The organism is Cupriavidus sp. SW-Y-13, from assembly GCF_009793345.1.
Lineage (GTDB): Bacteria > Pseudomonadota > Gammaproteobacteria > Burkholderiales > Burkholderiaceae > Cupriavidus.
The window spans coordinates 345,007-402,313 of the sequence record NZ_WHLX01000002.1; the positions used below are offsets into that span (position 1 = coordinate 345,007).

The 57,307-nt window shown below is 63.6% G+C and carries 51 protein-coding genes and 1 pseudogene (2 of these 52 running past the window's edge); 23 read left to right on the plus strand and 29 right to left on the minus strand.

The annotated features are described in order from the left end of the window. The 8 genes from GA566_RS17410 to GA566_RS17445 all read right to left on the minus strand — a co-directional run. Positions 1-421 carry the 5' portion of a molecular chaperone gene (locus GA566_RS17410; RefSeq protein ID WP_160473502.1) on the minus strand. 347 nt of this gene lie to the left of the window's left edge, so the window shows 421 of its 768 coding nt (coding positions 1-421); it begins with the start codon at positions 419-421; its stop codon lies off the left edge, out of view. Positions 422-498: 77 nt separating this feature from the next. Continuing rightward, complete coding sequence (locus GA566_RS17415; protein ID WP_137924829.1) at positions 499-1,050, minus strand: fimbrial protein; 552 nt, start codon at positions 1,048-1,050, stop codon at positions 499-501. A gap of 616 nt (positions 1,051-1,666) precedes the next feature. After that, positions 1,667-2,638 carry a cytochrome d ubiquinol oxidase subunit II gene (locus tag GA566_RS17420; protein WP_137924830.1) on the minus strand — a complete coding sequence of 324 codons (972 nt, stop codon included), beginning with the start codon at positions 2,636-2,638 and terminating at the stop codon, positions 1,667-1,669. Between the two features lie 17 nt (positions 2,639-2,655). Then, a complete protein-coding gene (locus GA566_RS17425; protein ID WP_160473503.1) occupies positions 2,656-4,065 on the minus strand; it encodes a cytochrome ubiquinol oxidase subunit I in 1,410 nt (469 codons plus the stop codon). Between the two features lie 6 nt (positions 4,066-4,071). Then, positions 4,072-4,560 carry a DUF3331 domain-containing protein gene (locus GA566_RS17430; protein WP_137924832.1) on the minus strand — a complete coding sequence of 163 codons (489 nt, stop codon included), beginning with the start codon at positions 4,558-4,560 and terminating at the stop codon, positions 4,072-4,074. Then, on the minus strand, positions 4,553-5,557 hold the full coding sequence (locus GA566_RS17435) for an AraC family transcriptional regulator (RefSeq protein WP_237380449.1): 1,005 nt from the start codon (positions 5,555-5,557) through the stop codon (positions 4,553-4,555). Before GA566_RS17435 ends, GA566_RS17430 begins: the two co-directional genes overlap by 8 nt. Before the next feature lie 33 nt (positions 5,558-5,590). Next, positions 5,591-5,737: a hypothetical protein gene (locus GA566_RS17440; RefSeq protein WP_160473504.1), complete on the minus strand. Its 147-nt coding sequence runs from the start codon at positions 5,735-5,737 to the stop codon at positions 5,591-5,593. Next, positions 5,734-5,874: a hypothetical protein gene (locus tag GA566_RS17445; protein ID WP_160473505.1), complete on the minus strand. Its 141-nt coding sequence runs from the start codon at positions 5,872-5,874 to the stop codon at positions 5,734-5,736. Before GA566_RS17445 ends, GA566_RS17440 begins: the two co-directional genes overlap by 4 nt. Before the next feature lie 474 nt (positions 5,875-6,348). Between GA566_RS17445 and GA566_RS17450 the strand changes: the two genes are divergently transcribed. Further along, positions 6,349-7,833 carry an efflux transporter outer membrane subunit gene (locus GA566_RS17450; protein WP_160473506.1) on the plus strand — a complete coding sequence of 495 codons (1,485 nt, stop codon included), beginning with the start codon at positions 6,349-6,351 and terminating at the stop codon, positions 7,831-7,833. Then, positions 7,830-9,038, plus strand: a complete 1,209-nt coding sequence (locus tag GA566_RS17455) for an HlyD family efflux transporter periplasmic adaptor subunit (protein ID WP_160473507.1) — start codon at positions 7,830-7,832, stop codon at positions 9,036-9,038. Before GA566_RS17450 ends, GA566_RS17455 begins: the two co-directional genes overlap by 4 nt. Positions 9,039-9,069: 31 nt before the next feature. On the opposite strand, the gene GA566_RS17460 is transcribed toward GA566_RS17455, so the two are convergent. After that, the gene (locus tag GA566_RS17460; protein ID WP_160473508.1) at positions 9,070-10,581 is read right to left on the minus strand and encodes an MFS transporter; all 1,512 of its coding nucleotides are present in this window, start codon (positions 10,579-10,581) and stop codon (positions 9,070-9,072) included. After that, positions 10,563-10,793: a hypothetical protein gene (locus GA566_RS17465; RefSeq protein ID WP_137928405.1), complete on the minus strand. Its 231-nt coding sequence runs from the start codon at positions 10,791-10,793 to the stop codon at positions 10,563-10,565. The genes GA566_RS17460 and GA566_RS17465 overlap by 19 nt, the downstream gene beginning before the upstream one ends. A 276-nt stretch (positions 10,794-11,069) precedes the next feature. Between GA566_RS17465 and GA566_RS17470 the strand changes: the two genes are divergently transcribed. From GA566_RS17470 to GA566_RS17480, 3 genes are read left to right on the plus strand one after another with little or no spacing between them, the layout of a single operon-like run. Continuing rightward, entirely contained in the window at positions 11,070-11,471 is a 402-nt protein-coding gene (locus tag GA566_RS17470; RefSeq protein ID WP_137928404.1) for a response regulator transcription factor, read from the plus strand. Between the two features lie 45 nt (positions 11,472-11,516). Continuing rightward, positions 11,517-13,364: a PAS domain S-box protein gene (locus GA566_RS17475; protein WP_237380451.1), complete on the plus strand. Its 1,848-nt coding sequence runs from the start codon at positions 11,517-11,519 to the stop codon at positions 13,362-13,364. Beyond that, positions 13,361-14,017, plus strand: coding sequence for a response regulator transcription factor (locus GA566_RS17480; RefSeq protein ID WP_137928403.1), 657 nt, complete (start codon positions 13,361-13,363; stop codon positions 14,015-14,017). The genes GA566_RS17475 and GA566_RS17480 overlap by 4 nt, the downstream gene beginning before the upstream one ends. 136 nt (positions 14,018-14,153) lie before the next feature. On the opposite strand, the gene GA566_RS17485 is transcribed toward GA566_RS17480, so the two are convergent. The 3 genes from GA566_RS17485 to hppD all read right to left on the minus strand — a co-directional run bounded on the left by GA566_RS17485 (position 14,154) and on the right by hppD (position 18,060). Further along, positions 14,154-15,350 carry an amino acid aminotransferase gene (locus tag GA566_RS17485; RefSeq protein WP_160473509.1) on the minus strand — a complete coding sequence of 399 codons (1,197 nt, stop codon included), beginning with the start codon at positions 15,348-15,350 and terminating at the stop codon, positions 14,154-14,156. A 60-nt stretch (positions 15,351-15,410) separates the two neighbouring features. Beyond that, a complete protein-coding gene (locus tag GA566_RS17490) occupies positions 15,411-16,799 on the minus strand; it encodes an amino acid permease (protein WP_160473510.1) in 1,389 nt (462 codons plus the stop codon). Between the two features lie 187 nt (positions 16,800-16,986). Next, positions 16,987-18,060 carry a 4-hydroxyphenylpyruvate dioxygenase gene (hppD, locus tag GA566_RS17495; RefSeq protein ID WP_137928400.1) on the minus strand — a complete coding sequence of 358 codons (1,074 nt, stop codon included), beginning with the start codon at positions 18,058-18,060 and terminating at the stop codon, positions 16,987-16,989. A gap of 204 nt (positions 18,061-18,264) precedes the next feature. Here hppD and GA566_RS17500 point away from each other — a divergent pair, with 204 nt between their 5' ends. Continuing rightward, a complete protein-coding gene (locus GA566_RS17500; protein WP_137928399.1) occupies positions 18,265-18,738 on the plus strand; it encodes an Lrp/AsnC family transcriptional regulator in 474 nt (157 codons plus the stop codon). Here the strand turns inward: GA566_RS17500 and GA566_RS17505 are convergent. Together GA566_RS17505 and GA566_RS17510 are read right to left on the minus strand one after the other, a co-directional pair. Next, entirely contained in the window at positions 18,735-19,058 is a 324-nt protein-coding gene (locus GA566_RS17505) for a thioredoxin family protein (RefSeq protein ID WP_137928398.1), read from the minus strand. The genes GA566_RS17500 and GA566_RS17505 overlap by 4 nt on opposite strands. Positions 19,059-19,394: 336 nt before the next feature. Next, positions 19,395-21,785: an ATP-dependent DNA helicase gene (locus GA566_RS17510; protein ID WP_202126824.1), complete on the minus strand. Its 2,391-nt coding sequence runs from the start codon at positions 21,783-21,785 to the stop codon at positions 19,395-19,397. Between the two features lie 115 nt (positions 21,786-21,900). Here GA566_RS17510 and xth point away from each other — a divergent pair. After that, positions 21,901-22,707, plus strand: a pseudogene (gene xth, locus GA566_RS17515) (exodeoxyribonuclease III); the annotation flags it as partial. A gap of 194 nt (positions 22,708-22,901) precedes the next feature. On the opposite strand, the gene GA566_RS17520 reads toward xth, so the two are convergent. The 3 genes from GA566_RS17520 to GA566_RS17530 all read right to left on the minus strand — a co-directional run bounded on the left by GA566_RS17520 (position 22,902) and on the right by GA566_RS17530 (position 25,044). Then, the gene (locus GA566_RS17520; protein ID WP_160473512.1) at positions 22,902-23,543 is read right to left on the minus strand and encodes a TetR/AcrR family transcriptional regulator; all 642 of its coding nucleotides are present in this window, start codon (positions 23,541-23,543) and stop codon (positions 22,902-22,904) included. A 233-nt stretch (positions 23,544-23,776) separates the two neighbouring features. Beyond that, positions 23,777-24,241, minus strand: a complete 465-nt coding sequence (locus GA566_RS17525) for a copper resistance protein CopQ (RefSeq protein WP_160473513.1) — start codon at positions 24,239-24,241, stop codon at positions 23,777-23,779. Positions 24,242-24,621: 380 nt separating this feature from the next. Beyond that, positions 24,622-25,044 carry a VOC family protein gene (locus tag GA566_RS17530; protein WP_137928456.1) on the minus strand — a complete coding sequence of 141 codons (423 nt, stop codon included), beginning with the start codon at positions 25,042-25,044 and terminating at the stop codon, positions 24,622-24,624. Positions 25,045-25,196: 152 nt separating this feature from the next. Between GA566_RS17530 and GA566_RS17535 the strand changes: the two genes are divergently transcribed. Then, positions 25,197-26,063, plus strand: a complete 867-nt coding sequence (locus GA566_RS17535; RefSeq protein ID WP_137928461.1) for a LysR family transcriptional regulator — start codon at positions 25,197-25,199, stop codon at positions 26,061-26,063. A gap of 7 nt (positions 26,064-26,070) precedes the next feature. Here the strand turns inward: GA566_RS17535 and GA566_RS17540 are convergent, their stop codons facing one another. Together GA566_RS17540 and GA566_RS17545 are read right to left on the minus strand one after the other, a co-directional pair. Continuing rightward, complete coding sequence (locus GA566_RS17540) at positions 26,071-27,369, minus strand: MFS transporter (protein ID WP_160473514.1); 1,299 nt, start codon at positions 27,367-27,369, stop codon at positions 26,071-26,073. Between the two features lie 32 nt (positions 27,370-27,401). After that, the gene (locus tag GA566_RS17545) at positions 27,402-28,004 is read right to left on the minus strand and encodes a TetR/AcrR family transcriptional regulator (RefSeq protein WP_137928454.1); all 603 of its coding nucleotides are present in this window, start codon (positions 28,002-28,004) and stop codon (positions 27,402-27,404) included. 156 nt (positions 28,005-28,160) lie between these two features. On the opposite strand from GA566_RS17545, the gene GA566_RS17550 reads away from it, so the two are divergent. Together GA566_RS17550 and GA566_RS17555 are read left to right on the plus strand one after the other, a co-directional pair. Then, a complete protein-coding gene (locus GA566_RS17550; protein WP_137928453.1) occupies positions 28,161-28,925 on the plus strand; it encodes an SDR family NAD(P)-dependent oxidoreductase in 765 nt (254 codons plus the stop codon). Positions 28,926-29,135: 210 nt separating this feature from the next. After that, positions 29,136-31,079, plus strand: coding sequence for a methyl-accepting chemotaxis protein (locus GA566_RS17555; protein WP_370459320.1), 1,944 nt, complete (start codon positions 29,136-29,138; stop codon positions 31,077-31,079). An 87-nt stretch (positions 31,080-31,166) separates the two neighbouring features. On the opposite strand, the gene GA566_RS17560 is transcribed toward GA566_RS17555, so the two are convergent. The 4 genes from GA566_RS17560 to GA566_RS17575 form a co-directional block, all read right to left on the minus strand. Then, on the minus strand, positions 31,167-32,243 hold the full coding sequence (locus tag GA566_RS17560; RefSeq protein ID WP_160473515.1) for a BON domain-containing protein: 1,077 nt from the start codon (positions 32,241-32,243) through the stop codon (positions 31,167-31,169). Between the two features lie 226 nt (positions 32,244-32,469). Continuing rightward, on the minus strand, positions 32,470-32,850 hold the full coding sequence (locus tag GA566_RS17565) for a hypothetical protein (protein ID WP_160473516.1): 381 nt from the start codon (positions 32,848-32,850) through the stop codon (positions 32,470-32,472). 226 nt (positions 32,851-33,076) lie between these two features. Then, the gene (locus tag GA566_RS17570) at positions 33,077-34,024 is read right to left on the minus strand and encodes a patatin-like phospholipase family protein (protein WP_160473517.1); all 948 of its coding nucleotides are present in this window, start codon (positions 34,022-34,024) and stop codon (positions 33,077-33,079) included. 257 nt (positions 34,025-34,281) lie between these two features. After that, entirely contained in the window at positions 34,282-35,808 is a 1,527-nt protein-coding gene (locus GA566_RS17575; RefSeq protein ID WP_137928533.1) for an acetyl-CoA hydrolase/transferase family protein, read from the minus strand. A gap of 384 nt (positions 35,809-36,192) precedes the next feature. On the opposite strand from GA566_RS17575, the gene GA566_RS17580 reads away from it, so the two are divergent. From GA566_RS17580 to GA566_RS17595, 4 genes are all read left to right on the plus strand, one after another. Continuing rightward, a complete protein-coding gene (locus GA566_RS17580) occupies positions 36,193-37,935 on the plus strand; it encodes an FAD-dependent oxidoreductase (RefSeq protein WP_160473518.1) in 1,743 nt (580 codons plus the stop codon). Between the two features lie 430 nt (positions 37,936-38,365). Then, complete coding sequence (locus tag GA566_RS17585; RefSeq protein WP_137927326.1) at positions 38,366-38,659, plus strand: hypothetical protein; 294 nt, start codon at positions 38,366-38,368, stop codon at positions 38,657-38,659. Between the two features lie 313 nt (positions 38,660-38,972). Further along, positions 38,973-40,049 carry an alpha/beta fold hydrolase gene (locus GA566_RS17590; RefSeq protein WP_160474642.1) on the plus strand — a complete coding sequence of 359 codons (1,077 nt, stop codon included), beginning with the start codon at positions 38,973-38,975 and terminating at the stop codon, positions 40,047-40,049. A gap of 136 nt (positions 40,050-40,185) precedes the next feature. After that, positions 40,186-40,665, plus strand: a complete 480-nt coding sequence (locus GA566_RS17595; RefSeq protein WP_160473519.1) for a nuclear transport factor 2 family protein — start codon at positions 40,186-40,188, stop codon at positions 40,663-40,665. Positions 40,666-40,739: 74 nt separating this feature from the next. On the opposite strand, the gene GA566_RS17600 is transcribed toward GA566_RS17595, so the two are convergent. Then, positions 40,740-42,476, minus strand: a complete 1,737-nt coding sequence (locus GA566_RS17600; protein WP_160473520.1) for a dipeptidase — start codon at positions 42,474-42,476, stop codon at positions 40,740-40,742. A 227-nt stretch (positions 42,477-42,703) separates the two neighbouring features. Here GA566_RS17600 and GA566_RS17605 point away from each other — a divergent pair, with 227 nt between their 5' ends. The 4 genes from GA566_RS17605 to GA566_RS17620 all read left to right on the plus strand — a co-directional run bounded on the left by GA566_RS17605 (position 42,704) and on the right by GA566_RS17620 (position 47,105). Then, positions 42,704-43,435, plus strand: coding sequence for a glutathione peroxidase (locus GA566_RS17605; RefSeq protein WP_160473521.1), 732 nt, complete (start codon positions 42,704-42,706; stop codon positions 43,433-43,435). Between the two features lie 201 nt (positions 43,436-43,636). Next, entirely contained in the window at positions 43,637-45,043 is a 1,407-nt protein-coding gene (locus GA566_RS17610; RefSeq protein ID WP_160473522.1) for a dihydrolipoyl dehydrogenase, read from the plus strand. 205 nt (positions 45,044-45,248) lie between these two features. Continuing rightward, positions 45,249-45,824 carry a TetR/AcrR family transcriptional regulator gene (locus tag GA566_RS17615; RefSeq protein ID WP_160473523.1) on the plus strand — a complete coding sequence of 192 codons (576 nt, stop codon included), beginning with the start codon at positions 45,249-45,251 and terminating at the stop codon, positions 45,822-45,824. 120 nt (positions 45,825-45,944) lie between these two features. Continuing rightward, positions 45,945-47,105 (plus strand): OpgC domain-containing protein, encoded by a 1,161-nt coding sequence (locus GA566_RS17620; RefSeq protein ID WP_137927320.1) that lies wholly within the window; start codon positions 45,945-45,947, stop codon positions 47,103-47,105. Between the two features lie 6 nt (positions 47,106-47,111). On the opposite strand, the gene GA566_RS17625 is transcribed toward GA566_RS17620, so the two are convergent. After that, the gene (locus GA566_RS17625) at positions 47,112-47,996 is read right to left on the minus strand and encodes a LysR family transcriptional regulator (RefSeq protein ID WP_160473524.1); all 885 of its coding nucleotides are present in this window, start codon (positions 47,994-47,996) and stop codon (positions 47,112-47,114) included. A 121-nt stretch (positions 47,997-48,117) separates the two neighbouring features. Here GA566_RS17625 and GA566_RS17630 point away from each other — a divergent pair, with 121 nt between their 5' ends. Then, positions 48,118-49,236, plus strand: a complete 1,119-nt coding sequence (locus tag GA566_RS17630) for a muconate/chloromuconate family cycloisomerase (protein WP_160473525.1) — start codon at positions 48,118-48,120, stop codon at positions 49,234-49,236. Positions 49,237-49,274: 38 nt separating this feature from the next. After that, complete coding sequence (locus GA566_RS17635) at positions 49,275-50,243, plus strand: tripartite tricarboxylate transporter substrate binding protein (RefSeq protein WP_160473526.1); 969 nt, start codon at positions 49,275-49,277, stop codon at positions 50,241-50,243. 113 nt (positions 50,244-50,356) lie between these two features. Here the strand turns inward: GA566_RS17635 and GA566_RS17640 are convergent, their stop codons facing one another. The 3 genes from GA566_RS17640 to GA566_RS32915 all read right to left on the minus strand — a co-directional run bounded on the left by GA566_RS17640 (position 50,357) and on the right by GA566_RS32915 (position 53,087). After that, the gene (locus GA566_RS17640; RefSeq protein ID WP_160473112.1) at positions 50,357-51,487 is read right to left on the minus strand and encodes an IS481 family transposase; all 1,131 of its coding nucleotides are present in this window, start codon (positions 51,485-51,487) and stop codon (positions 50,357-50,359) included. Between the two features lie 219 nt (positions 51,488-51,706). Continuing rightward, complete coding sequence (locus GA566_RS17645; RefSeq protein ID WP_137927316.1) at positions 51,707-52,789, minus strand: calcium:proton antiporter; 1,083 nt, start codon at positions 52,787-52,789, stop codon at positions 51,707-51,709. A gap of 127 nt (positions 52,790-52,916) precedes the next feature. Beyond that, a complete protein-coding gene (locus GA566_RS32915; protein WP_171020486.1) occupies positions 52,917-53,087 on the minus strand; it encodes a hypothetical protein in 171 nt (56 codons plus the stop codon). A gap of 478 nt (positions 53,088-53,565) precedes the next feature. On the opposite strand from GA566_RS32915, the gene GA566_RS17650 reads away from it, so the two are divergent. The 3 genes in view from GA566_RS17650 to GA566_RS17660 are tightly spaced (at most 55 nt apart) and all read left to right on the plus strand, a layout consistent with a single transcriptional unit that may run on beyond the window. Further along, entirely contained in the window at positions 53,566-55,728 is a 2,163-nt protein-coding gene (locus tag GA566_RS17650) for a type I secretion system permease/ATPase (RefSeq protein WP_160473527.1), read from the plus strand. Between the two features lie 11 nt (positions 55,729-55,739). Next, complete coding sequence (locus GA566_RS17655; RefSeq protein WP_237380453.1) at positions 55,740-57,161, plus strand: HlyD family type I secretion periplasmic adaptor subunit; 1,422 nt, start codon at positions 55,740-55,742, stop codon at positions 57,159-57,161. Between the two features lie 55 nt (positions 57,162-57,216). Then, on the plus strand, positions 57,217-57,307 hold the 5' end (the start) of the coding sequence (locus GA566_RS17660) for a hypothetical protein (protein ID WP_160473529.1). The gene runs 506 nt beyond the window's last position; only the first 91 of its 597 coding nucleotides appear in the window; the start codon lies at positions 57,217-57,219; its stop codon lies off the right edge, out of view.

Genomic DNA, 57,307 nt, shown 5'->3' on the forward strand with positions numbered 1-57,307 from the left:
TACGGGTGCGGAACGCGAAATTCAGAGAGTTGCGTGGCGCATCGTCAGAGGCGACCACGGACGGAACCTCAAGGACATTGACCCAGTAAAGCGTTTCGCGGCCAGTCGGCGGGGGGTCTCCTGCAAGAATGATCCGCATGGTTTGTCCGTCGCCGGGATTGACGCGGAACAGCGGCGGAGTGAGCAGGAACGGAACGGCTGCGTCGTCGGGAGGCGCGTCGGGGTTGCCCGCATCGATCCAGGCCTGCACGAGCGACGGCGAGGTGCCGTCGTTCGTCGCCCGCAACGACACCTCGCGCTGGGGCTCCTGGTAGATGACGCGCGTGCCGTTGAGTACCACCGACGCGAAGGCCGGCGAGATGCCGGCCCACAGCAACAATGCCACCGCCGTGGCACGACAAGCGGTTTGAAAATTCGGCATGGACGCTCCGCAGGCAGTGGTTGAACATACGGAGAGCCCGCCAGGGGCTCTCCCTTACGCAACCGGCGGGCAGCCGGTCAGGGGTACACGACGGAATAGACAACAGAGGTCGATACGTTGCCGGACGTCACGGTGCCTGTTGCCACATACTCGGCGCTGTAGTTCAACGTGGCAGCACCCGAGGCCAGTGCAACCTGTTGCGAGTTCTGCGAGCCGGCAGCCGCGCCGAGCGTAATCGCCGACATATCCGCGTTGCGCAGCGCGATCTGGACGTTACCGGCCGGCGTGCTGGAGGCACCGTTGATCAGCCGTCCCGTGGCCGCGTCGATGGTGGCGCCCGGTTCGAAATAGACCGCGGCATTGCCCGTGGCGGTGGAACAGCCCGACAGGCGGATGCTGAAGGGCGTGCGGCCGGCAGCGGTGCCTGTCCCGCTCAGTGCGGAAGTCGATACAGCCGGCAACGTCACGGTGAAGCTGCTGGAAGTGCCACCGTTACCGCCGATCGTGCAGGTCTGCGACGATACGCGGCCAGTGAAGGTGATGGTGCCGTCCGAGGCAAAAGCGGCACCCGGCAGCACAGCGGCGGCGACAAGAAGGCCAGCTATCAGGGTTTGGCGAATGGTTTTCATTTTGACTTCTCTCTATATCTAGTGAATGAAGCCGCCGTAATGACGGGGGCGCTCAGGCTGATTGGAATATTGCGTGGGTGGTAATCGCCGCGCGACCTTGAATCAACCTGTAACGCCTGAAGTCTATGAATGGATGGACGCCCGTTTAATAGCTGATTTACTAGTTTTTGAAATCGGGAAATGTGCGCTGCGCAGGACTGTGACAATGGCCGTGTTTGTCCCGCCCTCCCGGCGCACGACGGGAAGGGGTGAAATAGTCGTTTCTTGAAAAGCAGTGTGGTGCAAACGGCAGTGTCTCGCATCGCCCGAACGGGTGTAATGACGGGGATATTATGTTTGCGGTGCCGTGCAGATATTGAGGATGTCTGTTTCTTGTCTTGGAAAGACAGACTGTTATTATTTTGCTCTTATTCTGATTTGATTAAATCTGAGTTCTGTCCCTGCTCGTAAATAAAAAGGATGAAGGCAGGGCGAAATAGAACTGGGAGGCAAGCGGAGGGGCGAGGGGAGGGCTGGCGGTTCAGGACACGATAGCCGCGATTTGAACTGCCATGCCCTCACCCCCAACCCCTCTCCCATTCCATGGGAGAGGGGAGAAACAGGGAGTAAGCAGAATTCAAGCCGCCACCTTCCCCCGGAACACGTGGTACTGGTACAGGTTGTACCCCAGCATCACCGGCAACATCAGGCCGATACCGATCAGCATGAACACCAGCGTGCGGTCGTCGGAGGCAGCGGCCATCAAGGACAGCTTGCCGGGCACGACATCGGGGAACAGGCTGATGGCCAGCCCGCCGAACGACACCAGGAACAGCAGCACGGTGGCGCGGAACGGCGCACGGCGGCTGCCGGTCCAGGTTGTTGCCGCGATCCACGCCACGGCGCCTGCCGCGATCACACCCAGCGCCAGCAGGACGGCGAGCACGCCATGCTCGTGCCAGCGCTCGGTGCCGATCAGGCTCAGGCGCAGCGTGGCAAAGGACAGGACCAGCGCGCTGACCACGGTGACCGGCAGCATCAGCAGCGTCCAGTTGCGCGCGGCGTTCTCCACCGGATACGGTGTCTTCTTGATCAGGTAGGTCGCGCCCAGCAGCGCATAGCCTGCCGCCACGCCGATCGCGGCGAAGAGCGTGAAGACGGCGTTCCACGCCCCTGGGTTCAGGCCGGTGATGACGCGGCCCAGGATCACCCCTTGCGACACGGCTGCAACGAGGCTGCCGAGTCCGAAGACGCGATCCCACAGCACGTTGCGCTCTGCGGCGTGACGGAACTCGATGGCCGCGCCGCGCATGATCAGCCCGGCGATCAACGCCATCAGCGGTACATACAGGTGGGGCAGCAACAGCGCGTAGGCTGCGGGAAACGCGCCGAACAGGCCGCCGCCGAGCACCACGAGCCAGGTTTCGTTGGCATCCCAGACGTGGGCGATCGATCCGATCATCGCGTCGCGCGCACTGCGTTCCGGCGCGAACAGGCTCAGGATGCCGATGCCCAGGTCGAAGCCATCGGTGACAACGTAGCACGCCAGCATCAGGCCGAGAATGCCGAACCACAGCGTGACAAGCAGGGTATGGGGAGAGGTTTCCATGGTCTTTGCCTCGGATATCAGTAGGTGCCGCCACCGGCAACGGGTGCCGTGCGTGCGGCAAGGCCCTGCATCGGCGCGGCCAGTGTCAGGTCAGGCCCTTTTCGCAGCCAGCGCGAGGCCAGCCAGGCGAACGTAGCGAGCAGAACGAGGTAGAAGGCGGCGAACATCGCGATGCTGCTGGTCACGTCGAGCGTGGAGATGGCCGTGGAAACACCGGCCTCGGTGCGCAGCAGGCCATAGACCAGCCACGGCTGGCGTCCCACCTCGCGCACGATCCATCCGCACTCCACCGCGAGGTAGGGCAGCGGAATCGCCAGCACCCAGGCGAGCATCAGCCAGCGGTGTTGGGCCAGGGCATCGGGGTTGCGCCGCGTGCGATACACCACATGCGCGGTGCGCAGGGCCAGCAGTACCAGCAGGAAGCCGATGCCGGCCATCACACGGAACGAGTAGTAGAGCAGCGGGAGCATCGGCGGCTGGTCGGCACGCGGAATGTCTGCGAGGCCCGTGACGGTGCCATCTACCTTGTGCGTGGCCAGCAGGCTCAGCATGCCCGGCACTTCGACGGACCAGCTATTGCGCTGCGCTGCCTGGTCGGGCCATGCGAGCAGTGACCACGACGCGGCAGTGCCCGGTGCATTGGTATGCCAGTGGCCCTCGATGGCAGCACCCTTGGCGGGCTGCGTGCGGAACACGTCCACGCCGCTGCCGTCGCCCAGCCAGACCTGGATGGGCGCCACGATGACGAGCAGCAGCATCGCCAGCCGGAACGACTTGGCAAAGAACTCGGGATTGCGGCGCTTGAACAGATACCACGCGGAGATGCCGGCCACGACCACGAACCCGGTTTCCAGCGCAGCCAGCCACATATGGGTGATGCCCCAGACCGCATCGGGATTGAAGATTGCACGCAGGTAGTCGGTCACGACGATCTTGCCGTCGACCACCGCCACGCCGGCTGGCGTCTGCATCCACGAATTCGCCACCATGATCCAGAACGCGGAGAGCGACGAACCGAGCGCGACCATGCCGGTGGCGAACAGGTGGACCCCCTTCGACACGCGGTCCCAGCCGAACATCATGATGCCGATGAAGCCGGCTTCGAGCATGAACGCCATGGCGCCTTCGAAGCCGAGGATGTTGCCGAAGAACTGGCCCGTGAACTGCGAGAAGCTGCTCCAGTTGGTGCCGAACTCGAATTCCATCGGGATGCCGCTGACCACGCCCACGGCGAAGTTCAACAGCAGCAGCTTGCCCCAGAAACGCGCGTGGCGGTACCACCCGAGGTCGCCGGTGCGCACCCAGAGCGCTTCCACGATGAAGAGCCAGGCCGCCAGACTGATGGTCAGGATGGGCCAGAGGATGTGGAAGATCGCCGTGAATGCGAACTGGGCGCGCGAGAGGTCAAGAACGTTGTCGATGGCCATGGCGGATCACCGGGAACGGTAGCGGATGGCGGGCTCGGCTTCGGGCTCGCGCGCCGGCTCTGTCACGCCGCAGGTGTTTTCCATGGCCGAGGCCAGGATCATCGCGTCGGCATTGAGGGCCGGGGTGCGCGAGCGCTGCGGCTGATAGACGGCGGCCATCTTGCCGATGGGCTGCCCGGTCAGTGCGCAGGTGCCCGCCTGGCGGGCGATGCCGATGGTCCAGATCTGCTCGCCATAGCGGCAGTGCGTGGCATCGCGCCAGCTCACCACGGCCATGGCACTGCTGGGCCGCTCGATGACGGTGACGATCGGTGCGTGGGCACGATGCGCATGGTCGTCGGCGGTGTAGGTCGTGGGCGCAGGGGCTTGCGGATTCAGCAGGGCGATGGTGCTCAGCCACGCGTCGCACGAGTGATCGAAGGGCGCATCGGGTGCATCGAACGTATCGCGGCTATCGGTAGCAGCCGGTTGCAAAACTTCAGTGGCATCAAACATGGGAGCTCCCTGGAGTAGAGGTGACCTTGACACGCCAGCAGTAAGGCGTGTCACCGACGAAGCGCTTGAAAACGGTGGTGAAATGGGCCTGCGAGCGGAAACCGCTGCGCATGGCCACTTCCAGCACGCTGCCTTGACCGCGGCGCAGCAGATCCTGCGCGTGCTCGATGCGGCGGCGTACGAGGTATTCGTGCGGACGCATGCCGGTGGCGCGACGGAATTGCGCGGCAAAGTACATGCGGGTGAGGCCGGTGCTGCTGGCGATATCGGCCAGGCCAATCGGTGCGGCCAGGTTGTCGTCGATGAACGCGATGGCCCGGCGCAGGCGCCACTGCGGCAACGCGGTCTGCGTGCGATGGTTGGTGGCGGCGCGCTGGAAGTGATTCGCCACCACGCGGGCCACGATGGCCAGCGCCACGCTATCGGCAAACATCCGGCCAAGGCCCGGGTCCTGCGTGTGTGCCACGGCCAGTGCCTGGCCCAGTCGTTCGAGCGCCGGATCGGTATGCACGAACGGATCGTCGAGCAGCAGCTCGCCGGGGTGCGCATGGCCGAACTGGTCTTCGTAGCAGGCGGCCAGCACGGCTTGCGGCACGAACAGGTGCAGCAGGTCGCAGGCCGAACCGTATTCCGCACGGGACGCCACGCCGGGCGCCGTCACCTGCACGGAACCGGCAGTGATGCGGCCATCGAACACCGGCATGCCGCCGCAGAGCAACCGCACCGAACCGGAGCGCAGCGCCAGCGAGATGCAGTGGTGCGCGCCGTCGCCATCGTGGGACACGGAGACAGGATCGCTGCCATCGCAGGTCCAGCGCGAGATCACGATGCTATCCGGGCGGCGGGCCTGCAGCGTCTCGGCATCGGGCGGCTGGCGCCATTGCTCTTCACGATAGACAAGGGCCGGCGCACGGGCTGCCTCGACGCGCGGCGAGGGCGGCATCGGGGGGCGGGTGGCTTCGGGCAGTTCGAGGACGTTGGTCGAGAGGTCTTTCATGGCGTGGCGTTCCGTATATCCGTAAGAGGGGGGTCAGGCGGCGTAGCGAAGGAACGCCACGGCAATGAGGATCAGGTTCATGACGGCCAGCACGATCCAGCCGTACATCAGCATCAGGCTTTCCCGTTCGTCGAGGGCACTGTCATGGTGCACATCGGTCTCGGCGGTGCGTGGGCTCATTGGTTGTGCTCCTGGGTGGCATGGTGGACAGGAGCAATGGCCTGCGCCCACATCCGGTACACACCCGCACCGGCCAGTCCAATCGCCACGACGGCGGCGATGGACAGTATCGAGATGGGAAAGAGACGGGATTTCATGCTGGCTGGCTCCTCGGCGAGTCGGTGTCTGGCTGGGATGAATCGTAGGAGCCGCCCATGGGTGGTCTCAATTGGCGAGTGGATGAGGTAGGGTTAAACGTTGGTATAGGTTTGCCAAATCGCACTCACCTTTTCGTAGGTGACGGATGGGCGGATGGATAAGGCGGGGAGGGATGAGGATGGTTCTTTCAGGAAAGACCTAGGGCTTTCCGGGTGGGTTTCTTGTGCCGGGGAGTGGGTTTGCTCGTACCTCCCGGTTTTCTCCCCTTTGGTTTGCTCCCCTCTCCCGCTTGCGGGAGAGGGGAGCAAACCGGGCGGGAGAGGGAGAAAAGAGCAAGCAGAGGGGCGCAAACAAACGAAACAAGCGCCCCGGCAGGCTGCCGTGCAATCCCGACACAATGTCTGCAAACACGATCACGTGAACAGGCGGCAGGCGCCACTATCCGTCCATCGAAACCTTCGGATGGGGCAGCCATGCGTGGCGTTCTGGAAGTGCGGTGCGCCTCGCTTGCCGCCGTTGCATTGACCTTGGGGGCGCTTGCCGGCTGTGCCGGATTCGGCGATGCGCGACCCACTCGGCACCTCGCGGCCGTATCCGGCACGGCGCATAGCCTGCCGGCCATGCACGGCCAGTGGCCGGCGCAGGACTGGGCAGACCAGTTCGGCGATCCCCAACTGGGTGCGCTGACGCGGGAGGCGGTGGCGGGCAGCCCCACGCTGCAGGCCGCATTGGCGCGCCTGGCGTCGGCGCGTGCGCTGGCGGATGGCGCGCGCAGCGGTCTGTATCCGGAGATCGGCATCCAGGGCGGGTTCACCCGCGAGCGGATTTCCGAGACCGATACGCTGCGCGGCACGCCGCTGGCAGGACGATGGGTGGATCAGGCGCAACTGTCCGGCGCACTCTCGTATGACCTGGATTTCTGGGGGCGCCATCGTGCCGAGCTGCAGGCCGCACTGTCCGGCGTGAGCGAGGCCGAGGCGGAAGCCGAGTCGGCAAAGCTGGTGCTGACCACCGGCGTGGCCCGCGTCTATACCCGGCTGGCCACGCTGTACGCCTTGCGCGATGTCACCACGCAGACTATCGACCAGCGGCGGGAGTTGGCCACGCTGGGCCGGGAGCGGCTTGTGGCGGGGCTCGATACGCAGGTCGGCACGACGCTGCAGGACGCCGACCTGGCCGGTGCCGAGGCCGACCTGACCCGCCTGGACGACGACATCGCCGTGGCCCGCCACCAGATCGCCGCCTTGCTAGGCAAGGGTCCCGACCGTGGGCTCGCCATCGCGCGGCCCGTGCTTTTGTCGATGTCGGCCAGCCAGCCCGTGGCCAGGCTGCCCGACGATGCCCATATCGGCCTGCTGTCCCGCCGTCCGGACCTGGTGGCAGCCCGCTGGCGCGTGGAGGCGGCCTCGAAGGACATCGAGGTGGCGCGCACCGCGTTCCTGCCCGATGTCACGCTCAACGCCATGGCGGGCCTCACCACCATCACTCCCGCCGATTTCCTGCTCGGTGCGAGCCGCGCGTTTGCCTTCGGCCCATCGCTGCACCTGCCCGTGTTCGAAGGCGGCCGGCTGCGCGCGGATCTGCACGGCCGCTATGCCGCCTACGACGCCGCAGTGGCCGACTACAACCAGACACTGATACAGGCGCTGCGCGACACCGCCGACACCGTGGATGGCCTGCAGTCCACGGCAACCGAGATCGCCCAGCGGCAACAGGCGCTGCAACTGGCCGATCACGCTTACCAGCTCGCCGCCCGCCGCTGGCAGGCCGGACTCGTCAACCAACTGGCGGTACTCGCCGCGCAGTCCGAATTGCTGGCCCGGCGCCGTGACGTGGCGCAATTGCAGGGCCAGCGGCTCGATCTTCAATTCCGACTGATCTGGACGCTCGGCGGCGGCTACGAAGGACATCCGCCCGTGGCATCGCTCAACGAACCGGCATCGGCCAATACACCATGACCGCACAGACTTCCCCCAATCCGCCGTCCGTTCCTCCGGCCGCTCCTCCGGCCACGCCCGCACCCGCCGAGGTGGCCGCCAATCCTCGTGCCGTCCCGCGCCGCCGCCTGATTGCCGTGGCAGCGCTGGTCGCCGCCGCAGGCATCGCCTCGGCCACGTGGTGGGTCGACGATGGCCGCTTCCAGGCGTCCACTGACGACGCCTATGTGGGAGGCAACATCGTGCAGGTGACCTCGCTGGTGCCCGGCACCGTGGTGTCGATCGCGGCGGACGACACGCAGCGAGTCACGCAGGGCGGTCAACTGATCGGACTCGATCCGACCGATAGCGAGGTGGCGCTGCAGCAGGCCGCCGCGCAACTGGCGGAGACCGTGCGGCAGGTGCGCACGCTGTACGCCAACAACGGCACGCTGCAGGCGGATATCGCCCAGCGCGTCGCCAATATGGAGAACGCCCGTGACGATCTGCGCAGGCGGATGTCGGTCGATGGGACCGGCGCCGTATCGAAGGAAGATGTCGATCATGCGCAGTCCACCCTCAAGGCGGCACAGTCGGCGTTGCGCGCGGCGCAGGAACGGCTGGTATCGAACCAGGCATTGACCGACCACTCCACCGTGGCGGCGCACCCCGAGGTGATGAAGGCCGCCGCGCTCTATCGCGCGGCCTACCTGACCCATGCCCGCTCCACGTTGCCGGCCCCGGTCACGGGGTTCGTGGCGCGGCGCGCGGTGCAAGTGGGCCAGCGCGTGGCACCCGGCGAGCCGCTGATGGGCGTGGTGCCGCTGAACCAGATCTGGGTGGACGCGAACTTCAAGGAAAACCAGATGGCCGATATGCGCGTGGGCCAGCCCGTCACGCTCTATTCGGACTTCTACGGCTCGCACGTGCAGTACAGCGGCAAGGTGGCAGGCTTCTCGGCCGGCACCGGTGCCGCGTTCTCGGTGCTGCCGGCGCAGAACGCCACGGGCAACTGGATCAAGGTGGTGCAGCGCCTGCCGGTGCGCATCGCGCTGGACCCCGCCGAACTGGCCGCGCATCCGCTGCGGCTGGGCTTGTCGATGCGGGCCACGGTGGATGTGCACGATCACGGCGGCGCCTCGCTCGGCAAGCTGCCAACGGTGACGCCGCTATCCACGGATGTCTACGCGGCGGTGGGCCGCGATGCCGATGCGAGCATCGCCCGGATCATCGCGGCCAATCTTTGACGGAGGGGAAGGGCGTCGCGAATGCGGCGTTTCAGCGCAGCCAGCGCTGCCACGCCGCAAAACCTGCCACGAGCAGGCAGGCCGGCGCCACGATGGCCAGCAGGTTCGATCCCGCCAGCAGCACGGCCTGCTGGTCGATTTCCTGCGAGAGGCTGACCAGCGTCAGGCCAGGCGGCAGGTGATAGGCCAGGTAGGGATCGATGCGTCCCACAAGATGCGTGCGTGCCACGGCCTCGCCGTACTGCAGGCATTGCGCCGCCGTGCCCGTGCCCGCCGCCGACGCCACTTGCCGCACGATGTTCTTGAACTGGTAGGTGTGCGAGAAATCGTCGAGCGACGTTTCCATGAACGAGAGCTTGGCCACCAGCACCAGGGCGAACGGTACGGCCACACTCTGCAACACCAGCGCCTGCAGCATGCGGTCCATCGACAGGTCCGACATGATGCGCGTGGCCAGCAGCCATGCCGCTACCGCGATCATCACGTAGCCCAGCGCGAGATAGCGGCGCGTGCCCGGCAGCTTGCCGCCGTACAGCACGAACAGCACGGCGGCGACCATGCCGAACGCGCTGCTGATGGTGGTGATCATGCCCGTGGTCTCGAACGGAAACCCGAGGCCGAGCTGCATCAGGATCGGCATCAGGTAGTTCCACAGGCCGGCCGTGAACGAATAGATGGCGAAGAAGGACAGCCCGACGAGGTAGCGCTTGCCGCCGAGCCGGTGGGTGTTCAGCCAGGGATCGGGACGCAGGTGCAGGCGGATGAAGGCCAGCACCATCAGCGCGGCGCCGGCCAGCGGCCAGGCCACCACGTCGAGTGCATCCGACGCCGTGTATAGCCGGAGATCGGCCAGGCCATGCACCAGTGCCAGTGCCCCGGCACCGAGCAGGATCACGGTGAGCCAGTCCATGGCGGCGAGCGTGTCGAGGTCAGGCGCGCGCGGCGGCGTCACGCGGTGCGGGTAGGTGACCGAGACCAGCAGCAGCGTGGCGGCCGAGGCGATGGCCTGCACCACGAAGATCGTGCGCCATCCGGCATCGAGCATCAGGACGGCCGTGACCCATGGGGCGGCAGCCAGCATGCCCAGCGCGCCGACCACAAAGGGCCACAGCAGGCGCGGGCGCTCGGTGGGCGTGGCGATGAGCTGGATCAGCGTGCGCGCTGCAGCAAACAGCCCGCCGGCGCCAAGTCCCTGTACGGCAAGCGCCAGCGAAAGCTGGGTAATGTTGTTCGAGGCGGCGCAAAGCAGGCTGCCGGCGATGGCGATCCACAGGCCGGCGATCGACACGCCGCGATAGCTGAGGTATTCGGCCAGCCGGCGCAACATCAGGTTGGCGACGATGGCGGCGGCGGCATAGGCGGTGAAGCACCAGAGAAATTCGTCGGGCGTGGCGTAGACACCCGCCCGGATCTGCACGGCGGCAGTGGCCAGGATGGCCGTGGCGACGAAGTCGACACCGGTGGCGCATCCCAGGGCCAGTCCCATCAGCGCCACACCACCATGCGTGACGCGCGGCAGCGCACTCAGCGGGACGGCTGGCATGCGGTCGCGGCAGCGGGGCAGTGCACGGGGCGGGCCGGTTTGACCGAAGCCTTGGCGCTGGCGTTTGCAGAGGCCGGCGGGAACACGCTGTAGTCATAGCGATCGGCAGCAAACGGGCTGGTGGCCGGGTCGTCGGCGGCATGGGCGGCGCCCCCGATGAGGCAGGTAGCAGCCAGCAGGACGCGGGCAGTGCGAACGAGTGTGGTTTTCATGACGATCTCCTGTGCCGTGCAGCAGGAAGGGTGGAGGGAAGCTTGAGCCTATGCGTGCGCGTGAAGCGGTCTTTTCGCGGTATGGACGCCGTTTTCGCAACCGCACGGACCTGTGCAGAGGGGCGCTGAAAGCACGCCGTAAGCCAGGCCGTACAAGGGAAAGCGGCGGTTTGCCGTCCTTTTCGTATCCGGCGGATTCACTATACGAAGGCATAGTGTTAATGGCTGTCCTGACTCGCTAACATGAGCGCCATGAGATTGAAGTGAGGTGCCAGCTTGGCTACGAAACAGGTCGTCGCGATTGTCGATGACGACGAATCCATCCGCACTGCCACTTCCCGACTGGTTCGATCGCTGGGGTGGGAAGTGCATACCTACCCGTGCGCCAAAGCGTTTCTTGCCGCCGATGCCACGTCCGTGACGTGCATCGTCTCGGACGTGCAGATGCCGGAGATGAGCGGGATCGAAATGCTGCGCCTGCTGAAGGCGCAGGGCAGTACCGTACCCGTGATCTTCATCACGGCTTTCTGTACCGAATCCATCCGGCGCGAGGCGCTGCGCGCCGGCGCTCTGGCCTTCCTCTGCAAGCCCGTGAATGGCGCCGAAATCCAGCGACACCTGGATGCCGTCGCCGCACATGCCGTGGGTGCCGATGCTTCCCAGCCGCCCCGCGCCTAGCGTGGCGGTCTTCCGATCTGCCTGACCAGCCTGAGCACGCGCCGCATGCCGGATTTCCTTCATTCCGCCTCACCGCTCCCGTTCGGCGCCTCCGTCGTGCCCGATCCGGCCGCCACCTTTCGCTGGATGCTGGTGCTGGCCGTGGTCATTGCGCTGGCGGTGTTTTCGTTCGATGCCTTTACGCACTACCAGGTGGCAGTGGCCGTGCTGTACGTGCTGGTGGTGCAACTGGTGGCGGTGTCGGGTTCGGCCAGGCTGACCGTGATCGCCAGCCTGGCGTGCGTGGTGTTGACGCTGGCGGCGTTCGTGCTGACGCATGAACCGGCCAGTACGATGGGCGCGCTGGGGCGCTGCCTGGTGAGCCTGCTGGCGATTGCCGCGGCCACGGCGCTGTCCATGCGGCACCTTCGCACGGACCGCCGCATGCGCGAGCAGATCGAACTGCTCAACTTGTCGCACGACGCCATCGTGATCTATGACATGCATGGCGTGGTCACGTTCTGGAACCGCGGCGCCGAGATACTGTATGGCTGGCCCGCCGACATGGCGGTTGGCACGGATTTCCACACCCTGACCGATTCGCGTTTTCCGCAGCCGCACGATGTGGTCTACGAGATGCTGTCCCGCCAGGGCCGCTGGGAGGGCGAGGTGGAACGCCGCCATCGCGATGGACACGGCCTGATCGTGGCGAGCCGTATCGCGTTGTGGCGCGACAGCCAGGGGCGTGCCATCGCGTTGATGGCCACGAACAACGACATCACCGAAAGGCGCCGTGCGGAGATGGAGCTGGCGCGCAACGAAGCCTTTCTGGCCGACGCCCAGCGCCTGAGCAAGACCGGCAGTATCCAGCGGTTTCGCGATTCCACCGAGATGAACTGGTCGGACGAGGCATTCCGCATCCTCGGCTACGGCACGGAGGAAATCCCCCGTTTCGAACGTGTGTTGGCGCGCACGCATCCGGACGACATGGACGTTGTGAAGGGCATGGACGCCGCGATCCGCCGGGGCGAGCCCCACATCGACGGCAAGCACCGCCTGCTGATGCCCGACGGCGAGGTCAAGCACGTGCATTTCGTGGCGCGGATCAACGAACGGCCCGGCCAGCGGACGGAATACGTGGGCGCGGTCATGGACATCACGGCAGCCGTGGCCGCACAGGAGGCGCTGCAACGATCACTGACGGAGTTGGCACATGTGTCGAGACTGACTACACTTGGCGGGCTGGCGACAACGATGGCCCACGAAGTGACGCAGCCGATTGCGGCCATCGTGACGTGCGGGGATTCGGCGCTGCGGTGGATGGATCGGCCCGACCCCGACGTGCCGGAAGCCAGGCAATCCGTGGAGCAGATGATCCGCGACGCGCAGCGGGCGTCCGAGATCATCAAGCAGATTCGCGGCATGGCGCAGAAGCGTGAGCCGCAATGGGCGGCGGTACAGGTCAACGCGCTCGTGCGCGAAGCCCTGTCGCTGCTGGCGCGCGAGTGTGCCACGCATCAGGTGCAGCTCGATGTACAGTTGCCGGAGGAGGCGTGGGTCGTTCCGGGCGATCCGGTGCAGTTGCAGCAAGTCATGGTGAATCTGCTGGTCAACGCCATGCAGGCCATGTCCGAAGCGGGCAGCGAACGGCGCGTGCTGCGGGTGAGTACCTTGCTGGCCGATGCATCGCATGTCCGGATCGTGGTCAGCGACACCGGCCCAGGGTTTGCGGACGGCGATGCCGAGCGCATTTTCCGGGCTTTTCATACAACAAAAAAAGACGGGGTGGGCATGGGGTTGTCGATATGCAGGTCCATCGTGGAAGCGCATGGCGGCCAGATCTGGGCCACCTCGGGCAATCCCGGGGCCAGCTTCCATGTGGAACTGCCGCTCCGGAGGGAAGGGGAATCATGAATTCAGCAGTCTCAACCGATAACGGGCCCTCCATGGTCTACGTGGTCGATGACGACGAGTCGATGCGCAAGGCCGTGATGATGCTGCTGCGCTCCGTCGGCTACCAGGTGGAGGCCTACGCATCGGCTACGGACTTCCTGGCCGCGCCCATGCAGGACGTGCCCAGCTGCCTGATTCTCGACGTGCGCCTCAAGGGCCAGAGCGGCCTGGCCGTGCAGGAACAGTTCGCCGCCAGCAAGATGCAGATTCCGATCATCTTCATGACCGCGCACGGCGATATCGCGATGTCGGTCAAGGCCATGAAGGCCGGCGCCATGGATTTCCTCGCCAAGCCCTTCCGCGACCAGGACATGCTCGACGCCGTGGAAAGCGCCCTGGCCCGCGATGCAGCCCGACGCGAGTTGGACCGCACCGAATCGGACCTCCGCGTGCGCTACGCCGAACTGACGCCACGCGAGAAGGAAGTCATGGGCTACGTGGCCCGCGGCCTGCTGAACAAGCAGATCGCCGCCGAACTGGACCTCAGCGAGATCACCGTCAAGATCCACCGCGCACAAGGCATGAAGAAAATGGGCGCCAGGTCGCTCGCGGATTTCGTGCTGAAGGCCGAAGCGCTGGGGATTGTGGAATCGGCGACGAATGGGGGGAAGTAAGGCGGATTCCGCCATTGTTTTTACTCTCCTCTCCCGCAAGCGGGAGAGGGGAGCGCATAGCGACAGGTAGCAGCAACACAAACAAAAAAGCCACCCCGCAGGGTGGCTTTTGTCCTTCAAATCCACACCAGACCGATCAGCCCTTCAGCACCACGCCAATCGCATTGGCCACCACGCCGACATTGCTATCGTTCAACCCGGCCACGCACATGCGGCCCGAGCGCAGGATGTAGACGCCGTGCTCGTTGCGCAGGCGATCGACTTGCTCGGCCGAGAGCCCCGTGTACGTGAACATGCCGCGCTGCTTCACGTAGCGCGACAGCTTCTCGCCGCTCACATGTTCGCGCAGTTGATCGTGGATGGCCTGACGCATGCGGGCGATGCGCTGGCACATCGCGGCCAGTTCTTCCTCCCAGCTCTTGCGCAGTGCCGGCGTGGTCAGCACGCGAGCCACCACGCGCGCGCCGTGCGTCGGCGGGTTGCTGTAGTTGGCGCGCACGGCGCCAGTGAGTTGGCCCAGTACGCGGCCAGCTTCGTCGGCGCTCTGGCAGATCACGCTCAGGCCGCCGCAACGCTCGCCATACAGCGAGAAATTCTTCGAGAACGAATTCGCGACGAGTGCCGGCACGTTCTGGCGAGCCAGTTCACGTACAGCGAAGGCATCGTCATCGAGGCCAGTGCCGAAACCCTGATACGCCATGTCGACGAACGGCAGCAGCTTGCGTGCCTTGAGTACGCCGATCACCTGGCGCCACTGGTCTTCGTTCAGGTCCACGCCAGTCGGGTTGTGGCAGCAGGCGTGCAGCAGTACGACGTCGCCCTGCGGAATCGCTTCGATGGCAGCGAGCATCGCGTCGAACTTCAGGCCGCCGGTTTCAGCGTCGTAGTACGGATAGCTTTCCACTTTGAACCCGGCGCGCTCGAAGACCACGCGATGGTTCTCCCAGCTCGGGTCGCTGATCCACATCTTGGCCGTGGGGAAGTAGCGGCGCAGGAAATCGGCACCCACGCGCAGCGCGCCCGAGCCACCTAGCGTCTGCAGCGTGGCGATGCGGCCTTCGGCGCGCGCGGCGCTGTCTTCGCCAAACACCAGCGCCTGCACGGCCTGGCGGTATGCGGCCATGCCAGCCATCGGCAGGTAAGGGCGCGGACCCATGTCGGCCAGCAGTGCGGCTTCGGCTTCGGCCACGGCCTGCATCACGGGCAGGCGGCCTTGATCGTCGAAGTAGATGCCGATGCTGAGATTGACCTTGCTGGTGCGCGGATCTTGCTGGAAATCTTCGTTCAGCGAGAGGATGGGGTCGCCGGGGAATGACTCGATGTGTTCGAACATGGGAGGCTTCTTCTGGTTCAGGGGGGCGGGCGGCTTCGATGCGATGCCGCCCGCGCCGGATCACTGGATCTGGGCGCTGGCGACGGGCAGGGCCGCGCCGGCGTTCTTTTGCCGGAGGCGATAGCTTACGCCAAGTACGGCCAGCCAGACAGGGATCAGATACACAGACAGGCGCAGGCCCGGCGTCATGAACATCACCACCAGGATGCCGGCCAGGAACGCCAGCGTCAGGTAGTTGGTCAGCGGATAGCCGAGGCTGCGGAACGACGTGGTCTCGCCAGCCTTGCGCTTGGCGCGGCGGAACATCAGGTGAATGATGCTGATCATCGCCCAGTTGATGATGAGTGCCGATACCACCAGACCCATCAGCAGCTCGAATGCTTCGCCGGGCATCAGGTAGTTGACCAGTACGCAGAAACCGGTGGCAATGGCGGACACAGCCAGTGCAGCCAGCGGAATGCCGCGACGGTTTACTTTCAGCAGGGCGCGCGGGGCGTTGCCCTGTTGCGCCAGGCCCAGCAGCATGCGGCTGTTGCAGTAGACGCCGCTGTTATAGACCGACAGTGCAGCGGTGAGCACCACCACGTTCAGCACGGTTGCCACGATATCGCTGTTCAGCGCGTGGAAGATCAGCACGAACGGGCTGCCGCCGGTGACCACCTTCTGCCACGGATAGAGCGACAGCAGCACGGCCAGTGCACCCACGTAGAAAATCAGGATGCGATAGATCACCTGGTTGGTGGCCTTGGGAATGCTCTGGCTCGGGTTGTCGGCCTCGGCGGCGGTAATGCCCACCAGTTCGAGTCCGCCGAAGGAGAACATGATCACGGCCATCGCCATCACCATGCCGCCCAGTCCGTTGGGGAAGAAGCCGTTGTGCTGCCACAGGTTGGCCACGCCGGCTTCAGGACCCGCACCGCCGGTAGCCAGCAGGTAGGCGCCGAAGACGATCATGCCCACGATGGCCACGACCTTGATGATCGAGAACCAGAATTCCATCTCGCCGAACGATTTCACGCTGGCAAGGTTGATGGCGTTGATGATCACGAAGAAGCCCAGCGCCGAGACCCATGTGGGGACATCGGGCCACCAGTACTGGACATAGAGGCCCACGGCGGACAGTTCGGCCATGCTGACCAGGATGTAGAGCACCCAGTAGTTCCAGCCAGACATGAAGCCGGCGAAGTGGCCGCAGTACTTGTTGGCGAAGTGGCTGAACGATCCGGCCACGGGTTCATCGACGACCATCTCGCCCAGCTGGCGCATGATGAAGAAGGCGACGATGCCGGCGAGGGCGTAGCCGAGCAGGACAGAAGGGCCTGCAAGCTTGATGGCGGGGCCGATGCCGAGAAAGAGGCCGGTGCCGATGGCGCCACCGAGCGCAATCAATTGGATGTGGCGATTCTTCAGGCCACGCTGGAGCGTGCCCTGGCTGTCGGTTGCATGCATGGAGTTGTCTTTCCTCTACCCATTCTTGTGGAATGGCGCGCGCCTCTATCAACGGGCGCTTGAAAAAAACGCCGACGCGGGTAGCGCCGGCGCGCAGGGGTCCGCGCCGGCAGCCCGAGAGGATACCGGTACACGGTTGGAAAAGCAGGGGTTTAGGGCGACCCGGACGGGAATCCGGGCGCCGGCGTCACACTTTCAGCGTGCCGCGTTCGATCTGGTCGCGTTCGAGTGACTCGAACAGCGCCTTGAAGTTGCCTTCGCCGAAGCCATCGTCACCGGCGCGCTGGATGAACTCGAAGAACACGGGGCCGAGCACACCTTTCGAGAAAATCTGCAGCAGCAGACGGGGCTTGCCGTTCTCGGTGGTGCCATCCACCAGGATGCCGCGCGCCTTGAGTTGATCCACCGGTTGGTTGTGGCCGGGCAGGCGGGTGTCCAGTGCCTCGTAGTAGTAGTCGTTCGGCGCGGTCATCAGTTCCACGCCCGACAGTTGCAGGCTGTCGATGACTTCGATCAGGTCGTCCACCAGGAAGGCGATGTGCTGGATGCCTTCGCCATTGAACGCCATCAGGAATTCTTCGATCTGGCCGGCACCCTTCGACGATTCCTCGTTCAGCGGAATGCGGATCATGCCGTCCGGCGCGGTCATCGCCTTGGAGGTCAGGCCGGTGTACTCGCCCTGGATGTCGAAGTAGCGGATTTCGCGGAAGTTGAACAGGCGTTCGTAGAAGTTCGCCCAGTACGCCATGCGACCACGGTAGACGTTGTGCGTCAGGTGATCCACGAGCTTGAGGCCGTGACCCTTGGGACGGCGGTCCACGCCTTCGATGAATTCGAAGTCGATGTCATAGATCGACTTGCCGTCTTCGAAACGGTCGATCAGGTACAGCGGCGCGCCGCCAATGCCCTTGATGGCCGGCAGGCGCAGTTCCATCGGACCGGTGGCGATCTCGATCGGCTGGGCGCCGAGCATGAGCGCGCGGTTGTACGCCTTGTGCGAATCCTTCACGCGGAAAGCCATGCCGCAGGCGCTCGGGCCGTGCTCGGCGGCGAAATAGGCGGCTTCGCTGTGCGGCTCGTTGTTGACGATGAAATTGATGTCACCCTGGCGGAACAGCAGCACGTCCTTGGAGCGGTGGCGGGCCACGAGGGTGAAGCCCATCTTTTCGAACAACGGCTCCAGCACATTGGGCGTGGGCGAGGCGAATTCGACGAACTCGAAGCCTTGCAGTTGCATCGGGTTTTCAAAGAGATCGGCCATGGTCGGTGCGCTCGGGGGCGAGTGTGGGGTGAAATCGTAGTAAAGCCAGGCGGCTTTCTCAGGTGCTTTGGGCGACGCTTGCGGCGCGCTGCAACGTGGAGAAATTGTAGAACTCGCCGCGCTAAATAGGATTTCGTAAAGGCCGCAGGGAAACCCTTGGATGTGAGATAAAATTTCGCCGCACTCACTCCTCAGGAAATGAAAATGCAGCAAAACGACCTCGACCGCACCGACCGGCGCTTGCTTGGCATGCTGCAGGAACATGGCCGTGTGTCTAATCTGGAACTGGCCGAGGCGATCAACCTGTCGCCGGCCCAGACATTGCGACGTCATCGCCGCCTGGAGGAAAGCGGCATCATCAAGCGCTACGAGGCCCGGCTCGATAGCGCCGCGCTGGGGTTTGGCGTGACAGCGTTCATCCACGTGACGATGGAGCGCGGCCATATTCGCGACCTGTCCAAGTTCAAGGGACTGGTGGCGGAGCTCGCGCAGATCCAGGAGTGTTTCTCCGTGACCGGCGATATCGACTACGTGCTGAAGGTAGTAGCGAAGGATCTGAAGTCGCTGTCAGACTTTTTGCTCGATACGTTGATGCGCATCCCCGGCGTGAGCGGCGTGAAGTCGAGCGTGTGCCTCGACGAAATCAAATGCACGAGTGCGATGCCGCTGGATATCTAGCCGAGTTTCGCCATGGCATCGGCGATGTCACTGGCCGACTCCGGGCGCACAAGCCGCGCCACTTCCTGACCATCGCGCATGAAGATCAGCGTGGGCCAGAGCTTCACGCGGAACGAGCGGCCAAGCGGACGTCCACTGCCATCTTCCACCTTGATGTGATCGAGGTCGCCATGCTCGCGGAATGCGGTTTCGATCAGCGGCTGCGCGCGTTGGCAGAAACCACACCAAGGGGTGCCGAATTCGATGACGAGCGAGCCGGGACGGGAATCGATGTCGGCACGCTTGGGTTCGGTGGCGGCGAAGGTGGTGGTCATGGGCATGGGGTGGCTCCGTGAGGTATTGGGGCATTTTGCCAGTGGTGGCGAAAACACGTATCGCTCCCGCACGGTTTGTTCCCCCTCCCGCTTGCGGGAGAGGGGCTAGGGGTGAGGGCCGGCGTCTCAAGCGCGAACAACGCTTCGACATAGCGACGCCCCGCCCTCACCCCCACCCCTCTCCCGCCGGGGCGGGAGAGGGGAGCGCATAGCTGCGGGTGTCAGCGAGTACTGATCGCTCCCTCCCGGTTTGTTCCCCTCTCCCGCATGCGGGAGAGGGGCTAGGGGTGAGGGCCAGCGTTTCAAGCACGAATAACGCTTCGACGTAGCGACGCCCCGCTCTCACCCCCACCCCTCTCCCGCCGGGGCGGGAGAGGGGAGCGCATAGCTGCGGGTGTCAGAACCTGCATGCCGTTGCAAGTTCGGCCCCGCCGAAATCTCCCACCACCCCGGCAGCAAATCCTTCACCTCCGCCCGTCCATACCGATCGTCGATCAGCCACACGACCCCGCGATCCTCCTGCGTCCGAATCACCCGGCCCGCAGCCTGCACCACCTTGCGCAGCCCCGGATACAGATACGCGTAGTCATATCCCTGCCCGAACGTTTTCTCCATCCGATCACGCAATTGCTCGTTAATCGGGTTCACCTGCGGCAAGCCCAGCGTCGCCACGAACGCGCCAATCAGGCGGTCGCCGGGCAAGTCCACGCCTTCGGAAAACACGCCGCCCAACACCGCAAAGCCGATGCCTCGGCCACCCGCCACAAATGCATCCAGAAAAGCCGACTGGCCGGCCTCGTTCATGCCGCGTGCCTGAGCCCAGGTCGGAATATCCGGATGACCTTCCGCCAGCAGAGCCGCCGCCTGCTGCAGATAGTCGTGGCTGCTGAAGAACGCCAGGTAGTTGCCGGGCCGCTGCGCAAACTGCGCGGCCATTAGCGCGACGATGGCAGGCAATGACCGTTGCCGCTGTGCATAACGCGTGGAGATATGCCGCGCCACATGCACGTCCAACTGCTCCGCACGAAACGGCGATGGCACCTCGACCCACACCGCGCTATCCGGCAGGCCCAGCAGATTCCCGTAGTAATCAGCGGGTTGCAGCGTGGCCGAGAACAACGTGGTGGAGTGCGCCGCGCCAAAACGCGTGGCGAGGTAGGGCGCGGGCAACAGGTTGCGCACGCATAGCGATGCATCCACCCCTGCACGCAGACGCGGTGTGCGCGTGATATCGAACAGCGAATGCTTGCCGCCGTACTCGGTCAGTTGCTCGGCCAGACGCAGGAAGTGCATGGCATCGAAATAGAAGCGCTCAAGCAGGGCATCATGCCGCTGCGGATGCTCGCTCATGTCGTCGATGATCGCAGTGCAAAGCTGCACCAGCGCCTCGACGAACGCTGCGGGCTCCTCGTCGCGTGTCTCGTACTCGGCCTCGCTGGATTTTGCCAATGCATTCCATTGCCGATACACGCGATCCATCGGCTTCTTCAGCACCGCCGGTGCGGACAGTCGCACGCCACGAAACGCCGCATGATCGAGCGTGGATGTGTACATCGCGCGGCCACGATCCACGAGGTTGTGCGCTTCATCCACCAGCACGCTCACGCGCCATTCGTTCATCACCGTCAGCGCGAACAGCAGTGCGCTGCGATCGAAATAGTAGTTGTAGTCTGCCACCACCAGATCGCTCCAGCGAATCATTTCCTGGGCGAGGTAGTACGGACACACCTGATGCGCGCGTGCAATGTCGCGCGTGGTCGCGCGGTCTAAGAACGGCGCGTGACTCGCCGCCTCGCGTGCGGCGGGCAGCCGATCGTAGAACCCCTGTGCCAGCGGGCACGATTCGCCATGGCAGGCGAGATCGGGGTGCTCGCAAGTCTTGTCGCGCGCAGTCAGTTCCAGCACACGCAGCGGCGTATCGGCGGCGTTGCGGCGTAGTTGCGCCGTAGCGTGCAATGCCACCGCGCGACCGGTAGAACGTGCAGAGAGAAAGAACAGCTTGTCGATGCGCTGCGTCGGCATGGCCTTGAGCACCGGGAACACGGTGCCGATGGACTTGCCGATACCGGTGGGCGCCTGTGCCAGCAGCGTGCGCGCGGAGACGTTGGCCTTGTACACCGACTCGGCCAGCAGCCGCTGCCCTTCGCGAAACGTGCCATGCGGAAACGCCAGCGCCTGCAATCCGGCATCGCGCGCACTGCGATGCGCGAGTTCGCGTTCGGCCCAGACCTTGAAGCGCCGGCAGCTATCCTCGAAAAACTCACGCAGCGTGGCCGCATCGAATCGCGCCTTCAGCATGCGCTCGCGCTGGCTCACGATATCGAAGTAGACCAGCGCCACTTCGATCTTTTCGAGCTTGCGCGATTCGCATAGCAGCCAGCCGTAGATCTTGGCCTGCGCCCAGTGCAGCGCTTGATGATTCTCCGGAATCTCGATCTTCTCGCCGCGCACCGTCTTGATTTCCTCCACGCGATTGGCCACCGGATCGTAGCCATCGGCGCGGCCCCGGACGCGCAAGCCTTCAAACTCGCCCGACAGCGATACCTCGGATTCATATCCCGAGCCACGCCGGCTCGTGACCACGCCATGTCCGGCCACGCCTTCCTGTGAGGTGGGCGAGGGTGTGAAACGCAAGTCGAGATCGCCCGCCTTGGCCGTGAATTCGCATAACGTGCGCACGGCTACCGTATAGCGGGGCGTTTCGATGACAGGAGTGGGGGAGGTGTCGGACAAGGCGCAAATCGCCGAAGGATCGAAGGACTGTATGAATATACAGTGATCGGACACCGACAGGAAATCTTCACGCGGGAATTTATGATGAACACCACGTTCGACTGGAGCCCCGCCGATGACTTCGATGAAGATCGCCACGTTCAACATCAACGGTGTGCGCACGCGCCTGGCCGCGTTGCTCAAATGGCTGGAGCGCGAGAAGCCCGACGTGGCCTGCCTGCAGGAACTCAAGACCGTGGACGAAGGCTTCCCCATCGACGAGATCCGCGCGGCCGGTTATGGCGCGATCTGGCATGGGCAGAAATCGTGGAATGGCGTGGCGATCCTGGCGCGTGGCGTTGATCCTGTGGAGGTACGGCGGGGTTTGCCGAGTGGCGAGGGTGGCGCTGATCCCGATACCCAGAGCCGCTATCTCGAAGCCGCCATCGAAGGCGTGCTGGTGGCCTGCCTCTACTTGCCCAACGGCAACCCGCAGCCCGGTCCCAAGTTCGACTACAAGCTGGCGTGGTTCGAGCGATTGATCGCCCATGCGCAGACGCTGTACGACAGCGGCCATCCAGTAGTGATCGCCGGGGATTTCAACGTCGTGCCGACCGATGACGATATCTACAACACGCGCTCGTGGCTCAAGGACGCGCTGCTGCAACCCGAGAGCCGAGAGTGCTATCGGCGTCTGCTGGCACAAGGATGGGTCGATGCGCTGCGCACGCAGCATCCGGACGAGCGCATCTACACCTTCTGGGACTACTTCCGCCAGCACTGGCAAACCAACTCAGGGCTGCGTATCGACCACCTGCTGCTGGGGCCGGGTGTGCAACTGCACGATGCAGGCGTGGACCGATGGGTGCGCGGCGAAGAAAAGGCGAGCGATCATGCACCGACGTGGGTGGTGATCGATACCGGCAGGGGCGTGGCAAAGAAGGTCGCAGCAAAGAAGGTCGCAGCAAAGAAGGTCGCTACCAAACAGGCCGCACCAAAAAAAACCGCCGGGAAAATCCCGGCGTCGGAGAAAACAGGGACGTCCACCGCGAGAGCGGGACGGCGGACGTCGGGCACCTGAACCTGACTACGGGTCAGGGGCCACAGAAATCGTTCAATCGGCCACTACTCGACCATTCAGGCCGGCACAGCCTCGAATGCCTCGCGTGCCTCATGTGCGCGCACTTCATGCATCGAGCCACCCACGGCGCCCATCAACATGTCTGCCGCGGCATCCAGCCGATCGGTCGAACCCGACATCCGCGCCGTGATGATCCCGTTCTGGATCGCGCCATACAGCACGCTGGCCAATGCCATCGGCGGCACCGGATACGGCTCGCCACGTTCGATCTCGGCGCGGCGCAGCAGGCGGGCAATCCATTCCTCGTGCATGCGGTAGTGCGCCTGCAGCGGGATGCGGATGGCATCGGGCAACGCCAGCACTTCGGCGGACAGCATGCCAGCCAGGCAGATCTGGTTCAGCTCGATGTCGTTGCGCAGCGGGCGGATGTACTGCCATGCCTGCTCACAGAGCGACAGTGCCGGGTCGATGGCGGCCAGCCGGGCCTGCGAACGTTCGCGGTACAGCTTCACCACTTCCTGCACCAGATCGTCCTTGGCGGGAAAGTGGTAATGAATACTCGACGTCTTCACACCCACCAGTTCCGCCAGGTCGCGATAGCTGAATCCGTTGTAACCGCGTTGCCGGATCAGCACGGAGGCATGCTCGAGCAACTGGTCGCGCACGGACTGCGCGGCTTGCGTGGATTGCGTTTTCATGACATCTGTCCTTGGCCTCGTGAGCCGCGGACCCTCCAGTTTCGCCGCTGTCCTCGTGGCTAAATGGACAACGACTGCGCGACGAGTGAATACAGCGCTCCGGTCCCGAAGCAAAGCAACACCCATCCGCCCACGATCAGGGCGCCGTCACGCAAGTTCATGATGGAAACTCCGTATGTCTGGCCCGGTGGCCGCCCTGGTTACTGCGCAGGAGGGCGGCCGCCGGTGCGGGGTCAGGCCAGCGCGCCGTCGGTGTAGACGTCAACGCTGCGTTGCGGTTCGGAAGAGACGCCAGTGCGATCCAGGCCGGCGACGGTGCGGGCACCACCGCTGTACGGGTCGAACGGAGCAGCCTTGGCACCGTCGGTGTACGGGTCGAAGGTGCGCGACGGTTCAGCCGAGACACCGGTCCGGTCCAGGCCGGCCACGGTGCGGGCACCATCGGTGTACGGGTCGAACTTGCCGATCTTTGCGCCATCGGTGTACGGGTCAGCCTTGCCAACGCGTGCGCCTTCGGTGAACGAATCGAACTTGCCGGTGCGTGCGCCATCGGTGAACGCGCTGCGGCTGTCCTGTACGCGATAGGTGTAGCCGTAGACTTCGCCAGCCTTCTGGGCGGCGGGTGCGGCTTGCGCAGCGCCTGCAACGAAAGCGGCGGCGAGGGCGGCGGCGGTGATCAGGGTCTTGGTGGCGGTCATGATGCTCTCCTGGCTTTGGCCCGACGCTCCGGTTTGTGTGGAGGCTCGTCGCGGCCGATTTCTGTGTGGCAATCCGTCGGTCCTTGCTAACTGCTATCTACTGCTAGATAGAGAAGCGTTCCTAAAAAAAGACCGGCTCCCGGTACTGACAACAAACAACTTGTATTGCGTGGCGCGTCGCGCTTTTGGCTTTTTTGCTACCGCAGTGCGTCGTCCATGGCTCGAATATTATCTACTACTAGATAGATACGCAAGGAGAATTTGGAGAAATTCCGATGTACAAGGTGGAGGAAGCGCTCTAGATCGGCCGGATATTGGCTCGATCAGAGCGCTAACTTGCTGAAACTAAAGAAAAAACGATGGAGCAGGGTTGCGGGGCTTTACTTCGCAAACACCTGGCTCAGGTCGCCGAACGCCTTGAATTCCAGTGCATTGCCCGACGGATCGAGGAAGAACATCGTTGCCTGCTCGCCCACTTGTCCCTTGAAGCGCACATGCGGTTCGATCACGAACTTCGTGCCGGCAGCGCGCAGCTTTTCGGCCAGTTGCTCCCATTGCGTCATCGACAGGATCGCGCCGAAATGCCGCACCGGCACGTTGTCGCCATCCACGGCACTGGTGGCGCGATGGCCGCACTCGTCGGGCGAGAGATGGGCCACGACCTGATGGCCGTAGAAATCGAAGTCGACCCAGGCATCGGAACTGCGGCCTTCCGGACAACCAAGCAGATCGCCGTAGAACTGGCGCGCGGCGGCAAGGTCGTGAACGGGAAAGGCAAGGTGGAACAGGGGCATGGCGCTCATGGCGTGGTCTCTTGTATGGGGTACGGGTTGGGTGTCGTTGATTGTAATCAGCAAGACTCGTAATATGAAACGAATCATTTCTTGGCTGAGTATCGAAAATCTCGATGCTTGGTTTCGACCGTGTTCCGCAGTTCTTTCATCCCTTCCTCCCCGTGATCCGCTATTTCAAGACCTTTCTCACTGCCGCCGAGACCAGTTCGTTTTCCGCAGCGGGTGCGCGTCTGGGCCTGACCCAATCGGCGGTAAGCACGCAGATCCGCCGGTTGGAGGAGGATCTCGGCTGCACGTTGTTCGACCGGTCGGGTAAATCGGTGACGCTGAGCGAGGAGGGGCGGCAGAGGCTGCCGGAGGTGGCCCGTCTGGTATCGATCTACGAATCGATGAAGGGCGCACGCTCGCAACAGGACCTGGCGCCGCTGGATCTGGGCGCGGTATCCACGGTGCAGTCCACGCTGTTGCCGCGTGCGATGCAGCGCTTCCGCATGGCGCATCCCGATACGCACGTGAACATCGTGCCGGGCATGTCCACGCAACTGCTCACGCAGGTGGATGCGCGTGAACTCGACATCGCGGTGCTGGTCAAGCCACGCCTGGGCATTCCGCAGGAATTGAAGTGGGTGACGCTGATTCAGGAACCGTTCGTCGCCGTGGCGCCAATGGGAACAACCGGCGATTTGAAGACGGTGCTGGAGACCGTGCCGTTCATCCGCTACAACCGTCACTCCACGGGTGGCCAACTGGTGGACCGCTATCTGAAGCGCCACCGCTACTGGGTGCGCGAGGGCATGGAACTGGACGAACCCGCCGTGATCCTGCAGATGGTGGCCGAGGGGTTGGGCTGCGCAATCATTCCTTCGGCGCTGGTGCCGTTGCGGCAGACGCCTGGCATCGTCGAGATCGCGATGCCGGGCGCGCCGCTGGTGCGGGAGATCGGGGTGCTGGTGCGGCAGTCGGCGCTTAAACGCGCACCTGCTGCCGCACTGATCGACGCGTTCGTGGCGGTGAGCGCCGAACGCTAGCGATGGATCACGCCTGGGCCGGTTGCGGCGCAGGCTGCTGCGCGGGCCGGCGCACCATCAGCGCCAGCAGTGCGGCCAGCAGACAAGCCGTGCCAGCAATGTAGAGCGCCGGGGAATAGGTGAGCCAGAACGTGCGCGACATCCCTGCACCAAAGGCCGCTGTTGCCGCGCCGATCTGGTGGGCGGCGAAGATCCAGCCAAAGACCATCGGCGCGCGCTCGCGGCCAAACGTGGTGGCCGCCAGCTTGATCGTTGGCGGCACCGTCGCGATCCAGTCGAGACCGTAGAACATCGCGAAGATCGACAGGCCGTAGAGCGTGAATTCCGAATGCGGCAGCCAGAACAGCGACAAGCCGCGCAGCCCGTAGTACCAGAACAGCAGCTTGCGGCTGTCGTAGCGATCCGAAAGCCAGCCGGAGAGGATGGTGCCGACGAAGTCGAACGCGCCCATCATGGCCAGTGCCGAGGCGGCGGGCACTGCGGACATGCCGTAGTCCGCGCACAGCGAGATGAAGTGCGTCTGGATCAGGCCGTTGGTCGAGAGGCCGCAGATGAAGAACGTACCGGCGAGAATCCAGAACGTCTGCGTGCGCGCAGCGTCGCGCAGCACCGTGAACGGTCCGCGCCACGAGAGCGGGGCAGCAGGGGCCGGCGCAGCGGGCACTGTGCCCGGCAGGTCGCCAAACGCCACCAGACCTACATCGGACGGACGGCTGCGCATGAAGCCGAACACGACGAAGGCCAGCGCAGCGCAGGCTACCAGCACCGGCAGCACGGCCACGCGCCATCCCATATGTTCGATGAGCCAGGCGGCCACGGGCAGGAAGGCCAGTTGTCCTGTTGCGGAGCTGGCTGTCAGCACGCCGATCACCAGCCCGCGCCGCGCGGTGAACCAGCGATTGGCCACTACGGCGGCCAGCACCAGTGCGGTGAGTCCCGAACCTACGCCGAGCATCAGGCCCCACGCCACAAACAGTTGCCAGAGTTCCGTGGAGACTGTTGCCAGCGCCATGCCGCCCGCGATCAGTGCGAGCGCGGCACACACCACGTTGCGCACGCCGAAGCGCTCCATCAGGATGGCCGAGAACGGTGCCATGATGCCGAACAACGCAAAGCGGAACGCCAGGATCGAGGAGACCTTGTCCGTGCTCCACCCCATCTCGGTACTCATGGGTTTCAGGAAGGCGCCGGGCAGACCGAGCGCGGCGGAGGTAGTGAGCATCACGCAGAACGTGATGGCGGCGACGATCCACGCGTAGTGGATACCGCGCCGGTCCAGCTGGCGGGAGAAGGCTTGCGCGAACATGGGGCGTTATCTGAGAAGTGGGAGGTGAGAAATCAGGCGACGGTGTTGTGGGAAGGGACATCGGTCAGCCAACGGCGTGCGGCATCGAGGATGTCGTCGGAAATCGCATGGCCAGCCGTGGCACGCGCCAGCGTGATCGCACCCACCAGCGTCGCCATCTGTACGAGCGCCATGCGATCGGCTTCGGGGCCGGGGTGTTCTGCCGTGGTCTTCCACGTATCGAGCAATTGGCCGATGCCATCGACATAGGCCTCGTGCACGGGCTTGCCCGCCGGTTCGCGCGCGACATCGATGGCGAGTGCGGAGGCGGGACAGCCGTGTCCAGCCGCATCGCGATGCGCTTCGCTGAGGTAGCGGCTCACCAGTTCATGCCGTGCGGTGGCCGAATCGCTTGCCTGCGCCACGGTTTCCTGCCAGCGCGCATTCGCATCTGTGAACGCGCGCGCACATCCTACGGCTGCGAGTTCATCCTTCGACGCAAAGTGTCCATAGAAGCCGCCATGCGTGAGTCCGGCTTCGGCCATGACCTGCGCCACCGATACGCCATGCAGGCCGTGCTGCCTGAATAATCGGGCCGATGCCTTCTCGATGGCTGTCCTATGCTGTTCTGCGACGACTCGTGATGCGCGCGCCATGTTGACTCCCTGCTCCGTGCGATCCGCAAAATTGACCTTGACCGCAGTTTAGATGACAACCATAATTTAAGCAATAAATGACGGTCATCATGTATAAGGCGATCGGCATTCATGTTGTGGCTGTACGACTTCCATCACTCTCGAGGAAAACCTGTCATGTTCAAACTGTTCGATATGTCCGGCCGCGTGGCCGTTGTCACTGGCTCAACCAAAGGCATGGGCCTCGAAATGGCGCGGGCACTAGGGCAAGCCGGCGCTCGCGTGGTGGTGTCGGGGCGCGATGCCGCGGTCTCTGCGCAGGTGGCGGCGCGGCTGGGCGAGGAAGGTATCGACGCCACAGGCATTGCGTGCGATATCGTCGACACCGACAGCGTGCGCGCCTTTGCGAAAGACGTGCTCGCGAAGTTCGGCCGGGTGGATGCGCTGGTGCTCAACGCTGCCGGCTCCACGGCTGTCGGCTCGATGCTCGATCAGGGGCCGGAAGCCTTCGATGAAGTGATGGCCGGTAACGTGCGCGGCAATCTCGTGCTCGTGAACGCGCTGGCGCCACAGATGATCGAGCGGCGCGATGGCTCGATCCTGTTCATGTCGAGCATTGCCGCCCGACGTGGCTCGGCCATGCTGGCGCTGTACAGCATCTCGAAGGGTGCGACGGATCTGGCCATGCGCAATCTCGCGCAGACGCTCGGGCCGTACAACATCAACGTGAACAGCATCAACCCGGGGCCGGTTCGCACGGACTTTTCGCGCGACGCGCTGTGGGGCGACCCCGAGCGCGAAAAGATGCTGTCCGCAGGGATTCCGTTGCGACGCATTGCCGAAGCCAGCGATGTAGCGGGCCTTGCAGTACTGCTGGCCTCGCCGGCAGGACGCTATATCTCCGGGCAGACGATTGGCGTGGATGGTGGCGCCACGGCCTGAGGCACGGGTGGAAACTCGCGTGAAAGCTCGCGCGAAAAACGTGCGCGGCGCACCGTCATCGTGCGCCGTTCGCACTGCCTTTGTGCGGCATGAAAAATAACGGGAAATAGCCAGGAAAACCGCTTTATTTCTGCGGATTGGCGTCGATACAGCGAGCATTGGGACCTATCACCAGACTCGCAAAAAAAGACACCTCTCCAAAGGACCATCGTGGCCGCTTTCCTGACTCCTGCCGTACGGTTGATGGCACGCCTGACCATCACGCGCAAGCTGGTGCTGTTGTCCGTGCTGTTCCTGATTCCACTGTGCGGCGCACTGTTCGCCGTGATGCAGCAGTCCGTGCAGTCGATGCGCGATACGCGTAATGAAGTACTCGGATTGAAGCTCGTCTCGCAGGCACTCGATTTCATGCGCGAGACGCAGGTGCGTCGTGGCGCGGCCAATGGCGTGCTGCTCGGCAACACCAGCTTCAAGGCTACGTTCGATGCTGCCGATGGCAAGGCCGCGCAGCATCTTTCCGCGCTGCTCGCCGACGCATCAACAGTGACCGCGTTCGACGTGGTGCCCGATGCGAAGAAGCTCGACGAGGCATGGCAGCAGATCCGCAAGCTCGGACTCGATACGCCTGCCGGTCCGCTGTTCGAGCGCCATACCACGCTGGTCAAGCACACGCGGCTGTTTATCGGTGACGTGGCCGACCACTCGACACTCGCGCTCGATCCGGAGGCAGGCTCCTATTACCTGATCAACCTCATGGTGGGCCCGATGCCCAAGCTGGCGGAGTTGGGTGCGCTGGCGCGCGGGCGTGGCGCGGGCATCATCGCGCAAGGTGGCTACTCCGATGCCGCGCAGCAGGCCGAATTGGCTGCGCTGGCCGAACAGATCCAGGATGGACTGGAGACCGTGCGCCGCGACATCGCGCGCGTGCTGGTCGACACGCCCGCCTATCGTGGCCGCGTGGAGGCTGCGGGCAAGCAACTGGCGGCGATGGACAACTTCTATCGCACGCTCAAAGTGAACATGCTGGGGTCGAGCGGAATCAACATCGATGCCAAGACGTATTTCGCAGAAGGTACGGCCGCCATCGATGCCGTCTCGGCGGTCAATCGGGAATTCACGTCACTGGCCGGCGAGATGCTCGAAGAACGGATCGCCGCGCACAAGCGAAAGTTGGCGGCATTGATCGTGGTGGCGGCGATGACCGTGGGCGGCGCGCTGTACCTGTTCGCCGGTTTCAGCCGAGGCATGCGCGACGACGTGCATGACGTGGCGCATCTGGTGGCCCGTATTCACGATGGCGACCTGAGCGTGCATATCGATGCGCACGGGCGCGATGAATTCAGCGATGTGAAGCGGCACCTGATGGCACTGGTGGCGTCGTGGCGCGGCCTCATCGGTGAGACGAAAGAAGGCGCCGAGAACGTGCTGGTGGCAGCCGAACAGATTGCACAAGGCAATACGGACTTGTCGCAGCGCACCGAGGAACAGGCATCGTCGCTGGAGCAGACGGCGGCGAGCATGGAGGAGCTGACCTCGATCGTGCAGCAGAACGCGGGCAATGCGACGGAAGCCATGGCACTGGCGGGCGATGCCGTGCGCATTGCCACAGAAGGCGGGCACGCCGTGTCCCGCATGCAGGAGACCATGACTGACATCGAGGCCGATTCGCGCCGCATCGTTGACATCATCGCGGTCATCGACAGCATTGCTTTCCAGACCAATATCCTGGCGTTGAATGCTGCTGTGGAAGCCGCGCGCGCAGGGGAAGCGGGGCGGGGCTTTGCCGTGGTGGCGGGGGAAGTGCGCACGCTGGCGCAACGCGCGGCGAACTCGGCGAAAGAGATTCGGCTGTTGATCTCGCAGTCAGCGGATCGCATAGCAAGTGGCACGGCACTGGCCATCGATGCGGCTTCCACCATTGGCAACGTGGTAACGGCGGTGCAGCGCGTGACATCGGTGATGGACGACATCAGCCGCGCCTCGCACGAGCAAAGCAGCGGCATCGCACAGGTCAATCAGGCGGTGACACAGATGGATCAGGTGACGCAGCAGAACGCCGCACTGGTGGAAGAAGCCGCGGCAGCCGCGCAGGCGCTGCGAGAGCAGGCGGAAAGGATGGAAAGGTCGGTGAGTGTTTTCAGGTTGGGGGTGTAGCCGACAGCAAAGCGTTTCTTGTCACGCTTGTTTTGCTCCCCTCTCCCGCTAACACGGGAGAGGGGAGCGCATAGCGACGGTCGTCGCCTAGTGCGCAACACGAATGTTGTTCTCAACCTCCGTCACGCCGAACGTATTATCAGCAAGATCCTCGATATCGAACTTCTGGCTGCGGCGATGCACCGTGCCGCCCAGCGTCACCTTGCCGTTTGCCACATCCACCGTCACCTCGCTCACATCCACGCCGCTGCCGAACGTCAGCCGCTCGCAGATCTCGTCGCGGATGCGGTCGTCGGTGCGGGTGTAGCCGCGCGGGCCCGTGCGCTTTTCTCCGTCATCGGTGCCGAACCAGTCGTTGAAGACTTCTCCGATGCGGTGGCCGAGGTTGTAGAGCACACCGTGGTCGTCATCGTCGTCGCGGTCATAGCGTTCATCCCGGCCGTAACGTTGATCGTCTCCCGCCTCGCGCCAGGTGCCGCCACGCGTGGCATATCCGCGATGATCGTCACCGTTGTCGCGCCCGCCGAGATAGTCGCGGCCATACGATTGGGCGCGTGAGGGGCGGCCCTCTCCCCACTCGTCGACAGGTTCGGTCCAGTAGCGGGTATCGCTGCGCAAATCGTTGAAATAGGTGCCCCGTCGCTGGGCTGACGCGTAGCCATGTTGCGGCCCGCGTTGCTCGGCGCGGCGGAGCCATTCCTGGTCGGCGTTGCCGAAGCCGCTATCGCGTCGTCCTTGATGCCCGCCGTATGACTGCTGCCGGTCATCGCCAACATCGCCGTAGTCGCCGTACTCGCTTGCATAGCGGCGGCTCTCGTACTGTTGGCGCGTGCGCCACGACTGGTCATCTTCCGGAAGCCTGCCATAGCCGCCGTTCAGACCATATCGCAGGTCGCTGCCCTGATATCGCAGATCCCCGTCATCGCTGCCACGGTAGCCGCTCGGTGCAGGCCCACCGTCGCTGAGTTGACCCGGCGCCAGCCGCTGTCGCTGGCGGGCATTCTCCCAGCGGTTGTCGGAGGATTCGGGCAGCCAGTCGTCCTGACCCATCCAGCGTGTGCCGGCATTGTCATCCCAGGGGTCACCCAGATCATCGTCACGAAGGTTTTCGGTTGCGCGCCAGGTGTTGCCCCGGCGATAACGCTCGGAATGGTAATCGGCCATGTTGCGCTCCTGTTCCAGAAGGTTGCGGGTTTGCCACGCGTCACTTGGCAGCAACGCCTTGCACGTCTGGCAATTCCGGAAACAGCGCAAATTCCGTACCGCGCCTCCCAGCCCTTGTCGCACCGTGGGTTGGCGGCAATGGGTGGACAAGACGCCATGCAACCATTGCGCGGTTGCGTGTAAAGACTTCCTGTCGAAGGAACGGGAACGTCCGGCTACGTACGGGTTACGGCGCCTTCACCCGGCGCACGTTCGCCGGTGCCGGGGCAAGCGTGGTGGCGGTGGGAGGCGTGGGGGACGCTGGACGAACCGGCTGAGCGGCAGAAGGCTCGCTGCGTTCCATCCGCCCCGGCCGCACAGGCGCGATGCCCTCCACGGCGTTGAAGATATCGCTGTGAGCGTAATGGGCAGCCGTGTCCTCCAGGAATCCGGGACGCTGCACCGAGGGAGGTGGCAAGACGCTGTCGGCCAGCGCGGCCGTATGCAGGCAGAGCATCAGCAAGCGCAGCAGCAACACGATGCCGCGAATGCGGTAGCGAATGACCGGGGGATGATGCGGACGTGGCGGCGCGACGACGCCCGGCCGCAGTTGTGGCGGGATCAACATGGCAGTTCTCCGAGGGAGCCCGAGGCTCCGGTTAGGGTCGAGCGTGGCGCCGCGCTCGATGCGTCTAATCGCAGAGAACATGCCACCCGTCAGAAGGCGACGGGCGAGGGGGATGCAGCACTTCGGAATAGGAAAAACGGGCGGAAGACGTGGCGTCCACCAACACTGGTCGGGCAGACGGTTGGGCCTGACCCAACACGTTGCGCCGAGTCAGATGATCAACAAATCAATGCGCGCCCGGATGCTGATGGCCGGGATGGTCCACATGCACGTGGCCGGGCGGTGGCATCTGGATATCCGCGCTGCACGCCGGGTGTTCCTCGTCGTGTTCATGTGGTTCCAATGCACCGGGTACGCGTCGGCTCTCCAGTCCGCCAGAACGCAGCCAGGCCAGTGTGGCTTCTGCCGCGCGATCGATCAGTTCGCCGCAGCGCGTATAGTCGTACGGCGAGACATCGAGTGGGCAAAGCGGCGGCACCACGGCAATGTGCGCCTGATCGCCCCAACGCTCCAGGTCATGCACGAGTTGCCGGGCCACCAGCAGCGATAGGGCGTTGAATGCATGCTCCATCGCACCGCGCGGCGGGCGACGCTCGTCGCAGGCAAAGCCGGCAGGCAGTACGACTACGCGCGTGGCGCCGAGGCGGATGGCCGTGGAGACCGGCGTGTTGTTCGCCACGCCGCCATCGATGAGCTTGCGTCCCTCGACATCCACAGGGGGAAACACGCCGGGAATGGCGGCGCTGGCGAGGACGGCACTGACCATGTTGCCGGACGAGAGCAGCACCTCGGCGCCGGTATGCATGTCGGTTGCCACCACATGCAGCGGGATGGACGAATTCTCGATGCGTGCATCGCCGAAATGCCGGGTCAGTAGTCGCTTCAGTCCGAATGACTCGACAAGATGGCCGCGATTGCCGACGATCATCCCCAGCATGCTGCGCCAGGACCAGGGCAGGATCTCGGCACGCGTGATACTGCGCCACAGGCTCTCCAGTCTGGCCGTGCCTTCCACATCGGGATTGTTGGCGAAGTAGGCGCCATTGATCGCCCCGGCGGACGCGCCGATGACAAAGTCGGGCTTGACGCCCCATTTCACCAGTTCGCGCAGCATGCCAACCTCAACCGCGCCCAGGCTGCCGCCGCCGGCGAATACGAATGCAGTCTTTTCCATGGTCGTGTCACGGGGCCCGGTCCCCCGCCAGATTCGTTGTGTGTCGTCGTGCGGAGAGGATAGGCCACTTTGGCGTCGGCAAAAAGAGGGCCGAAACCCGGAGGCTTCAATTTTTGTCGATATGGAAATGGCAATTAACCGCCAAGCCTTCCGCGCATCAGTGTTGTCGGCCGGCAGGAAGCGGAGCGATAAAAAAAGTCCGTAGCGGTTGGCTACGGACTTTGGGGTGACGCTTGAACGAGAGGAAGGCGGCCAGATCAGGCGGCCAGTACATCGTTGGCGGCGGGCGAGGTGTTGGGCAGCATCGAGCCGTGATCACGGTAGTTGATGTGCCACGCGAAGGCTTCTTCGAGCAGGTGTGGCGTCTGGCCACCGCGCAGGCAGGCGCGGCGGTAGTAGTCCATCAGTCCGTCGCGGTAGGCGGGGTCGGCGCAGTTGCGGATCACCTGCAATGCGCGCTCGCGTGGGGCCAGGCCGCGCAGGTCGGCCAGGCCGTGTTCGGTGACGAGGATGTCCACGTCATGCTCGCTATTGTCCACGTGCGACACCATCGGCACGATGCTGGAGATCCGGCCGTCCTTGGCCACTGACTTGGTCACGAACACGGAAAGATGCGCGTTGCGTGCGAAATCGCCCGAGCCGCCGATGCCGTTCATCATGTGCGTGCCGCCCACGTGCGTGGAGTTCACGTTGCCGTAGATGTCGCATTCGAGCGCGGTGTTGATCGTGATAAGACCCAGGCGGCGCAGCACTTCCGGATGGTTGCTGATTTCCTGTGGACGCAGCACGAGCTTGTGCTTGTAGCGCTCGATATCGTCCAGTACGCGGCGGTACACGGGGGCGGAGAGCGTCATCGACGAGGCCGAGGCAAAGCGCAGGCGGCCAGCGTCGATCAGTTCGATGGTGCTGTCCTGCAGGACCTCCGAATACATCGTCAGGTCATGGAACGGCGAATCGGCCAGCCCGTGCAGCACCGCATTGGCGATGGTGCCGATGCCGGCCTGCAGCGGCTGCAGCGACGGCGACAGGCGCCCGGCGCGGACTTCGCGTTCCAGCAAGGCATTCAGGTGTCCGGCGATCTGGCGCGTCCCGGCATCGGGCGGCAGCGCATTCGACGGGCTGTCGTCGCGCTGGGTAATCACGATGGCGGCGATACGCGAGGGATCGACCGGAATGTAGGGCAGGCCGATGCGCTGCTCCACGGCGATCAGCGGAATCGGCTGACGATACGGGCGCTGCACCGGAAAGGCGATGTCGTGCAGCCCTTCCAGACCCACGGGCATGTTCAGGTTCAGCTCGACGATGATCTTGCGGGCCATCTTCGCAAAACTGGCCGAGTTGCCAACCGAGGTGGTCGGCACGATGCCGCCCGATTCGGTGATGGCTGCGGCTTCGATCACGGCGATATCCACCGGGGCGATCTGGCCGCCGCGCAGCTGCTCGACGGTCTCGCCGAGATGCTGGTCGATGAACATGACTTCGCCAGCGTTGATCTTGCGGCGCAGCGTGGCGTCGGACTGGAACGGCATGCGACGCGCCAGCACATGGCTTTCGGCGAGGATCTTGTCGGTGTCGTGCCCCAGCGAGGCGCCGGTGATGAGGGTGATCTGCAAAGGGTCGGTGGCCGCGCGGCGCGCCAGGGCCATGGGCACGGCCTTGCAGTCGCCGGCACGGGTGAAGCCGCTCATGCCGACTGTCATGCCGTCCTGGATCAGCGTTGCAGCCTGGTCGGCCGACATGATCCGGTCCTGGAGTGCGGCCAGGCGAATGCGGTCGCGGTACATCTAGTCTCCTTGCTGGGGGCTGTCTGATATGCCGCCAGGGGCCTCGTGGGTCCGTGACGAACGTTGCGTCTTGGAGGCGCGAGGCACAGTGTAGCCAGCGCTTAATATTCTCACCATGATTTAAAGCACTGGGTGCCAGTCGATTTTTTCATAGAGGAGGGCGCCATGCGGCGTCGTTCGGAAGGTGCCGCCACCATACCCAAGCGCATTCAGACGCGTCGTGATCCCGCGCAAGCGGTTAACACAACAGGAACACGCCATCAACACGCTGGCGCGAACGGCCGCATCCAGCAAAACTTCATGCGCATTTCATCTTGGCGGGATTACTATCCAGACCAGTGTTCGATGTCCTGAATAGTGATTTCACGAGAAGGGGAGCGCAGCATGGAAATATCGCAGGTGACGTCGATGTCCGAAGCCGATCCAGAAGCCGCACCGGACCCTGGGCAAGATGCGCCGCTCGACGCGCCGTTCTCGAATCTGGAATCGCGCCGCCACCAGATGTTTCCCACGCTGACGGGGGCGGAAATCGATCGGATCCGCCGCTTCGGCACCGTGCAGACGTGGCGGGCAGGCGAGATGATCTTCGTGACTGGCGATACCGGGCGAGGCATGCATGTCGTGTTGTCCGGCCGCGTGCGCATCGACCAGCTCGACGGGTTTGGCGATCGCCATCCGATTACCGAGGAAGGCCCGGGGCAGTTCCTGGCGGAGGTAGGCCAGCTCACCGGCAAGCCGGCGCTGGTCGATGCGCTGGCGCTGGAAGATTGCACCATCCTGGTGATCGCGCCGGTCAATCTGCGCGCGCTGCTGGTGGCCGAGGCCGATCTGGGCGAGCGCATCATGCGCGCGCTGATCCTGCGCCGCGTCGGGTTGATCGAGCGGGGCGGCGGCCCGATCCTGGTCGGCAAGGGTACGGAGCCGCTGCTGCTCTCGCTGCAGGCGTTCCTGCGCCGCAATGGCCATCCCCATCGCGTCATCGATATCGAAACCGAGCGCGACTGCACCTGTCTGCTCGATTTCAGCCATGCACCGCAGAGTGATTTTCCGCTGGTGATCTGTCCGGACGGCAGCGTGCTGCGCGCCCCCGACGAAGGCCAGCTTGCCAGTTGCCTCGGGTTGGTGCCCGAGTTCGACCCGGACCACGTCTATGACGTGATCGTGGTCGGCGCAGGCCCAGCCGGGTTGGCCACTGCGGTCTATGCGGCGTCCGAAGGGCTGTCGGTCGCGGTGCTCGATTGCCGCTCGCCGGGCGGCCAGGCGGGTGCGAGTGCGCGCATCGAAAACTATCTGGGCTTTCCCACGGGAATCTCGGGCCAGGCGCTGGCGGGACGCGCGTTCGTGCAGGCGCTCAAATTCGGCGCGCACCTCGCCATTCCGCTCGAAGCCCGCAAGCTCCATTGCGGCGCGAACCCTATCGAACTCGAACTGGACGATGGCCGGCGCATTCCCACGCGCACCGTGGTGGTGGCCAGCGGCGCGCAATATCGCCGCGCGGAGATCGACGCGCTGGATCGTTACGAGGGCCGTGGCGTGTACTACTGGGCGTCGCCGGTGGAGGCCAAGCTGTGCAAGGACGAGCACGCGATGCTGGTCGGTGGCGGCAACTCCGCCGGGCAGGCGGCGGTGTACCTTGCCTCGCACGCGGCAGAGGTGCACATGCTGGTGCGTGGCGAGGGGCTGGAGGCCACGATGTCGCGCTACCTGATCGATCGCCTGAAGAGCCTGGACAACGTGCATCTCCATACGCACGCACAGATCACGGCCATGGAAGGCGAGGGCTGGCTATCGACCGTGCGTTACAAGGAGCGCGCGCGGGGCCCCGAATGCGTGGCGATACCGATGCGCCATGTCTTCCTGTTCATCGGCGCCGCACCCAACACCGAATGGCTGCGCTCTTGCAATGTCGCGACCGATGACAAGGGCTTCATCCTGACGGGCTATGACGCCCACCAGTCATGCACGGATCGGGCCGATTACACACTGGAGACCAGCGTGCCGGGTGTGTTTGCGATTGGCGACGTGCGATCGGGATCGACGAAGCGCGTGGCGGCCGCGGTGGGTGAAGGGGCGGCTGTGGTGTCGCAGATTCATAAGTATTTGGCGGAGGTGGAGGCGAAGGTTTAACGTGCGTCGCCTCCGGTTTTCTCCTGCTGGCTCGCCCCCTCTCCCGCGTGTTTTGCTCCCCTCTCCCGCGTGCGGGAGAGGGGCTGGGGGAGAGGGCAGACGGTTCTGCTTGCCGACATGTCGCAATTTGCACTGTTGGCCCTCTCCCCCGACCCCTCTCCCGCCTTGCGGGAGAGGGGAGCAAGAGAGGGGAGTAAACAAGAGCGCGGGAGAGAGGAGACAACAAGAGTGCGGGAGAAGACCGCCCCCCAAAATGAAACAACTCTCCACAGGACACCCGTCCCGCTCAATCCTCCGCGTTTTCCCCAACTGTCCCGATTGACCCGGGACTCTCGCCTCATGTCAGGCACGGCATCGATCTCCACAATGGCTCCTACGGATTGGCCATCGCCATCCGCTTTTTCCGGAGTTTCAAGTTGGAGTAATCACGATGTTGAACGCAGCAAAGACCCTTTTCACCGCTTCCGCACTGACCCTCGGGCTGAGCACCGCCGCACACGCCGGCGCCTGGAGCGAGGTATTCATCCCATCGACGGCATCGACGCAGCACGCCAGTGCGGCAGTTTGCAAGCGCGGCGGATTCGATCCGTATTCGGAAGGCATGCGGATCGGGCCGCGCGATGCCTATAGCGACGGCGGCAATCGTCAGGGTCCGCGCGATGCGTTCACCGACGGCGCGCGCAGCATCGGCCAGCAGGGCGCCTGTGCCTCGCGCGCGGCGTGAATCACGCTGACGGAGCATTGCCCCGTTGAATCACTGCCCGGATGCCCTGCGCACCGGGCAGTTTTCTTTTTTTCCTTGCGAGTGAATACACGTGGAGTCCCTTATCCGCCGCGTACCGCACGCACTGCGTTTCGCCTGCCGCACTTTGCGCGGGCGGCATGTGGCGCTGATGTCCGCGCGATGGGGAACGTTGTCTAAGATAGGTGAGTCGCCCGGCACGACCGCACGCGGTGAACCTCTGCCCGGTATCGGCAACGATACGGGCCGCAGGCACGCCGGTCCGCTCGTATCCTGCCCCGCGCGCGACGCCGCCATGCCGATGCTCAAGCAGCAGATTCGCCTATGCACCAGCCCTGACCGCGTACGTCTGGCGTATGCGATCACGGGTAGCGGGCCGCCGCTCGTCAAAGCGGCCAACTGGATGAGCCATCTGGAGTTCGATGTCGGCAGTCCGGTCTGGAGCCACATGCTCTACGCGCTGTCCGAACAGCACACGCTGATCCGCTATGACGAGCGCGGTTGCGGGCTCTCCGATCGCCATGTCGATGACCTGTCATTCGATGCATGGCTGCGCGATCTCGAAACCATTGTCGATGCCATGGGCGTGGATCGCTTTCCGCTGCTGGGCATCTCGCAGGGCGCATCGATTGCGGTGGCCTATGCCGTGGCACATCCCGAACGGGTGAGCCACCTGATCCTGCATGGCGGTTATGCGCGGGGCCGGCTCAAGCGCAATCCCGGTCCCGAGATGCAGGAGGAAGCCGAGTTGATGATCCGGCTCGCGGAGATTGGCTGGGGTCAGGAGAACCCCGCGTTCCGGCAGTTTTTTACCACGCAGTTCATTCCGGGCGGTACGGCGGAGCAGCATCGATGGTTCAACGAGCTGGAGCGTGTGTCCACCTCTCCGATCAATGCCGCGCGCTTCATGCGGATCTTCAACGATATCGATGTGGTGACGCTGTTGCCGCTGGTCACTTGTCCCACGCTTGTCCTGTACGCCGTGCGCGATGCGCGTGTGCCATTCGATGAAGGGCGCCTGATCGCGAGCATGATTCCCAATGCTCACTTCGTCCCGCTCGACAGTGGCAACCATCTGCTGCTGGAAGCGGAGTCCGCCTGGGATCGCTGGATCGACGAGGTGCGGGCCTTCCTCCCGCCGCCGGCGCCATCGGCAGATCCCGCCTTCGGGGCGCTGACCCGTCGAGAACGCGACATTGTGGTGTTGATCGCGCAAGGCCGCGACAACGCGCAGATCGCGGCACTGCTCGGCCTGTGCGAGAAAACCGTGCGAAATCACATTACGAGCATTTTCTCGAAACTCGAAGTCGAGAATCGCTCGCAGGCTATCGTGCTGGCGCGGGAATCGGGCTTCGACCGGCAGCACCTCTGATACGCATCGGGCCAAACCGGCTTTTTTGTTCCTATATTTCGTGCTTGACGAGACAGGTCTGTCTACCAATAATGGCGAGACAGATCTGTATCACGTTCTACGTTTCTCGTTCCTCATCCATTCCTGGAGATCACGCATGTCGAATCAAGCCGAAGCCCGTCCGCCGTTCCCGCCGTTCACCCTGGAAACCGCCACCGCAAAAGTGCGCGCCGCCGAAGACGGCTGGAATTCCCGCGATCCCAAGCGCGTGGCGCTGGCGTACACCGTGGACAGCGCATGGCGCAACCGCGCCGAATTCGTGAACGGTCGCGAACACATCGAAGCGTTCCTTGCGCGCAAATGGCAGAAGGAACTGGACTATCGGCTGATCAAGGAATTGTGGGCACACGACGGCAACCGCATCGCGGTGCGCTTCGCATACGAGTGGCGCGATGACTCCGGCAACTGGTACCGGTCGTATGGCAACGAAAACTGGGAGTTCGACGAGAACGGCCTGATGCAGCGTCGCTTTGCGTGCATCAACGATGCGCCGATCAAGGAGGCGGATCGCAAGTTCCATTGGCCGCTGGGACGCCGGCCGGATGATCATGCGGGGTTGAGTGAGTTGGGGTTGTAAGCCGTTTCACTTACCCTTGGTGTGTTCCCCTCTCCCGCGCGCGGGAGAGGGGAACAAGGAAGCGTTGCGCAAAACTACTGCATCGCCTTCAAATTCCCCACCCGCACCAGCATCTCCGTGAACATCTGCATATCCAGGTTCAGATCGGAGACTTCCTTGTATTCCTTGGCGTTGTGCGCGGTGTATTTCTTGCCGGGCATGGCCGGGCCGAAGTTGATGGCGTTGGGCATCAGCTTGGCCGTGGTGCTGCCGGCGGTAGGAACGGGTTTGGCTTCCAGGCCCGTGGTATCGCCGTAGACATTCAGCAGCGTGGAGAGCCATGCGCCCTTCGGATCGCGGGCCATCCAGTCGCCCTGGTCATGCTGGATTTCAAGCGTGGTGTGCGTCGTGCCGGCCCATGCCTGAACGCGCTCGGCGATCTTCGCGCGCAATGCGTCGGGTGTGGAACCGCGCGGCATGCGCACGTTGGCCGTGACTTCCAGCTTGCCGTTGCGCTCGCGGATCAGCGTCGGTGAAATCGTCAGCGGACCCATGAAATCATCGCGATACCCCACGTCGAGCTTCTCGCCGAGGTAGCCCGTGCCATACAGGTCGGTCAGGTAGCGAATCGCGTGCGCGTACTGGTTCTGTGCGAACTTCACCCCCGATTCCTGCAGGAACAGTGCGAGCCGTGGCACCGGGTTCACGCCTTCTTCCGGGCGCGAGCCGTGGGCGGATGAGCCCGTCACCTTCACGTCGATGCCGTCGCCGTTGCGCGCGATGTCGATGGCGAACTTGCCTTGCGCGGCGTACTGCGCGATGAAACCGGCGCGCGCCTTATCGAGCGCGGCAGCCGTGGCATCGAGATCGCCACCCGTGATGCGTGCCGTGGCGGTCTGCGGAATCGCATTGGCCGATGCCGCGCCTGCCATGGCGACGATGGCAGGCTGCTTGCCATCGGTGGCCTGCACCGGGAAGCGCACCGTCAGCGCGCCCGACCCCTTCTCCGCAACAACCGCCGGGTACTTGCTGTCGAGCACGATGTTGTACTCGGGCAGGGCGGTCTTGTCGCGGTAGTACTTCATGCCGTCGCCACCGGTTTCCTCGGTGGTCTCGATCATCAGGCGGATCGAACGCGCCAGCGGCACGCCGCTATCGCGCACGGTCTTCATCGCGAAGAGCGCGGCGGCAATCGAACCCTTGTCGTCGATCGTACCGCGACCATAGAGGTAATCGCCCACGCGCGTGACCTTGAACGGGTCGAGCTTCGTGCCATCGTCGAGCACCCATTCGTCGGCCACTACCGGCACCACATCGGCGTGCGTGAGGATGCCGAACGTTTCCTTGCCCTGGCCCGGCAGCGTTACCTCGAACACGCGGTTATCCACGTTGCGGAACTGCAGGCCGAAGTCCTTCGCCATGCGCTCCACCACCTTGCCGAACTCGATGATGGCCGGGTTCTCGTGCTGCGGCACTTTCTCGTCGCGCACGGTGCGCAGCGCCACCATCTCCGTGATGCTGTCGAGCACCGCCTGATGGTTGTGCACGCGGTTGTAGACGCCCAGCAAGCGGCCGATGTTGACCAGGTCGTCGCCCTTCAGCGGCTTCTTCGCGCGATAGGCGCGCACCGATGGCGCGAGTTTCGGATCGGCCTTGACCGCGGCATCCAGAAAGGCCGCGAAGCTGGCAGGCGGCGTGGCGGTGGCGCGGGCCACGATCTGATCCAGCTCGGGTTTCACCAGCGGGGCGGCGATTGCGGCGGGGGTGCCGGTGGCAATCAGTGCGGCAGCCAGCAGGGTCGCCACGGGCAGCACTACGGTCAGGCGGGTCATCGGTTGTTGTCCCTTCGTGTTTTTGATGTGCCCGAATGATAGCGATGGGGGCGCGTGCGTGGAAGGGCATTGCGATAGCCAAAATCAATCGTAATTCGACGATTGATAATAGTAATTTCCAATGAGGATGGTTGAAACGATGAATTGTACAAATCACATGCCCGCCGGGAGAATGCACTCCATCGCCACAACACGTGGCGCCCCAACCAACCCAAGGAGCTATACCCATGCTGCAACACCGTGAAGGCCAACGCGTTCCCAACGTCACTTTCCGCGTCCGTGAAAACAACGAGTGGAAGGACGTGACCACGGCCGATCTGTTCCATGGCAAGACGGTTGCAGTGTTCTCGCTGCCCGGCGCCTTCACGCCTACCTGCTCGTCGACGCACCTGCCGCGCTACAACGAACTGGCCCCGGCCTTCCGTGCCGCTGGCGTGGACACCATCCTGTGCGTGTCGGTCAACGACACCTTTGTGATGAACGAATGGGCCAAGGACCAGGAGTCCGAGAACATCGTCATGATCCCCGACGGCAACGGTGAATTCACCGACGGCATGGGCATGCTGGTGGACAAGGCCGACCTGGGCTTTGGCAAGCGCAGCTGGCGCTATTCGATGGTGGTTCGCGACGGCGTCGTGGACAAGATGTTCATCGAGCCGGAAGAGCCGGGCGACCCGTTCAAGGTGTCGGACGCCGACACGATGCTGAACTACATCGCCCCGAACGCCAAGCGTCCGGATCAGGTGGTGGTGTTCTCGAAGGTGGGCTGCTCGCACTGCGCCAAGGCCAAGCAACTGCTGTCGGACAAGGGCTTCGAGTACATCGACGTACCGCTGGACAACAAGATCCGCGGCAAGGTGCTGGGCGCCATGGCCGGCAGCATGACTGCACCGCAGGTGTTCATCAACGGCAAGCTGATCGGTGGCGCCGAAGCGCTCGAACAGCATCTGGCCGCCTGATCGCCTGATCGCAACGATCCTCCCCCCGCCCGGGCCCGGTTCCCCCGACCGGTGTCCTGGGCACTTATTCCCCCGCAACGTCCCGGCAGTCGCCGGACCCGATGGCACCGCACGCTGCAAGGCGGTCCGGTGCCATCCCATCCGCCGATTGAAATTTTTCAAGCCGTAGCAGGCAGCATCACCCGATTCAGGAAACGCATCATGAAAACGATTCAGACCGACGTGGCAGTGATTGGCGCAGGCACCGCAGGGCTGGCCGCGTATCGTGCGGCCATCGCCGCCGGCAAGCGCGCCGTGATCATCGAGGGCGGCGAGTATGGCACCACGTGCGCCCGTGTGGGCTGCATGCCGTCGAAGCTGTTGATCGCTGCCGCCGAAGCCGCGCACGAAGCGCGCCACACTGCAGCGTTCGGCGTGCACGTGGATGGTCCGGTGCGTATCGAAGGCCGCGAGGTCATGCAGCGTGTGCGCAACGAGCGCGACCGCTTTGTCGGATTCGTGGTGCGCGGCACCGAGAGCATTCCGGAGGCGGATCGTCTGCGAGGCTTCGCGCAGTTCATCGACAACACGGTCCTGCAAGTGGGCGATGACACTGTGGTGCGCGCCAGCCGCGTGGTGATTGCCACGGGTTCGCGTCCCGCCGTGCCGCCGTCGTTCAACGTGTTCGGCGACCGCCTGATCATCAATGACGATGTGTTCTCGTGGGAAGACCTGCCGCGTAGCGTGGCCGTGTTCGGTCCTGGCGTGATCGGTCTCGAACTGGGTCAGGCGCTGTCGCGGCTGGGCGTGCGGGTCCGTGTATTTGGTGTAGGTGGCGGCGTGGGTCCGTTGTCCGATCCGGCGATCCGCGCCTACGCAGCCGAAGCGTTCAATGCGGAATTCCCGTTGTTGCCGGATGCCCGTGTGACCGACATGCGCCGCGAAGGCAACGAAGCCGTCATCGCGTTCGAAACGCCGAGTGGCAATGTAGCGACGGAGCGCTTCGACTACGTGCTGGCCGCTACAGGTCGTCGTCCGAACGTCGACAAGCTCGCACTCGAGAACACAGCCTTGAAACTCGATGCGCGCGGCGTGCCGGTGTTCGACCCCATCACGCTGCAGTGTGGCGATGCCCCGGTGTTCATCGCCGGCGATGCCAACAACGTGCTGCCGCTGCTGCATGAAGCATCCGACGAAGGCCGCATCGCGGGCGAGAACGCGGCGCGCTGGCCGGACGTGCGAAACCTGACCCGACGCGCCCCGATTGCGGTGGTGTTCTCGGACCCGCAGATCGCGATGGTCGGCAAGCGCTTTGCCGATCTGACCCCCGGCAGCTTCGTCACTGGCGAAATCAGCTTCGAGGACCAGGGCCGCAGCCGCGTCATGCTCAAGAACAAGGGGCTGATGCATGTGTACGCAGACCGCGCCACGGGCCGCTTCCTCGGCGCCGAATGGCTCGGCCCGCGCGCCGAGAACATCGCCCACCTGTTGGCCTGGGCGTATCAGCAGGACCTCACCATCGCGCAAATGCTGGCGATGCCGTTCTACCACCCGGTGGTGGAAGAGGGTTTGCGGACTGCGCTGCGGGATGCTGAGGCGAAGCTGGTGAAGTTGGCGGAGGCGGCTTAAAGCAGGTTTGCTTTCCCGCTGGTTTGCTCCCCTCTCCCACAAAGTGGGAGAGGGGCTGGGGGAGAGGGCGGGCAGCTCTGCTTGCCGATAACGCAATTAGAACCGCTGGCCCTCTCCCCCGACCCCTCTCCCGCGGTGCGGGAGAGGGGAGCAAACAGGCAGGTGGAGATACAACAATACAGACCTGTCTACTATAATCCCCTCCATGACCACCCCATCCGCCCGCGATCGCATTCTCGATACCGCCGCCCGGCTTTTCTACAGCCAGGGCTACCGCGCCACCGGCATCGACCGGATCATCGCCGAGTCCGGCGTCGCCAAGATGTCGCTGTATCGGCATTTCCCGTCGAAGAACGACCTGATCCTCGAGTATCTTCAGCGGCGGCACGATCAGTGGATGACATGGTTCGAGGCCGGCGTGCGCAGCCGCCTCGCACAAAGGCCCAATCTCGATGTGTTCGCCGATACATTGGGCGAGTGGTTCGCTACAGACGACTATCGCGGTTGCGCCTTTATCAATATGGTGGCCGAGACGGGCAGCGGGGCGGGTGACGATCCGCGACTGCTGGAGGAGTCGGTATCGCACAAGGCGTCGCTGCAGGATTTCGCCCGCGACATCGCGGCGGAACTGGGGCTGGCCGAGTGCGAGGCCGTGGCAGCGGAAGCCATTCTCTGCATCGAAGGCATGATCATTCGCGCGCAAACCACACACGATGCGTCGGTCGTGGATGCCGGACGGCGCACATTGACGCGTCTGCATGCCGCATACGTCTCCTTGTAAGGACGGCGTAACGCGCTGAAACATAGCCATACAAGGTAAACCCTGATGCCGCGTTAAAATGCGTCTCTCAGTTGCCGGCCGCCCCATTTTTGTCGCGCCGGCGACGTTCGGGATGCTCCAGTGAATGCACTCAACAACGCCCGGCGCACCGAGATCGATCTGATTCGCGGCATCGCGCTGCTCTTCATCGTGGTCGATCACGTCAACGGCAGTGTGCTGGCCGACTATACGATCCGCAATTTCCAGCTCTTCGACGCTGCCGAGGTGTTCGTCTTCCTGGCCGGCTATTCGGCCGGCGCCGCCTATCTGGCGATGGAAGCCCGCGACGGTGCCAGCGCCGCGCGCAAGCGCCTGCGCCGCCGTAGCTGGGAAATCTACAAGGCGTTCGTGCTGACCGGCGTGCTGATGCTGCTGTTCGGTCTGGTGCTCGCGCTCTGCAAGGTGCCGGCCCCCGCCGTGCGTGCCACCGAAGCGCCCGACTTCATGGCCCAGCCAATCGCCACGGTCTTGCAGGTAATCGGCCTGGCGCGCCAGCCTTTTGTTTCCGATGTATTGCCGATGTACGCCGTGTTCATCGGCGTGGCGCCGCTCGCCATTCGTTGGGCACGTGCGCAGCCGCTGGCATTTATCTGCGGCAGTGTCGCGCTCTGGCTGATGTCGCCGGCGCTGTTGCCGCTGCTGCCGAGCAGCGAGCCGCGCGGCTGGAGCTTCAACCCCTTCGCCTGGCAGTTGATGTTCGCCATGGGGTTGTTGGCACGCCTGCGTCCGGACTTTATCCTGCCGCAGCAGACCATCGTGCGTCGCGCTTTCACGGGCGGTGCCGTAGTGGTGGCGCTGGTGTGCATGGCCGCCGCCTATCTCTGGATGCGTCCCCACGTCTATGAAACCTGGCTGCCCGCATGGGTGCCGACGATGGTCTTCCCGCTGCCGAAGCAGAGTCTTGCCGCGCTGCGCGTGGTCAGCTTCCTTGGCCTGGCATGGCTGGTCTATCTGGCCGTGCGCGCGGGATGGGTGGAGCGCCTCGCGCGATTCATGGGCCCGGTGGTCCAGATCGGCCGGCACAGCCTGTTCTGCTTCGTGCTGGGCGCCGTGGTCTCGGTGGGGATCGAAGGATTGACCTACGGGTTTGCTGGCGGCCGACCCACACGGCCGGTGGCGCTGACCGGGGACATCGTCGCCGTGGCCGTGCTGCTGCTGGTGGGCGGCTGGTATGGGCGCCGCAAGGATGCGGCCAAGGTGGCCGCAAAACTGAAATCGAAATCGAAGATCGTGTCGGCCTGATTCCCGTCAGGCAGCGCCCGTCCGCGAGCGCACCCAGGCGATGGCCCGCTCCAGATGGGCCGAAGTGTCGCCGGCCCGGTAACTCATGATCACGGGCGAGACAAAACCCGGCGCATCAATCGGCACGTAACGCACGTCGTCCCGGTGCAACCGTTGCACCGAGGCCGGCACCAGCGTGATACCCAGCCCGGCTGCGACGAGTCCCAGCGCAGTCTGCAATTCATTGGCTTCCTGCACGATTTTCGGCTGCAGCCCCTGCATGCGAAATAGCGACAGTACGTGATCGGCATAGCTGGGCCGAGGCCGTGCGGGGTAGAGGATCAGCGGCTGCCGCGCCAAGGCGTCGGCATCAAACGGGCCGGCTGGCGCCGCCGCCGTGGCGGGCATGGCGGCCACCAGAGACTCGGCCATCACCGCCTCCTGAACGATGGCCGGATCGCTGAACGTCAGTCGGCCAAAGGCGAGGTCGATGCGGCCGGATTTGAGCGCGTCCAATTGCTGCACCGTAATCATCTCGGTCAGTCCAACTTCCACACCGCTGTCATCGCCGCGCAATTCGCGGATCAGGTCGGGCAGCACGCCATACAGCACCGACGGCACGAAGCCGATCCCGAACCAGCGCTTCTCGTTGCGGCCAATGCGCCGCGTGCCATCGAGTGTCTCTTCCAGCCGCTGCGTCAGTTGCAGCGACTGCTCCAGCAGGAAACGCCCGGCCTCCGTCAGCCGCAGCCCGCGCCCGATACGGTCGAACAGCGCCACGCCGATTTCTTCCTCGAATTGCCGGATCTGCCGCGATAGCGGCGGCTGTGCCATGTGCAGTCTTTCCGCCGCACGCGTCACATTGAGTTCCTGTGCCACCGCCTGGAAATAGCGCAGATGACGGAGTTCCATATCCCTTGCTCCTTCCCTTCGATCTATACCCTGCAGGTATCAATCGAGACATCATCGGTCTTGGACACCCATTGCGTCAACGGCCATACTCGACTGCACAACGAATCCGTATGGAAAAAGTATGACCACGACGATTTCTTCCATTGAGGCCATCCTGGTGGACCTGCCCACGATCCGGGCGCACCAGTTGGCCATGGCCACGATGCAGCAGCAGACGCTGGTCATCGTGCGCATGCGCTGCAGCGACGGGGTGGAGGGGATCGGCGAGGCCACGACGATTGGCGGCTTGTCCTATGGCGACGAGAGTCCGGAAGGCATCAAGCTGACCATCGACACCTACCTGGCGCCCGCACTGGTGGGCGAGGACGCCGCCAACGTACACGGTGCGATGGCACGACTGAACAAGGTGGCGCGCGGCAACCGGTTCGCGAAATCGGCGCTGGAATCAGCCATGCTTGACGCGCAAGGCAAGCGCCTTGGCGTGCCGCTGGTCACGCTGCTTGGCGGCGCGGTGCGCGAGACCTTGCCGGTACTCTGGACATTGGCCAGTGGCGATACGGGCCGCGATATCGAGGAGGCCGAGCGCTTTCTGGCGGAGCGTCGCCACAACACCTTCAAGCTCAAGATCGGCCGGCGCAGCGTGCGTGACGATGTAGCGCACGTCTCGGCGATCAAGCGGGCGCTGGGCGATCGTGCCCGCGTGACCGTGGACGTGAATCAGGCATGGAACGAGGCCGATGCGGCCACGGGCATCGCGATGCTCGAAGCGGCTGGCATCGACCTGATCGAGCAACCCACGCCACGCGACCATCCCGCTGCGCTGGCGCGATTGTCCCAGCGCTTTGTGGTGCCGATCATGGCCGACGAGTCCGTGACTGGCCCGGCCGATGCGATGGAACTGGCGCGGCTCGGCGCCGCCGACGTCTTCGCGCTGAAGATCGCCAAGTCCGGCGGCATCTTCGGCATGCTGCGCACGGCGGCCGTGGGCGAGGCGGCGGGCATCGCGCTCTATGGCGGCACGATGCTCGAAGGCGCGGTGGGCACCATTGCTGCCGCGCACGGCTTCTGCACGCTGCCACAACTGGCATGGGGCACCGAATTGTTCGGGCCGCTACTGGTGAAGGACGATATCGTGACCGAGCGTCCCGTGTATCGCGACTTCGCACTGCACCTGCCCACTGGGCCGGGGTTGGGACTCGACATCGACGAAGACAAGCTCAGACACTATCGTCGCGCCTGAGCCGCTGACAGAACAAAGCAACAAGGAACGGAGACAAGATGAAATCGCTGCACACATTCGCCATTGCCGCATCGCTGCTGTTCGCGGCTGCCGCACCGGCCCACGCTGCCTACCCCGATCATCCGATCCGCTGGGTGGTGCCGTTTCCGGCCGGCGGCGCGATGGACAACATCGCGCGCACGCTGGGGGAAGACATGTCGAAGACACTGGGCCAGGCTATCGTCGTGGAGAATCGGCCGGGAGCTGGCGGCAACATCGGCGCCGAACTGGTGGCGCGTTCGCCTGCAGACGGCTACACGATCATCATCGTCGCCAACGGCATGGCGGTGAATCCGGCACTGTATGGCAAGCTGGCCTATGACCCGGTCAAGGATTTCGCGCCGGTCTCGCTGCTGGCCGTGGTGCCTAACGTGCTGGTGACCAACAAGGCGAAGAACTCCGCGAAAACCGTGGCCGAGGTCATCGCCAATGCGAAAGCCAAGCCCGGCAAATACACCTATGCATCGGCCGGCAACGGCACGTCGATCCACCTCGCCGGGGAGCTGTTCACGTCCATGGCGCAGGTAGACCTGCTGCATATTCCGTACAAGGGATCGGGCCCAGCCATTACCGATCTGCTCGGCGGGCAGGTGGACTACATGTTCGACAGCATCACCTCGGCCAAGCCCCATATCGACAGCGGCAAGCTGACGCCCATCGCCGTGACCACGAGCAAGCGCTCGACGGCGTTGCCGAACGTCCCGACCGTGGCCGAGGCGGGTGTGCCAGGCTACGAACTGTCCCCGTGGTTCGCGGCATTCGTGCCCGCGAAAACGCCGCAGCCCATCATCGACACGTTGAATCGCGCAATGGTGGATGCCCTGAAAAAGCCCGCTGTGCAGCAGAAGCTGGCCGGCATCGGCGCAGAACCGATCGGCAGCACCCCGGCCCAGTTGAAGGACCATCTGGCCAAGGAAACGGTCAAGTGGGGCGCACTGATCAAGGAGAAGGGGATTCGGGCGGATTAAAGCGACTTCTCTCCCACTGATTGTTTTCTCCCCTCTCCCGCACGCGGGATGTACAGACCGGAGACATGGGTAACAGGTGTTCGGAGACATGGGTAACACGTGATCTGCGCGTATCACAGTACGCGCAGGTCGAGTTCCCCTATCTCAAACCGGCTGAACCAGATGCCGAAGCAGCCGTCCTCCTTCTTTGGGCGTAGCGCGATGCGCTGTCCGATGAAAGCCTTGCCAATCTTCACGCGTCGTCTCCGCACTTCTATCCGCGCGTTGCTGCCCACTTTATAGACCAGGTCCGTCGACAGGTACTCCACTTCCGGCAGCGATTTGGGATAGGCGATGGTGCTGGCACGGTAGTGCTCGAGCGGCACCTCCATCTTCAGCGCCTCGTGCGGGCGCTGGCCGTTGTAGCGTTCGCGATAGTGATCAAATGCACGCTGGGCTTGCGCGTTATCGACAAAGCAGCGGTCCTGCAATAGCTCGACCTTGAGCGTGCGATGAAAGCGCTCGTCCTTGCCCTGTGTCTGAGGATGATATGGGCGCGAATGACTGACGGCGATGCCCAAGCGCATCAGCCACACCGTCAGCGCCGTATAGCCCAAGCCGTCCGCACCTCCGCCCCAGGGCGGTCCGTTGTCCATGGTCATGCGCTGTGGCAACCCATAGCGCTGGAATGTCGCGATCAGTCTTGGCTGGACCGTTTCGCCGCGCTCATCGCCACACGCAGCCAGGCACAGGCTAAAGCGCGAATGGTCATCGAGTACCGTCAGCGGATGGCAGTGCCCGTGGCGGTTGGGCACATGGCCTTTGAAGTCCATCTGCCACAGGTCGTTGGGCTGCGCATGCTCGAAGCGCCGGAGCGGCGCCTGCGCAGCGGCCATGCCTTCGCCCAGTCGGCCGTGGCGACGCAAAATCTCGTGAACGGTACTGGGCGCCGGCACCCAGGCCGTGCCCTCGTTGTGCAGCAATCGCGCCAGCTTGCGAGCGCCCCAATAGGGGTTCTCGTCGCGCAGCACAACGATCCGCTGCTCGATGTCCTCGTCGGTCCTGGCGGGACTCAGTTCCGGCCGACGGCTCTGGTCGGCGAGCCCATCCGGGCCTTGCCCGTCATACCGCTGCAGCCACTTGTACAGCGTCTTGGGCGAGATGCCGTAGCGCCTGGCCAACTCGCGACGATTCGCTCCCGGCTGGCTGGCCAGCACCATTAATTCCCTGCGTTGATCCATGAGTGACACTTCCTTCCACGGCATGGCAGGTCTCCCAAAAGACACTGCCAGCCAGTCTAGATGTGTTACCCATGTCTCCGAACAGGTGTTACCTATGTGTCCGGGCTATACACGCGGGAGAGGGGCAGGGGGAGAGGGCAAGAGGCTCTGCTTGCCGATCACATCAAAACTTGCACCGCCGGCCCTCACCCCCAACCCCTCTCCCACTTCGCGGGAGAGGGGAGTCAAGTCAGAGGGAGTGGATCAAGGCACCACCGTCAAAAACAAATACGCCGCAAAAATCACCAGATGCACCACCCCCTGCAGGATCGTCGTGCGACCCATTCCCAGGGTCAGTGACGCGACGATCATCGTCAGGAACAGCAGCACCATTTCTTTCGCACCCAGCCCCAGTTCCAGCGGTCGGCCGAGAAACACGAAGACTGCGGCCACCGTAGGAATCGTCAAACCGATACTGGCCAGTGCAGACCCCAGCGCCAGGTTCAGGCTAGTCTGGATGCGGTCGGCGCGCGCGGCGCGCAGGGCGGCGAGCCCCTCGGGCAGCAGCACCAACGCGGCAATCACCACGCCCACCACCGCGGGCGGCAGGCCCGCGTCTAACACGGCGCGCTCCACCGATGGCGACAGCATCTTGGCCAGGGCCACCACGGCCACCAGGCACACGATCAGCAGCACTGCACTGACGGCCGCCACCTTGCCGGGCGGGGGCGGCGCATGCACGTTCTCGTCGCGGCTGCCTTCCACGAGAAAGTAATCGCGATGGCGGATGGTCTGCACGAAGACGAAGCAGCCATACAACACCAGCGACATCACGCCGGCAAAAATCAACTGCGAGGAAGACAGCACCGGACCCGGCGTCGTGCTGGTGAAGTTGGGCAGGACCATTGTCAGGCCAAGCAGCGTGACGAGAATCGCCATGGCGGCGTTGGCACCCGGCGCCTGGAACGCCTGCTCGCGATGATGGAGCGCGCCGACAAACAGGCACACCCCCACGATGCCATTGCAGATGATCATCACGGCGGCGAACACGGTGTCTCGCGCCAGTCCCGCTTTCTCGGGGCCGGACGACAACATCACCGATACGATCAGCGCCACCTCGATCACCGTCACGGCAATCGCCAGCACCAGCGTGCCGAATGGCTCGCCTACCTTGTGCGCCACGACCTCGGCATGGTGCACTGCGGAAAATACTGCCCCGGCCAACGCGGTAGCCATCAGCGCCACCGTCCATCCCTGACCCGTCAGAAGAATGCCCAGGCCAAATGCGACCCAGGCGGCCAGCGGAGACCAGACGGTCCACGCCGGCAGCTTGTTGGAAGTTGCCATTGCTCTTGATTCCTTGCTTGTTATTGTCACTCGCGGGCGCGAGCGCAGAACCCGCAGGGCGCGGGCGCAAGTTAGTCAGGCAGCGGGGAGGGGCCGCAGTTCCCCAAGGGCGTGAAGTTTCGGGCGCTCAGTCTGAGGAAGCGCAACCCGAAGCCGATTTCACATCGTTGGCGGCACGGTCCGGCGGCGCGGGATCGAACTCGCGCAGCGCGGGATGGTGGCGGTAAATCCACCGTGCCGCGACGATGATGACGGCGAGAAATGCGAGGACGTATCCGACAAAAGAGACAGCATTCATTGTTCTGACCTGAGTGGATGCGGCTCTGATGGCCGGTGGCCGGTCAGTATGGGTGGCGATTCCTGCAGAAAACACCCTCTATTGGTGGGGCGAAGGCATCACCCAAGTGGGGGCTGCGGGTGATGAATGGAAGCTTCCGATCTACCGCGCTGTGTGGCAGGACGGCGGCAGGCCACTGCGGTGTCCCTTGCTGCTTTCAACCGTCCCGCTCTTTCCGCAAGCTCCGATTTTTCCTACCTAGTAGAACTCGCGTGTGTGGGCAAAAGCGGCCGCATTACTACGACTGCGTTCCAATAATCGTATAAATACTATCAAATCAAGTGAAATCTAATTCTGTATTTAATATTGCTTATTTAAAATTATTGAATATTGATGTAAATCACATTGTGAATATTGAATAACATTTTCTTGTGTGAAATAGTGCACCGCGTTCGCCGTAGGTCACTGGGACAATGGGCACAAAAATCAGACAAGAGTCATGAGGCAAGAATCCTCGCTTCCGGTCTCGTTCGGAGAAAGCAATGAGGACGCGGGTGCGGCGCAATCGGACACCGGTCTGGAATCACTCTGCCTGATCGCTCGCTTCCACTCCATCCCGGTGGAATCCGATCAGATTGCACATCAGTTTCGAGCAGCGGAGCGGCTCTCGACGTCAGAATTGATTCTCGCAGCGCGTCATCTCGGCATGTCCGCCAGGTCGACGCGTATCCGGGCGGACCGGCTGTCTAAGGCCGCGCTCCCTGCCATTGCGGTCGGGCGGGATGGTTCCTTCGTCGTGTTAGCACGCGTCGACGAGGGCAAGTGTTTGATTCATGACCCGAGCGCGCACCGTCCCGAAATTCGAGATGTCGCAACGTTTTCTGAGTGGTGGACGGGGGAATTGGTTGTTCTTGCGTCGCGCGCATCGTTGGCTGCCGAATTGAGCAAATTCGATTTCACATGGTTTATTCCTGCGGTCATCAAATATCGGCGACTGTTTGTTGAAGTGGTAGTTGTTTCTCTGGCCTTGCAACTATTCGCCTTGGTCACTCCACTGTTCTTCCAGGTGGTCATGGACAAGGTGCTGGTACACCGAGGGCTGACCACCCTTGACGTGATTGCTTCCGGCCTGCTTGTCGTGGTTGTGTTTGACGTGATCCTGTCTGCCTTGCGAACGTATGTGTTTGCGCATACGACAAGCCGCATCGACGTTGAACTCGGCGCCAAACTGTTCCGCCATCTGTTGGCCTTGCCAATGAGCTATTTCCAGGCACGTCGTGTCGGAGACTCTGTTGCCCGGGTGCGAGAACTGGAGAACATTCGCAGTTTCCTGACAGGGAATTCCATTACGGTTGTGCTGGACCTGCTGTTCTCGATCGTATTTCTGGCGGTGATGTTCTATTACAGCGGCTGGCTGACGCTGATCGTCCTGATTTCTTTACCGTGCTATGTCGTGCTGTCGCTGCTGTGGACGCCACTGCTACGTGCTCGATTGCACGAAAAATTCAATCGTGGTGCGGAGAATCAGGCGTTCCTGGTGGAAACCGTTAGCGGTATCGATACGGTCAAGGCCATGGCCGTGGAGCCGCAATGGACGCGCAAATGGGACAACCAGCTTGCCGAGTACGTCAACGCAGGCATGCGGACAACGGTGATCAGTACGGTAGCCAATGGCGGCATCACCCTGGTCAGCAAACTGGTGACAGTTGGCACGATGTATTTCGGTGCCAAGCTTGTAATCGAGGGCGATCTGACCGTCGGGCAACTGATTGCGTTCAATATGCTGGCTGGCCAGGTGGCCCAGCCCATCATGCGGCTGGCGCAGTTGTGGACCGACTTCCAGCAAACAGGTATATCGCTGCAAAGGCTTGGCGACATCCTGAACACGCGGACCGAAACAGTCGGCAGTCGCAGCAGCATGCCAGCACTAAAAGGTGCGATAGCGCTTCACGAGGTGGTGTTCCGTTATCGACCGGATATGCCTGAGGTGCTGCGCAACCTGTCACTAAAGATCGTGCCTGGTGAGGTCATTGGCGTCGTAGGGCGCTCGGGATCGGGCAAGAGTACGCTGACCAAGTTGATCCAGCGCATGTACACCCCGGAGCAGGGGCGAGTTCTGGTGGATGGCATCGATCTCGCCCTGGTCGATGCGACTTCGCTGCGGCGCCAAATCGGCGTCGTGCTCCAGGACAACACCCTTTTCGCGCGTTCGATTCGAGAGAACATCTGCTTGACAGATCCGGGTGCTCCGCTCGAAGCCGTCATCCACGCGGCACGACTGGCCGGGGCGCATGAGTTCATCTCCGAACTCCCGGAAGGCTACGACACCATCGTTGGCGAGCATGGCGCAACGTTGTCAGGAGGACAAAGACAGCGCATTGCCATCGCCCGTGCCCTGATTACCAATCCACGCATCCTGATTTTCGACGAAGCGACCAGTGCGCTCGATTACGAGTCGGAACGGATCATCCAGGACAATATGAAGTCTATCTGTCGAGGCCGGACGGTGGTGATCATCGCGCATCGTCTGTCTGCGGTACGCGAGGCGAACCGGATCATCGTGATGGAGCGCGGAAGGATCGTGGAGACAGGTTCGCATCATGAACTGCTTGCCACTCCCCACGGTCACTACGCGCGGCTTCACGCCCTGCAGGCGGGTTGAGCATGCGGGCGATGAAACTGAAGCTTGCCGCTATCGGCGAATTGGTGGCGCGGCACAACCGTGTTTTCGGCCACGCGTGGCGTGAACGAAAATCACTGGATCCAGTCGGTCGAACGCGAGGTGAAGCCGAGTTCTTGCCCGCAGCCCTGGCTCTGGTCGAGACGCCCCTGTCTCCCGCGCCGCGAGTGGCGATGTGGTTGCTGATGGGCCTTGCGGTAATTGCGTTGACGTGGGCCATCTTCGGCAGGATCGACATTGTGGCAACTGCGCAGGGCAAGATCGTGCCCAACGATCGGACCAAGCTCATTCAGCCACTGGAGACTGCGAAAGTCGTGGCCATCCATGTGCATGACGGGCAGCAGGTGAAGGTTGGGGACGTACTGATCGAACTCGATCCCACCGCCGCGCATGCCGATCAGCGCCGGCTACAGGTAGAACAGGTGAACGCGACACTCCAGGCCGGACGCGCGCGAGCCATGATGGATGCGTTGACGGGAAACACCCAACCCACGCTCGAACATCCCGCCGGGATTCCCGAGTCCGAGTACGCAGAGGCATTGCAACTGCTGGAAGGACACTTCGCCGAGTACGCATCCCGCCGTGCCCGGCTCCAGGCGGATCTGCGCCGCCGTGAAGCAGAGCGCCAGTCCACACTTGAACTGGTGCGCAAGCTCGAACAGACGGTGCCACTTGCACAGCAGCGGGCGAGAGACTTCAAGGACCTCGTCGCGAGGAACTTCGTATCCAAGCACGGCTACTACGAGCACGAACAGGCGCGAATCGAACAAGAGGCCGATCTGGCAGCACAACGCAGCCGGTTGAATGAAATCGATGCGGCCATTGCCGAGGCGCGCAGCCAGCTATTGGCACTCACAGCCGAAACCCGGCGATTGCAACTCGACAGCTTGCACGAAGCCCAGCAGAAGCTCGCTGCATTGACGCAGGAACTCCGCAAGGCGGATATGCGAACCACGCTGACGCAACTGGTGGCACCGGTCGACGGCACCGTGCAACAGCTTGCCGCCCATACGGTGGGCGGTGTGGTGACCGAAGCCCAGCCGCTGATGATCATCGTCCCGAAAGACAACCCCATCGAAGTCGAAGCCTTCCTGGAAAACAAGGATATCGGCTTCGTCGCAGCGGGCCGTACCGCCACGGTGAAAGTGGAGACATTCCAGTACACGAAATACGGAACGATTAACGGCACCGTGATGTCGGTCTCCGACGATGCGATCAACGACGAAAAGCGCGGATTGATTTACGCATCGCGTATCCGGCTCGACACCGCAGAAATGCTCGTCGACGGGCGCAAGGTCAGATTGTCACCCGGTATGGCGGTGACTGCTGAAATCAAGACGGGAAAGAGGCGGGTGATCGAGTATTTCCTTTCTCCGTTAATGGCGCATGGGTCGGAGAGTTTGCGGGAACGGTAGAGGCGGCACCGACCAATCTCTCAGGTAACTGGTCGCAAATTTCGAGGAGCTGTTTATGGTCAAACTCAAGAATGAGTCGGAGCGGGGCACTGATAGAAGTTGCAAGAAAAAGCTGTGGCGGCTGATTACCGCCGTCTACGTTGTTC

Bases quoted from the DNA above. Each gene is read 5' to 3' on its own strand.
- GA566_RS17615 (WP_160473523.1), top strand. From the start codon at position 45,249: ATGACCACCCCATCCGCCCGCGATCGCATTCTCGATACCGCCGCCCGG.
- GA566_RS17550 (WP_137928453.1), top strand. From the start codon at position 28,161: ATGTTCAAACTGTTCGATATGTCCGGCCGCGTGGCCGTTGTCACTGGC.
- GA566_RS17565 (WP_160473516.1), bottom strand. From the start codon at position 32,850: ATGTTGATCCCGCCACAACTGCGGCCGGGCGTCGTCGCGCCGCCACGT.
- GA566_RS17570 (WP_160473517.1), bottom strand. From the start codon at position 34,024: ATGGAAAAGACTGCATTCGTATTCGCCGGCGGCGGCAGCCTGGGCGCG.
- GA566_RS17455 (WP_160473507.1), top strand. From the start codon at position 7,830: ATGACCGCACAGACTTCCCCCAATCCGCCGTCCGTTCCTCCGGCCGCT.
- GA566_RS17445 (WP_160473505.1), bottom strand. From the start codon at position 5,874: ATGAAATCCCGTCTCTTTCCCATCTCGATACTGTCCATCGCCGCCGTC.
- GA566_RS17480 (WP_137928403.1), top strand. From the start codon at position 13,361: ATGAATTCAGCAGTCTCAACCGATAACGGGCCCTCCATGGTCTACGTG.
- hppD (WP_137928400.1), bottom strand. From the start codon at position 18,060: ATGGCCGATCTCTTTGAAAACCCGATGCAACTGCAAGGCTTCGAGTTC.
- GA566_RS17490 (WP_160473510.1), bottom strand. From the start codon at position 16,799: ATGCATGCAACCGACAGCCAGGGCACGCTCCAGCGTGGCCTGAAGAAT.
- GA566_RS17420 (WP_137924830.1), bottom strand. From the start codon at position 2,638: ATGGAAACCTCTCCCCATACCCTGCTTGTCACGCTGTGGTTCGGCATT.
- GA566_RS17590 (WP_160474642.1), top strand. From the start codon at position 38,973: ATGCCGATGCTCAAGCAGCAGATTCGCCTATGCACCAGCCCTGACCGC.
- GA566_RS17610 (WP_160473522.1), top strand. From the start codon at position 43,637: ATGAAAACGATTCAGACCGACGTGGCAGTGATTGGCGCAGGCACCGCA.
- GA566_RS17600 (WP_160473520.1), bottom strand. From the start codon at position 42,476: ATGACCCGCCTGACCGTAGTGCTGCCCGTGGCGACCCTGCTGGCTGCC.
- GA566_RS17435 (WP_237380449.1), bottom strand. From the start codon at position 5,557: ATGAAAGACCTCTCGACCAACGTCCTCGAACTGCCCGAAGCCACCCGC.
- GA566_RS17560 (WP_160473515.1), bottom strand. From the start codon at position 32,243: ATGGCCGATTACCATTCCGAGCGTTATCGCCGGGGCAACACCTGGCGC.
- GA566_RS17475 (WP_237380451.1), top strand. From the start codon at position 11,517: ATGCCGGATTTCCTTCATTCCGCCTCACCGCTCCCGTTCGGCGCCTCC.
- GA566_RS17540 (WP_160473514.1), bottom strand. From the start codon at position 27,369: ATGTTCGCGCAAGCCTTCTCCCGCCAGCTGGACCGGCGCGGTATCCAC.
- GA566_RS17635 (WP_160473526.1), top strand. From the start codon at position 49,275: ATGAAATCGCTGCACACATTCGCCATTGCCGCATCGCTGCTGTTCGCG.
- GA566_RS17415 (WP_137924829.1), bottom strand. From the start codon at position 1,050: ATGAAAACCATTCGCCAAACCCTGATAGCTGGCCTTCTTGTCGCCGCC.
- GA566_RS17505 (WP_137928398.1), bottom strand. From the start codon at position 19,058: ATGCCCATGACCACCACCTTCGCCGCCACCGAACCCAAGCGTGCCGAC.
- GA566_RS17450 (WP_160473506.1), top strand. From the start codon at position 6,349: ATGCGTGGCGTTCTGGAAGTGCGGTGCGCCTCGCTTGCCGCCGTTGCA.
- GA566_RS17500 (WP_137928399.1), top strand. From the start codon at position 18,265: ATGCAGCAAAACGACCTCGACCGCACCGACCGGCGCTTGCTTGGCATG.
- GA566_RS32915 (WP_171020486.1), bottom strand. From the start codon at position 53,087: ATGAATGCTGTCTCTTTTGTCGGATACGTCCTCGCATTTCTCGCCGTC.
- GA566_RS17630 (WP_160473525.1), top strand. From the start codon at position 48,118: ATGACCACGACGATTTCTTCCATTGAGGCCATCCTGGTGGACCTGCCC.
- GA566_RS17580 (WP_160473518.1), top strand. From the start codon at position 36,193: ATGGAAATATCGCAGGTGACGTCGATGTCCGAAGCCGATCCAGAAGCC.
- GA566_RS17425 (WP_160473503.1), bottom strand. From the start codon at position 4,065: ATGGCCATCGACAACGTTCTTGACCTCTCGCGCGCCCAGTTCGCATTC.
- GA566_RS17545 (WP_137928454.1), bottom strand. From the start codon at position 28,004: ATGGCGCGCGCATCACGAGTCGTCGCAGAACAGCATAGGACAGCCATC.
- GA566_RS17625 (WP_160473524.1), bottom strand. From the start codon at position 47,996: ATGGAACTCCGTCATCTGCGCTATTTCCAGGCGGTGGCACAGGAACTC.
- GA566_RS17655 (WP_237380453.1), top strand. From the start codon at position 55,740: ATGAAACTGAAGCTTGCCGCTATCGGCGAATTGGTGGCGCGGCACAAC.
- GA566_RS17525 (WP_160473513.1), bottom strand. From the start codon at position 24,241: ATGACCGCCACCAAGACCCTGATCACCGCCGCCGCCCTCGCCGCCGCT.
- GA566_RS17640 (WP_160473112.1), bottom strand. From the start codon at position 51,487: ATGCCGTGGAAGGAAGTGTCACTCATGGATCAACGCAGGGAATTAATG.
- GA566_RS17465 (WP_137928405.1), bottom strand. From the start codon at position 10,793: ATGAAAACCACACTCGTTCGCACTGCCCGCGTCCTGCTGGCTGCTACC.
- GA566_RS17650 (WP_160473527.1), top strand. From the start codon at position 53,566: ATGAGGCAAGAATCCTCGCTTCCGGTCTCGTTCGGAGAAAGCAATGAG.
- GA566_RS17485 (WP_160473509.1), bottom strand. From the start codon at position 15,350: ATGTTCGAACACATCGAGTCATTCCCCGGCGACCCCATCCTCTCGCTG.
- GA566_RS17440 (WP_160473504.1), bottom strand. From the start codon at position 5,737: ATGAGCCCACGCACCGCCGAGACCGATGTGCACCATGACAGTGCCCTC.
- GA566_RS17530 (WP_137928456.1), bottom strand. From the start codon at position 25,044: ATGAGCGCCATGCCCCTGTTCCACCTTGCCTTTCCCGTTCACGACCTT.
- GA566_RS17430 (WP_137924832.1), bottom strand. From the start codon at position 4,560: ATGTTTGATGCCACTGAAGTTTTGCAACCGGCTGCTACCGATAGCCGC.
- GA566_RS17645 (WP_137927316.1), bottom strand. From the start codon at position 52,789: ATGGCAACTTCCAACAAGCTGCCGGCGTGGACCGTCTGGTCTCCGCTG.
- GA566_RS17605 (WP_160473521.1), top strand. From the start codon at position 42,704: ATGCTGCAACACCGTGAAGGCCAACGCGTTCCCAACGTCACTTTCCGC.
- GA566_RS17575 (WP_137928533.1), bottom strand. From the start codon at position 35,808: ATGTACCGCGACCGCATTCGCCTGGCCGCACTCCAGGACCGGATCATG.
- GA566_RS17460 (WP_160473508.1), bottom strand. From the start codon at position 10,581: ATGCCAGCCGTCCCGCTGAGTGCGCTGCCGCGCGTCACGCATGGTGGT.
- GA566_RS17520 (WP_160473512.1), bottom strand. From the start codon at position 23,543: ATGAAAACGCAATCCACGCAAGCCGCGCAGTCCGTGCGCGACCAGTTG.
- GA566_RS17585 (WP_137927326.1), top strand. From the start codon at position 38,366: ATGTTGAACGCAGCAAAGACCCTTTTCACCGCTTCCGCACTGACCCTC.
- GA566_RS17595 (WP_160473519.1), top strand. From the start codon at position 40,186: ATGTCGAATCAAGCCGAAGCCCGTCCGCCGTTCCCGCCGTTCACCCTG.